At 28.9% G+C, this 57,671-nt stretch carries 54 protein-coding genes, 1 tRNA gene, 1 pseudogene and 1 riboswitch (2 of these 57 running past the window's edge); of the genes and pseudogenes, 8 read left to right on the top strand and 48 right to left on the bottom strand.

Annotation, left to right across the window (positions count from 1 at the left end; genetic code table 4):
* From AAHM92_RS01060 to AAHM92_RS01040, 5 genes are all read right to left on the bottom strand, one after another.
* A protein-coding gene (locus AAHM92_RS01060; RefSeq protein WP_500222660.1) for a PTS transporter subunit EIIC crosses the window boundary here: on the bottom strand, positions 1 to 1,368 show its 5' portion. 570 nt of this gene lie to the left of the window's left edge; 1,368 of the gene's 1,938 nt are visible here — the first part of the coding sequence; its start codon is at positions 1,366 to 1,368; its stop codon lies beyond the left edge, outside the window.
* Positions 1,369 to 1,738: 370 nt separating this feature from the next.
* On the bottom strand, positions 1,739 to 2,854 hold the full coding sequence (locus AAHM92_RS01055; protein ID WP_500222658.1) for an SIS domain-containing protein: 1,116 nt from the start codon (positions 2,852 to 2,854) through the stop codon (positions 1,739 to 1,741).
* Entirely contained in the window at positions 2,847 to 3,623 is a 777-nt protein-coding gene (locus AAHM92_RS01050; protein WP_500222657.1) for a DeoR/GlpR family DNA-binding transcription regulator, read from the bottom strand. The genes AAHM92_RS01055 and AAHM92_RS01050 overlap by 8 nt, the downstream gene beginning before the upstream one ends.
* 87 nt (positions 3,624 to 3,710) lie before the next feature.
* The gene (locus AAHM92_RS01045; RefSeq protein WP_500222656.1) at positions 3,711 to 4,649 is read right to left on the bottom strand and encodes a PfkB family carbohydrate kinase; all 939 of its coding nucleotides are present in this window, start codon (positions 4,647 to 4,649) and stop codon (positions 3,711 to 3,713) included.
* Between the two features lie 167 nt (positions 4,650 to 4,816).
* Complete coding sequence (locus AAHM92_RS01040) at positions 4,817 to 5,557, bottom strand: DeoR/GlpR family DNA-binding transcription regulator (protein WP_023788965.1); 741 nt, start codon at positions 5,555 to 5,557, stop codon at positions 4,817 to 4,819.
* Positions 5,558 to 5,667: 110 nt separating this feature from the next.
* Between AAHM92_RS01040 and AAHM92_RS01035 the strand changes: the two genes are divergently transcribed.
* On the top strand, positions 5,668 to 6,516 hold the full coding sequence (locus AAHM92_RS01035; protein WP_500222654.1) for a class II fructose-bisphosphate aldolase: 849 nt from the start codon (positions 5,668 to 5,670) through the stop codon (positions 6,514 to 6,516).
* A 52-nt stretch (positions 6,517 to 6,568) separates the two neighbouring features.
* Here the strand turns inward: AAHM92_RS01035 and AAHM92_RS01030 are convergent, their stop codons facing one another.
* From AAHM92_RS01030 to lepA, 15 genes are all read right to left on the bottom strand, one after another.
* The gene (locus tag AAHM92_RS01030) at positions 6,569 to 7,585 is read right to left on the bottom strand and encodes an alpha/beta hydrolase (RefSeq protein WP_500222652.1); all 1,017 of its coding nucleotides are present in this window, start codon (positions 7,583 to 7,585) and stop codon (positions 6,569 to 6,571) included.
* 108 nt (positions 7,586 to 7,693) lie between these two features.
* Positions 7,694 to 9,151, bottom strand: a complete 1,458-nt coding sequence (gene pyk / locus AAHM92_RS01025) for a pyruvate kinase (protein WP_023788962.1) — start codon at positions 9,149 to 9,151, stop codon at positions 7,694 to 7,696.
* Between the two features lie 21 nt (positions 9,152 to 9,172).
* Positions 9,173 to 10,144: a 6-phosphofructokinase gene (gene pfkA, locus AAHM92_RS01020; RefSeq protein WP_500222650.1), complete on the bottom strand. Its 972-nt coding sequence runs from the start codon at positions 10,142 to 10,144 to the stop codon at positions 9,173 to 9,175.
* Between the two features lie 86 nt (positions 10,145 to 10,230).
* Complete coding sequence (hpt, locus tag AAHM92_RS01015) at positions 10,231 to 10,797, bottom strand: hypoxanthine phosphoribosyltransferase (RefSeq protein ID WP_023788960.1); 567 nt, start codon at positions 10,795 to 10,797, stop codon at positions 10,231 to 10,233.
* A 29-nt stretch (positions 10,798 to 10,826) separates the two neighbouring features.
* Complete coding sequence (ruvX, locus tag AAHM92_RS01010; RefSeq protein WP_500222649.1) at positions 10,827 to 11,249, bottom strand: Holliday junction resolvase RuvX; 423 nt, start codon at positions 11,247 to 11,249, stop codon at positions 10,827 to 10,829.
* Positions 11,242 to 12,165 carry a phosphatase PAP2 family protein gene (locus AAHM92_RS01005; RefSeq protein WP_500222647.1) on the bottom strand — a complete coding sequence of 308 codons (924 nt, stop codon included), beginning with the start codon at positions 12,163 to 12,165 and terminating at the stop codon, positions 11,242 to 11,244. Before AAHM92_RS01005 ends, ruvX begins: the two co-directional genes overlap by 8 nt.
* 174 nt (positions 12,166 to 12,339) lie before the next feature.
* Positions 12,340 to 13,692, bottom strand: coding sequence for a phosphopyruvate hydratase (gene eno / locus AAHM92_RS01000; protein ID WP_023788957.1), 1,353 nt, complete (start codon positions 13,690 to 13,692; stop codon positions 12,340 to 12,342).
* A gap of 113 nt (positions 13,693 to 13,805) precedes the next feature.
* Positions 13,806 to 15,632, bottom strand: coding sequence for a translational GTPase TypA (typA, locus tag AAHM92_RS00995; protein ID WP_500223101.1), 1,827 nt, complete (start codon positions 15,630 to 15,632; stop codon positions 13,806 to 13,808).
* Between the two features lie 90 nt (positions 15,633 to 15,722).
* A complete protein-coding gene (locus AAHM92_RS00990; RefSeq protein WP_500222645.1) occupies positions 15,723 to 16,172 on the bottom strand; it encodes a hypothetical protein in 450 nt (149 codons plus the stop codon).
* A 17-nt stretch (positions 16,173 to 16,189) separates the two neighbouring features.
* The gene (locus tag AAHM92_RS00985) at positions 16,190 to 17,002 is read right to left on the bottom strand and encodes a hypothetical protein (protein ID WP_500222643.1); all 813 of its coding nucleotides are present in this window, start codon (positions 17,000 to 17,002) and stop codon (positions 16,190 to 16,192) included.
* 355 nt (positions 17,003 to 17,357) lie between these two features.
* Complete coding sequence (locus AAHM92_RS00980) at positions 17,358 to 18,326, bottom strand: DnaJ domain-containing protein (protein ID WP_500222641.1); 969 nt, start codon at positions 18,324 to 18,326, stop codon at positions 17,358 to 17,360.
* Positions 18,327 to 18,360: 34 nt separating this feature from the next.
* Entirely contained in the window at positions 18,361 to 19,032 is a 672-nt protein-coding gene (locus AAHM92_RS00975; RefSeq protein WP_023788952.1) for a M48 family metallopeptidase, read from the bottom strand.
* On the bottom strand, positions 19,001 to 19,939 hold the full coding sequence (locus tag AAHM92_RS00970) for a hypothetical protein (protein WP_500222639.1): 939 nt from the start codon (positions 19,937 to 19,939) through the stop codon (positions 19,001 to 19,003). Before AAHM92_RS00970 ends, AAHM92_RS00975 begins: the two co-directional genes overlap by 32 nt.
* 67 nt (positions 19,940 to 20,006) lie before the next feature.
* A complete protein-coding gene (locus AAHM92_RS00965) occupies positions 20,007 to 20,843 on the bottom strand; it encodes a hypothetical protein (RefSeq protein ID WP_500222637.1) in 837 nt (278 codons plus the stop codon).
* A 134-nt stretch (positions 20,844 to 20,977) separates the two neighbouring features.
* Positions 20,978 to 22,780 (bottom strand): translation elongation factor 4, encoded by a 1,803-nt coding sequence (lepA, locus tag AAHM92_RS00960; RefSeq protein ID WP_500222635.1) that lies wholly within the window; start codon positions 22,778 to 22,780, stop codon positions 20,978 to 20,980.
* A 147-nt stretch (positions 22,781 to 22,927) separates the two neighbouring features.
* Between lepA and AAHM92_RS00955 the strand changes: the two genes are divergently transcribed.
* Positions 22,928 to 23,806 carry an ROK family protein gene (locus AAHM92_RS00955; RefSeq protein WP_500222633.1) on the top strand — a complete coding sequence of 293 codons (879 nt, stop codon included), beginning with the start codon at positions 22,928 to 22,930 and terminating at the stop codon, positions 23,804 to 23,806.
* 188 nt (positions 23,807 to 23,994) lie between these two features.
* Positions 23,995 to 24,159 (top strand): hypothetical protein, encoded by a 165-nt coding sequence (locus tag AAHM92_RS00950; RefSeq protein WP_500222632.1) that lies wholly within the window; start codon positions 23,995 to 23,997, stop codon positions 24,157 to 24,159.
* 147 nt (positions 24,160 to 24,306) lie between these two features.
* Here the strand turns inward: AAHM92_RS00950 and AAHM92_RS00945 are convergent, their stop codons facing one another.
* The 23 genes and pseudogenes from AAHM92_RS00945 to tsaE form a co-directional block, all read right to left on the bottom strand.
* A complete protein-coding gene (locus tag AAHM92_RS00945; RefSeq protein ID WP_500222630.1) occupies positions 24,307 to 25,044 on the bottom strand; it encodes an ABC transporter ATP-binding protein in 738 nt (245 codons plus the stop codon).
* Between the two features lie 14 nt (positions 25,045 to 25,058).
* The gene (locus AAHM92_RS00940) at positions 25,059 to 26,525 is read right to left on the bottom strand and encodes a hypothetical protein (protein ID WP_500222629.1); all 1,467 of its coding nucleotides are present in this window, start codon (positions 26,523 to 26,525) and stop codon (positions 25,059 to 25,061) included.
* Positions 26,526 to 26,684: 159 nt separating this feature from the next.
* On the bottom strand, positions 26,685 to 28,337 hold the full coding sequence (locus AAHM92_RS00935) for a hypothetical protein (RefSeq protein ID WP_500222628.1): 1,653 nt from the start codon (positions 28,335 to 28,337) through the stop codon (positions 26,685 to 26,687).
* A gap of 52 nt (positions 28,338 to 28,389) precedes the next feature.
* Complete coding sequence (locus tag AAHM92_RS00930) at positions 28,390 to 29,085, bottom strand: hypothetical protein (RefSeq protein ID WP_500222626.1); 696 nt, start codon at positions 29,083 to 29,085, stop codon at positions 28,390 to 28,392.
* Positions 29,086 to 29,585: 500 nt separating this feature from the next.
* Positions 29,586 to 29,936 carry a hypothetical protein gene (locus tag AAHM92_RS00925; RefSeq protein ID WP_500222624.1) on the bottom strand — a complete coding sequence of 117 codons (351 nt, stop codon included), beginning with the start codon at positions 29,934 to 29,936 and terminating at the stop codon, positions 29,586 to 29,588.
* A 30-nt stretch (positions 29,937 to 29,966) separates the two neighbouring features.
* Complete coding sequence (locus AAHM92_RS00920; protein WP_500222622.1) at positions 29,967 to 30,704, bottom strand: hypothetical protein; 738 nt, start codon at positions 30,702 to 30,704, stop codon at positions 29,967 to 29,969.
* Positions 30,705 to 31,034: 330 nt separating this feature from the next.
* The gene (locus tag AAHM92_RS00915) at positions 31,035 to 31,286 is read right to left on the bottom strand and encodes a hypothetical protein (protein WP_500222621.1); all 252 of its coding nucleotides are present in this window, start codon (positions 31,284 to 31,286) and stop codon (positions 31,035 to 31,037) included.
* Between the two features lie 12 nt (positions 31,287 to 31,298).
* A pseudogene (locus tag AAHM92_RS00910) lies at positions 31,299 to 31,424 on the bottom strand (hypothetical protein); the annotation flags it as partial.
* Entirely contained in the window at positions 31,376 to 31,660 is a 285-nt protein-coding gene (locus AAHM92_RS00905) for a hypothetical protein (protein WP_500222620.1), read from the bottom strand. The pseudogene AAHM92_RS00910 and the gene AAHM92_RS00905, both read right to left, overlap by 49 nt.
* Before the next feature lie 272 nt (positions 31,661 to 31,932).
* A complete protein-coding gene (locus AAHM92_RS00900; protein ID WP_500222618.1) occupies positions 31,933 to 32,217 on the bottom strand; it encodes a helix-turn-helix domain-containing protein in 285 nt (94 codons plus the stop codon).
* A 724-nt stretch (positions 32,218 to 32,941) separates the two neighbouring features.
* Complete coding sequence (locus AAHM92_RS00895; protein WP_023788940.1) at positions 32,942 to 33,475, bottom strand: DUF402 domain-containing protein; 534 nt, start codon at positions 33,473 to 33,475, stop codon at positions 32,942 to 32,944.
* A 450-nt stretch (positions 33,476 to 33,925) separates the two neighbouring features.
* Complete coding sequence (locus AAHM92_RS00890) at positions 33,926 to 35,323, bottom strand: MFS transporter (RefSeq protein WP_500222616.1); 1,398 nt, start codon at positions 35,321 to 35,323, stop codon at positions 33,926 to 33,928.
* Positions 35,324 to 35,348: 25 nt separating this feature from the next.
* Complete coding sequence (locus AAHM92_RS00885) at positions 35,349 to 36,056, bottom strand: glycerophosphodiester phosphodiesterase (protein ID WP_500222614.1); 708 nt, start codon at positions 36,054 to 36,056, stop codon at positions 35,349 to 35,351.
* A 148-nt stretch (positions 36,057 to 36,204) separates the two neighbouring features.
* Positions 36,205 to 37,629, bottom strand: coding sequence for a proline--tRNA ligase (gene proS, locus AAHM92_RS00880; RefSeq protein WP_500222612.1), 1,425 nt, complete (start codon positions 37,627 to 37,629; stop codon positions 36,205 to 36,207).
* Between the two features lies 1 nt (position 37,630).
* Positions 37,631 to 38,269, bottom strand: a complete 639-nt coding sequence (locus AAHM92_RS00875) for a hypothetical protein (protein ID WP_023788936.1) — start codon at positions 38,267 to 38,269, stop codon at positions 37,631 to 37,633.
* Between the two features lie 140 nt (positions 38,270 to 38,409).
* Positions 38,410 to 38,500, bottom strand: a tRNA-Ser gene (locus AAHM92_RS00870).
* A 354-nt stretch (positions 38,501 to 38,854) separates the two neighbouring features.
* A complete protein-coding gene (gene trmFO, locus AAHM92_RS00865) occupies positions 38,855 to 40,168 on the bottom strand; it encodes a methylenetetrahydrofolate--tRNA-(uracil(54)-C(5))-methyltransferase (FADH(2)-oxidizing) TrmFO (protein ID WP_500222610.1) in 1,314 nt (437 codons plus the stop codon).
* Entirely contained in the window at positions 40,168 to 40,827 is a 660-nt protein-coding gene (locus tag AAHM92_RS00860) for a copper homeostasis protein CutC (RefSeq protein ID WP_500222608.1), read from the bottom strand. Before AAHM92_RS00860 ends, trmFO begins: the two co-directional genes overlap by 1 nt.
* Complete coding sequence (metK, locus tag AAHM92_RS00855) at positions 40,828 to 41,976, bottom strand: methionine adenosyltransferase (protein ID WP_500222606.1); 1,149 nt, start codon at positions 41,974 to 41,976, stop codon at positions 40,828 to 40,830.
* Between the two features lie 43 nt (positions 41,977 to 42,019).
* Positions 42,020 to 42,113, bottom strand: a riboswitch (SAM riboswitch).
* A 161-nt stretch (positions 42,114 to 42,274) separates the two neighbouring features.
* Complete coding sequence (guaB, locus tag AAHM92_RS00850; RefSeq protein WP_023788932.1) at positions 42,275 to 43,744, bottom strand: IMP dehydrogenase; 1,470 nt, start codon at positions 43,742 to 43,744, stop codon at positions 42,275 to 42,277.
* A gap of 9 nt (positions 43,745 to 43,753) precedes the next feature.
* Complete coding sequence (gene guaA / locus AAHM92_RS00845; RefSeq protein WP_500222604.1) at positions 43,754 to 45,295, bottom strand: glutamine-hydrolyzing GMP synthase; 1,542 nt, start codon at positions 45,293 to 45,295, stop codon at positions 43,754 to 43,756.
* 56 nt (positions 45,296 to 45,351) lie between these two features.
* On the bottom strand, positions 45,352 to 45,918 hold the full coding sequence (tsaB, locus tag AAHM92_RS00840; protein ID WP_023788930.1) for a tRNA (adenosine(37)-N6)-threonylcarbamoyltransferase complex dimerization subunit type 1 TsaB: 567 nt from the start codon (positions 45,916 to 45,918) through the stop codon (positions 45,352 to 45,354).
* Positions 45,919 to 45,929: 11 nt separating this feature from the next.
* On the bottom strand, positions 45,930 to 46,334 hold the full coding sequence (tsaE, locus tag AAHM92_RS00835; RefSeq protein ID WP_500222602.1) for a tRNA (adenosine(37)-N6)-threonylcarbamoyltransferase complex ATPase subunit type 1 TsaE: 405 nt from the start codon (positions 46,332 to 46,334) through the stop codon (positions 45,930 to 45,932).
* A 65-nt stretch (positions 46,335 to 46,399) separates the two neighbouring features.
* Between tsaE and AAHM92_RS00830 the strand changes: the two genes are divergently transcribed.
* On the top strand, positions 46,400 to 47,386 hold the full coding sequence (locus AAHM92_RS00830) for an NAD(P)/FAD-dependent oxidoreductase (protein ID WP_500222600.1): 987 nt from the start codon (positions 46,400 to 46,402) through the stop codon (positions 47,384 to 47,386).
* Positions 47,387 to 47,591: 205 nt separating this feature from the next.
* Here the strand turns inward: AAHM92_RS00830 and gpmI are convergent, their stop codons facing one another.
* The 5 genes from gpmI to AAHM92_RS00805 all read right to left on the bottom strand — a co-directional run bounded on the left by gpmI (position 47,592) and on the right by AAHM92_RS00805 (position 52,329).
* A complete protein-coding gene (gpmI, locus tag AAHM92_RS00825) occupies positions 47,592 to 49,178 on the bottom strand; it encodes a 2,3-bisphosphoglycerate-independent phosphoglycerate mutase (RefSeq protein WP_500222598.1) in 1,587 nt (528 codons plus the stop codon).
* 2 nt (positions 49,179 to 49,180) lie between these two features.
* Positions 49,181 to 49,999 (bottom strand): HAD-IIB family hydrolase, encoded by an 819-nt coding sequence (locus AAHM92_RS00820; protein WP_500222597.1) that lies wholly within the window; start codon positions 49,997 to 49,999, stop codon positions 49,181 to 49,183.
* 3 nt (positions 50,000 to 50,002) lie between these two features.
* Complete coding sequence (gene tpiA, locus AAHM92_RS00815; RefSeq protein WP_500222596.1) at positions 50,003 to 50,743, bottom strand: triose-phosphate isomerase; 741 nt, start codon at positions 50,741 to 50,743, stop codon at positions 50,003 to 50,005.
* Between the two features lie 121 nt (positions 50,744 to 50,864).
* A complete protein-coding gene (gene nagB, locus AAHM92_RS00810) occupies positions 50,865 to 51,593 on the bottom strand; it encodes a glucosamine-6-phosphate deaminase (protein WP_500222594.1) in 729 nt (242 codons plus the stop codon).
* Between the two features lie 10 nt (positions 51,594 to 51,603).
* A complete protein-coding gene (locus tag AAHM92_RS00805) occupies positions 51,604 to 52,329 on the bottom strand; it encodes a hypothetical protein (protein WP_500222592.1) in 726 nt (241 codons plus the stop codon).
* Positions 52,330 to 52,501: 172 nt separating this feature from the next.
* Here AAHM92_RS00805 and AAHM92_RS00800 point away from each other — a divergent pair, with 172 nt between their 5' ends.
* The 4 genes from AAHM92_RS00800 to AAHM92_RS00785 form a co-directional block, all read left to right on the top strand.
* Positions 52,502 to 53,860: an FAD-dependent oxidoreductase gene (locus AAHM92_RS00800; protein ID WP_500222591.1), complete on the top strand. Its 1,359-nt coding sequence runs from the start codon at positions 52,502 to 52,504 to the stop codon at positions 53,858 to 53,860.
* A gap of 176 nt (positions 53,861 to 54,036) precedes the next feature.
* Positions 54,037 to 55,602 (top strand): PTS sugar transporter subunit IIBC family protein, encoded by a 1,566-nt coding sequence (locus AAHM92_RS00795; RefSeq protein ID WP_500222589.1) that lies wholly within the window; start codon positions 54,037 to 54,039, stop codon positions 55,600 to 55,602.
* The gene (locus AAHM92_RS00790; protein WP_500222587.1) at positions 55,580 to 57,445 is read left to right on the top strand and encodes a PTS sugar transporter subunit IIA; all 1,866 of its coding nucleotides are present in this window, start codon (positions 55,580 to 55,582) and stop codon (positions 57,443 to 57,445) included. The genes AAHM92_RS00795 and AAHM92_RS00790 overlap by 23 nt, the downstream gene beginning before the upstream one ends.
* Positions 57,445 to 57,671, top strand: partial view of a mannitol dehydrogenase family protein gene (locus AAHM92_RS00785; protein WP_500222586.1) — the start only. It continues 898 nt past the right edge of the window; the window shows 227 of its 1,125 coding nt (coding positions 1-227); the start codon lies at positions 57,445 to 57,447; its stop codon lies off the right edge, out of view. Before AAHM92_RS00790 ends, AAHM92_RS00785 begins: the two co-directional genes overlap by 1 nt.

Genomic DNA, 57,671 nt, shown 5'->3' with positions numbered 1-57,671 from the left:
AAATAGTGCATTAACAACTCATAGAATTGGTCCTACAAATATGAACGCAAATATCAACGGTTCGTCAATACCAGTTAGAGCAGCAACAGTGGCTACACCAATTAAAAAGGTTGCAGTCTCTTTACGTTTCTCTTTCTTAGCACAATATATCATCGCTAAAGCAGCACCAGGTAATCCACCTCAGAACATAGGGAAGTAACCTGTTTGGAAGTTACCTGAAACCATGGATTTTTGGAAAGCATTAATATCTCCAAAAATTGTGTAAGATCCATTACTATTACTTAACATACCTGATGGGAGAGCTTGATCTCTTACAGATATGAATTCTTGATAATTCTCGGTTGTAATAGTTTTATTTATCAATGCTCCTAATTTAAATAAATACTCGCTATTTATTTCATGATTTTCTAAAAATATATCATTATAAACTATGAACTTACCACTAAAATCAACCAAATGACCATCTATTGGCATTTGGAATCATAGGAATGTGTTGATAATGTGATGTAGTCCAGTTGGTTGAACTAATCTATTGATAAATGCGTAGAAAAATGCTCCCGGTATAGCGAATGCATCATTTGAAATAGCTTTACCAAATGACACTAACCCATATTGGAATCAAGGTCAAATGATAGCAAATGAGAATGCTACTGGAATAGAGGCAACCATCACAATCATAGGTACAAATCTACGACCTCCAAAAAATGCTAGTGATTGGGGTAATTTGATATTTCTAAATTTATTGTATGAGTATGCAGAAAGACAACCAGCAACAATCCCCCCAAGTACACCTATATTTAATATATAAGTTCCACCTGTTCGGTAAAGGCCGTCATAACCTTCTAACCTACCTCAATTTGGTACATAAAATAATTCAGATAAACTTTTTGTTACTTGCAGATGACCCTCCTTATCAAGACTATGAACATCGAAAGTTAAAGTGTTTTTGTAAAATAGTGAAGGCAACCCTCCTTCTATCAAAAATGCAACAATAATTAGATAAAATGCTGCACCAACTAATGCCGCTTCCCCCCTTTGGTCTTTTGATAAACCAAAAGCAGTTCCAATAGCAAAAATTAATGGAAGTTGATCAAAAATTGTTACACCTGGTTTTTGTATTATGAAACCAAATCATCAACCCACATTCCCTTGACTATTTGCATTTAGTTCCATACCCAAAGACCCAAATCTATTAAGTAAGGCAGCAAATGGAAGTAATGCAATTGGATACATTAGGGATTTACCTAACCCCTGTAGTTTTGTTAATAAATTATTTCAAAATGTATTCCCGGCCTTATTAAGATTCTTACTGTCTTTCTCTTTTTTTTGCCTAGGAACCTTTTGTAGTTTTTTAGATACCGTATTCATCAGTGTCTCTCCTTTCTTGGAAATTTATTTATTTAATTCTCCTTTCTTGGAAATTTTATTAAGAGATAAAAAAAAGCAACCTTTTTCTGAAATATTATGGTAGAAATTGGTTGTTTTTGAAGTTTTATATATACGAAACTAACATAAAAATGCAAAACAGAGTAACAACAATTGATGTAAATAAGAAAAAGACGATTAGTCACTTGTAAAAGAATGAGTAAACGCTCCCTTTTTTATGATTATCTGAATCAAATGATTTAGCTTTATGTTTATTTTTTTGTTTCACTCTTAATATATAGATAATGGTGAGAAATGTTCCTAAAATACCCGCAAATAATCCAACTAATAAGCCTATTTGTGTTGTAGTCATTTAATTATACTCGTGAATACGTACACCCTTGACAACTCTATTAACCTCACCAGAAGGACAAGGGTTATCAGGATCAATATTTAAAGATAAAGATTTCATAATTGCAAATAATTGAGCAAAATAGATGTAATAAACCCCAATTCAAATTTCGTCATTCAAGTTAGTATTTATAAACAATTTAAGATTTTGATTTTTATTGATACCTTTATAATCTAACTCTAAAATTAATTTTATTCTATTTTCATTTTTTAGCTCTTCTATAAGATCTTGTTCATATTTTCTAGAGTGTGAGTTCGATGATCTCAAAACTAAAACGGCGCTTTCTTTATTTAAAATTGATTTCGGGCCATGTCTAAAACCTAAAATATCATTAAAAAATGTAGGGATTATCCCCTGTGTTAGTTCGAGGAATTTTAAACTAGACTCTTGGGCAATACCTTTCATAACACCACTTCCTAAATAAATTATTCTTTTGAATGAAAGTTCTTCTAACATATGTATATTTTCTTGGATATGATGCACAGCATCTGAATATTTGCTCAAATTATCTTCAAAGTTTTCAAAAAATAAGCTGTCAGTCATTAAAGAAAATATCAAATTGGCAGCCATCATCATCCCAGAGTAACTTGATGTCATTGCAAAACCTTTGTCATTCGACTCATCGGGCAATAGTATTAATTCGATATTTTCTAAAAAGTTCACTTGCTTTGCTAACTCTCCGTTTTTGTTACAGGTTATAATTAAATTAAAATAACTTTTCATATATTTGTTCATTACATCAAGTGAAGCAACCGATTCTGGAGAATTACCGCTTCTAGCAAACGAAACTAAAACCACTTTTTCATTTTTACGTACGTAATATTTTGGGTTTAAAATTAACTCTGTTGATGAAACAGATATTATATTCAAACCTTTACTATATCAATAAGGTTGGATTGCATTTCCTATGAATTCACTGGTTCCAGCCCCTACCAATAGGATTTTGTAATTCTTATATTTTTGGGCAAATTCTTTATAGTGATTAATATTATTTACGAAGGTTTCGTAAATTTTTTTAAATATGATGGGTTGTTGGCGTATTTCTTTTATTGTTTCTATATTTTCAAAACTAATCATTATTCTCCCTCTTCGCTAAAATAAGTTTATCTTTTAGCAATTCTTTCATTTGTTCGCTACAATTGTCTGTAATTATATATTTAATACTATTGATATTAGTTATTTTATTAGCACCAATATTTATGAACTTTGAAGAATCTATTAGTAAATAAGAACTTTGACAATTATTCATGGCTTTTAAAATCACATCGATTTCAGGGTCAAAATCATCATATACATTTCCTTTATCATCAATACTTAAGGCACTAAAAAACGTCTTTGAAAGGCACATCTCATTAAAATGATTTGCTTGATTTTTCGAGGAAAAGACTTGACTTTTTTCTCTAAAAAGTCCACCTAATAAAACTACATCTTTAATAAAGCGGTTTTTTCTAGACTCATTAAAAACAGTTAATGAGTTAGTAACTACCATCTTAATAGTTTTTTTTATCTTAGAGACAAACTTTTCCATTGTAGTACCTGCTGAACAAAAAATAATGTCTTGATCACACAATAGTTTTACAGCGGTTTTTGCTATCAAGCATTTTTTATCTATCTCGATAGTTAATTTTTTAACCCTGCTTTCTTCAAAGTCATCGTTAATTTTTACCGATATACCTCCAAAAGATAAACTAATAGCTTCTTCAATTTCTAACTCCTTAAGGTCTCTCCTCGCTGTAGTTTCATTAATTCCTAGTTCATTAGCAAACTTAATAAAATCCCTAGATGTTATAAATTTTGATTTTTTAAGTTTTTCTAGAAACAATTCTTTTCTTTTAATTTTGTGCATAATATCCTCCCATTGCCTATTTTATATCAATATGAAATAATTTGGAGAATATTGAAATAATTTATTCAAATTTTGGAATTTTTTATACTAGCGCACTACTCTTATTTTTATTTGATCGGTTTGTTTTAAAATACTACTAATTTTTTCTTTTGTAATACTATGTTTTCAAATTATAATTGCATTGCCAACTAATAATGAGCTCTTGAGTGCTGATTCGAAATCATTAGTTTTAATAAATGTATCTAAGAATCCTGCCAAAACTCCATAATTAAGATCAATAACTTCTTTATTTTGTAAATTAAGATTTTCAAAAGAGGCTTCTAAGATATTTTGGTTATTTGCTAAGATGAGATTGTTATTTTTACATACTAAAATATTTTCTATCCCTTTATTAAGTAAAACGGACATAGAAATAATTAAATCATTTTGATTGTTTATTTTTTTTCCCATTGTTAATTCAAGTTCTTCAATGTTTGTTTTGTATAAAAAAACTTTGTTTCCCAATAATTTTCTTAAGGGCTCACCAAAAACATCTGTCACAAATCTTGCTTTATTAATGTTAGCAATTTCGCAAATATCTCTTATGATAGAATTATCTACATTTGGTGGAACTGTTCCAGTAGAAACTACAATGTCGTTTTCTTGCAAAACATCATAAAAATATGATTTCATCTTTCTGAGTTCAAGTTGGGATACGGGAGCTCCAAAAGTGTTACATTCAGTTATATCATTATCCGCTAACTTAACACTTATTCTAATATCTCCCTTCGCTTGAAATCATTTTAAGTTCATATTCTCTTTTTCCATTTCGTTCTTAAAAAGTGTTCCAAAATGAGGAGGAATGAACAATATAGGTATAACATCTCAATCCATCTTCTTAAATATTCTTCCGATATGAAGAACTTTAGTAAATGGCTTCATTTTAGATTTATAAGATTGATTTTTTTTATGTTTAACTAACTCATCGAAATATAGTTTGTATTCAATTGAAGGGTTCAGGGAAGTAATGTAAATTTTTTTCTCCATTTTCAATGTGAAATTTTAACACCAAAAAAAGTTTGGTAGATTAAAATAATCATTTCCTTTCATTATTTCTGCTTAAAAATTATAGTCTTTATAAACATTAGTTTTCATAGATATATATTTTACCTTCAAAAGGTTAATTGTCAATAAAAAAGAGTGAAAAATCTATTTTACTCAGTTTTTGCAATTATTATATTATTTAAATCAAACTTGGGTGCTTTTTCACTAATTATAGTTGTGTTTTCCTGAGTAACCACTTTGACACTATTTTTTTTACCATATTTACTAGAATCACAAAGAATGAAAGCCTTTTTTGAACATTTGATTACTTTTTCTTTTATCATAGCTTCTTCTATGTTAGTGGTGTACATTCCCTCTTTGTCAACGTTATTGATACCAATAAATGCCTTATCAAAATAAAAGTTTTCTAAAAACTTCAAAGATAAAACACCCGCAGTAGCATGGGTTGATGGGATTATTGTTCCACCAACTAAACAAACTTCAATATCTTGCTCCATTAGTTCCAGTGCTATTGAGTACCCGTTAGTTACTATTTTTATATCCTTATCTGCTAAATATTTTATTAATTTTTTTGTGCTTGTTCCTGTATCTAAAAAAATATAATCTTTCTCTTCGACTAAGTCCGCAGCTGTTTTAGCTATCAAATCTTTTTCAAAACTATTTAAATTTATTTTTTCCTCATCAAAAGATTCTCTATTAGTTTTATGTTCAAATATAGACTTAGCGCCACCATAAACTTTTATAACTCTATTTTCCTTATCTAGTGAATTTATGTCGCTTATTATAGTTTGAATAGTTGAATCAGTTAATCTAGCAAGTTCATTATTTTTTACAAAGCCCCTTGTGTCTACTAATTCTAATATCTTAGCTCATCTCTCTTCTTTTAACATTCAAATTCTCCTCGTTGTTATTTATTAAAAAAGTTTAAAAAAGTTTAAAAAAGTTTAAAACAATGTAAAATACTTATGTGTATAGTTTATCACAAAAGGAGGTATCAATTATGAAAGCCAAATTAAAATTAGAACTAGCAAAAGCAAAAAGAGAAGGCTACGCAGTTCCAGCCTTTAACTTTGATAACCTCGAGATGATGAAAGGAATTATAGAAGCTTCAGAGGAAGAAAAATCACCTTTAATATTGATGGTTACTGAAAGTGCAGCTAAATATATCGGAATTGAGAATGTATTTGCTCTTTCATTAAAAGCAGCAGAAGAAGCTCGAATACCAGTTGTGTTACATTGAGATCATGGCTTCGATATTAATTTAATTAAACGAGCATGTGATGTGGGTTTTTCAAGTGTGATGCTAGACGCATCACTTAAACCGTTCGAAGAGAATGTAAAGGAAACAAAGGAAGTTGTTGAATATGCAAGAACTAGAGATGTCGATGTTGAGTCAGAAATTGGCCATGTTGGTGGAAAAGAAGACGATAGAGATACTTCAAATAAAAAATATACTTCTTTAGAAGAGGCAATTGCCTTTGAAAATAAGACTCAAATAGATGCACTCGCGATAGCGATAGGAACAAGTCACGGTTTAAACAAGAGTAAAATCGAACTACAATTTCAGCTACTAAAAGAATTAAGCGAAAAAATAAAGGCACCTCTTGTATTACATGGGGCAAGCCAAGTTTCATTGAGCGACCTACAAAAAGCAATCAGTTTGGGTATAACTAAAATAAATATTGGTACAGATCTAAAAATTGCTGCTTGTAATGGAATCAGAAATTGATTAACAGAGCACCCTAATGAATATGACGCTCGTAAGTATGGTAGATCTTCAATCGATGAGGTCAAAAATGAAGTGAGAAAGAAAATTAGAGCCTTCGGCTCTAACAATCGTTATAAATAAAAACACACTACAATTTGAAACAATGTTTTAGACAAACAAAGTAAATAATATTTTACTTTGTTTTTGTATTATTATATTTTGATGCAAAATTTAGTGTTCTAGTGGTATAGTCCTTATAATTATTAACAATAGACTGACTATGTTTGGCATTATCATATATAATCAAGTTCTCTTTATTGTTATCGAAAAGACTTTTTTTATAATGCATAACTACTGAGTTATCATACATAATGAAGTCATCTATTCTACCATGAATATATAATATTGGTAAATTTTTGATTTTTTCATATCCTCAAAATAAGTTAACTTCTTTTATGTTAGTTTTACTATGTAATCTAAATAAAAAATTAATTCATAATGTACCTAATCATCAAGGTAATTTAGTATATTTTTGTAAAAAGAATCTAATTTGCGGAATCGCTTGCATAAATGGGCAATCAGCAATAATTCAATCAACTTTATTTTTTAGATAATAATTTTTAGCAAACATAAGCGATGTTGTTGCTCCCATACTAACCCCTAAAATTCCTATTTTACTTGTTTTTTTAGTTTTTTTAATTCACTCTACTAACACATCAAGAATTTTTGAATTAGTTAAACCAAAATCTGATTTCTTTCCATATGTTTTCCCATGTGCATAGGCATCGAAAGTTAATATATTATAACCCTCTTTATAAAAATGAAATACATTCCTTACACCAATATATTTATTTCGTTTAAAACCATGAACACCGATAACTCATGTATCGCTGTTCTCGTGTTCCATCGTTAGAACACTAATTTTCTCTTCTTCATTTCCTATAAAAAACTCTTTGTAAGAGTTTTCTTTAATATTATATTTTGGCATTTTTTTGACTTGACCATCATATTCTAAGTCTCTAAGGGTATTTAACTCTTGACCCCCTTTTCCAATTCCGCTTCTTTTATATTTGAACAAATATGGAACAAAGGCTACTGAAAAGATTGTAACAAAGATAATCACAATAGGAAAAAAAAATAAGGTACAAGATAAAGCAAATCAGTTGTATTGATATTTTCTTAATTTTTTGTAACTTTTTTTATAAGACATTTTAATAACCTCTTTTATATATTAATTAATTATATTACAAATTGCTACAATTGCTACATCGAACAAGACCCGTATTATATTTTAAAAAAAATTACCGAAGTAATTTTTTTAAACAGTATGAACTTTTATGTTTTCTGATCTTACAATTAAAATTTCTTCGCCTTTTTTGGCACCTCATGATCTGGCAATCTCGCTTAAAAGGCTTGGGTTTGCCACTGCTTCATCAATGTTTTCTACTCTATTCATAAAAATTGAATGTCATGAACCAAACGCTGTTCATAATTTTTCATTTTCACAAATACCTAGAATAGTAACATTCGGTCTAAACTTAGAAATAGTTTTCAATAATTCTCCAGTTCTAGATAAGACAATTGCAAACTCATACTTACCATTTCGAGTAATATTAGCTAATTCATCTGCGATTTTTGCTCTTGGTCCTTGAGTTGTACTTCTTGCAATTTCTAAAGCTCTATCGTAATAAACTTTTCCATAATAACCAAGCTCAGCACGTTTATTAATTGTTGCCATAGTTTCAGTTGTAATAAAAGGATAGATACCAGCTGCTGATTCTCCACTCAACATTGTGGCATCTGTACCTAGTTCAGTAGCATAATAAACATCGGTAACTTCGGCTCTTGTTGGTTGTGGGTTATCAGTCATTGATTCTAACATTTGAGTAGCAACTATCACAAGCTTTCCTTTTTCACGACACTTTCTAATCATTTGTTTTTCTCAATAAGGAACTTCGTAATAAGGTATTTCTAAACCAAGGTCTCCCCTAGCTACCATTATCCCGTCACTTGCATCAATGATTTCATCAATATTAAAAATCCCAATTTTTGATTCTATTTTTGAAATAATTTGAATATGTTCGGCATTTTCTTCTTTAAGTATTTTTCTTATATCATTTACATTTTCTGGTGTGTTTACAAAACTTGCTGCAATATAGTCTATTCCTAAGTTTGCCCCAAATCTTATGTCAGAAATATCTTTATCACTTAAAAATGGTAATGAGAAATCTACACCTGGTAAATTTATACGCTTATTTGTCTTAATTACATGAGAATTGAAAGCTCGACAATTTACGATTCCAGGTTCAACATTCAAAACATTTAATGTTAACTTTCCATCATCTACTAAAATAATGTCACCAGACTTCAAATCAATACTCATATCATAAGAAACAGTCATTTCTCCAGCTTTACATTCTCTAGTTTTAAATTCATTTTCAGTAGTATAAATTCGAATATCAGTTCCAGCTTTTATTTTTTGTGATCCTTCAACCATTCTTCCTACTCTAATTTCAGGACCTTTGGTGTCTAGTAATATTGAAATTGGTTTGTCTAATTCTTCACGCAATTCTTTTGCTGCATTGATTTTTAAAATGTGTTCATCTTGACTTCCGTGTGAGAAGTTAAGTCTAACAACGTTCATACCACATTCAAATAACTTTCTCATGTCGTCTTTTGTTCCTGTGCTAGGACCTATTGTTGTTACTATTTTAGTTCTTTTAATTTTACTTTTTAGTTTGCTAGGTTCATAAAACTCTATATTTTTTGTATTCATTATTTATTTCCTCGCTATAATTTATAATGCTTTATTTATTTGTCTTATTTTTTGATATTCTTCAGTTTTATCTACTTTTGGCATATTTAAGGTTGACTCAATATTTCTAGCTACTAATTTATTTTCACTCATCCCGATATATAAACCACCTTTACCTGCAACTAACTGATCTACTGCAAAGATACCTGCATTAGTTGCTAAATATCTATCCATTGCAGATGGAACTCCACCTCTTTGGACATGTCCTAATACTGTCGCTCTTGTTACATACCCTGTTGCTTTCTCTATTTTTTCAGCCAACATGTGAACATCTTTGTAAACTTTTTCTGCTACAGCCACTATTACGCTTCTTTTTTTCTTCTTTGCTAAATCCAGTACTTGATTAATGACTTCTTCTTCAGTCAAAGTACTTTCTGTTGTTGAAAAAACTTCTGCACCCGTTGCTGTTGCGGCAAATAAAGTTAAATCACCACATCCATTTCCCATTATTTCAACAACACTACATCTATTGTGTGATTGCATTGTATCTCTAATGGCATCAATAGACCTTACAACTGTGTTCAAAGCAGTATCAAATCCAATTGTAAAGTCAGAAGAAACGATATCATTATCTATAGTACCTGGCAATCCTATGCAATTTATACCCATTTTAGTAAGTTTTTCTGCACCTTGGTAACTACCATCTCCACCAATAACGACTAAAGCTTCAATACCTTTATTTTTAAGATTTTCTACAGCTTTGGCTCTAACGTTTTCTTCTTTAAATTCAGGTAATCTGGCAGAACCAATTACGGTACCACCTTTGGCGATAATATTGTCTGCGAATTCAAGGTCTACTTTTTCGATCCAATTTTCAACCAAGCCTTTATAACCGTCTTTTATTACATAAGGATCGATCCCTTTGGCAATTGACGACTTAATTACTGCTGCAATTGCAGCATTCATTCCCGGAGCGTCACCTCCAGAAGTTAAAACTCCGATTTTTTTAATCATTATTTTGCCTCCATATTCTCTAACATTATATAACTTTTTGTTCTTTGTGGCCTAAAATTTTGTTTAAAAAAAAATGATAACTAACATTATCATTTTCAATCTTCAAGTTTTTCAATATCACATACGGCTACATAAGGCAAGTTACGTAATCTTTCTTGATAGTCCAGTCCATATCCTATTAAAAATTGATTTTCTACTTCAAAACCAAACCAATCGGGTTTTATGTCGATTTTTCTTCCTTCGGGTTTATCTAAGAGACAAACTATTTTAACTTCTTTTGCCCCTTTAAGAGACAAATATTGTTTTATATAATTTAATGTAATTCCAGAATCAACTATGTCCTCTACTATCAAGACATGCTTATCTTTTAAAGATAAGTTCAAATCTAGGTTAATTTTAGGTTCACCAGAGGTTTTGGTTCCCCCTAAATAAGATGACACTGCCATATACTCACTTTGACATTGAAAATCGAAATACTTCATAAATGTTGATAAAAAAGGAACACAACCTTTTAATAAACCAATCAAAATAACAGTGTTTTCCTTAACTTTTGAGTTTTTATAATAATTAGTAATCTCTTCTCCTAATTGCTTTGTCCTAGCTTCAATTTGTTCATTTGTAAATATTATTTTTTTTACTAATGGATGCTTCATTTGTACCTCCAAAATACTTATTTATTATACTACTTATTTTGTTGCAAGAAAGTCTCTAAGATAAGTTTTGCGGCGATTTGATCTTTATTTACCTTTTGCTTTTTCCTTGATAAATTAGCTTCAATCATCAAGGCTTTTGCCATCCTTGTTGTTAGCCTTTCATCAATCAGTACAATTTTGTCTTTTTGGATACCGCCTTCTTCTACTAAGGTATCAATGAATAGGTCTACCATTTCAACTCTGTGACCTAAACTTCCGTTCATATTTTTAGGATAACCTATTACTATTTTTTCAAAATTTTCTTGATTTACAATTTTCATAAATTGTTCAACCGCTTCTGAAAAGTCATCCTCTTTAAATCTTATAGTAGAGTGGACATTTGCAAAATACCCTTCACTATATGCTACACCAATAGTCTTACTCCCAACATCTAAACCATAAAACTTAGCCATTTTTAATAAACCTCTTTTTAAAACTTTCAATTATTAAAGGGGTAGTATAAAAATAAATCAAGACTAGCCCTATTGAGAATAAAGTATCAGTTGCGAAGTGAGCTAAAATTAAAATTCTTGAAATAGCAACAAGTATGGTAAAAAATATTATTCCAACATAAAAAATTTTATATATATTTTTTTGTTTTTTTGTTTTTTTGTTTAAAAAAAACAGTAATCCCATTAATGATAATGTTGATTGCGTATGACCTGAAGGAAAGCTATTACCTCTTGAAGCACCAAAATAGACTTCGAATACATACTTAAAAGAAATGAAAGGATCTTCTTTTTCAAATATTTGATAAGGTCTTGGTCTTCCAAAGAAATATTTAAGAAATTGAACAGTAACGAATGATAGGAATAAAAAAACAACTAAATGTGTAGTTTTTCGAGACATATTAAACAAAAAATAATTGTCTTTATGCAGTTTCTTTCTAAATACTATTATGTTTATTATTAGTATAAATGTGAATATTATTAAGTACATAATTGAAGTGGCAATTACTTCTATTAAGATTTTTTCGTCAAACTTATTGTTGAATCAACTTTTGTCAATGCTATATGATAATAATCCTAAAATCACTATCAAATGAAAAATAACAAAGATAGTTTTACCCCAACTTTTGCTAATAGGATAGTAATTCAAAAAACATAAAATAGAAACGAACAAAGTTAAGTAAATCGGTATTGCGATAATAGTTTTCCCAACAACATCAAACAAATACTTAAATCAATTTCATTGAGAATAAATATTAGTCTTTATAATCTCAGCAATTTTAAAATCATAAATTCCTAAGGTAATAAAAAATGGTATAAAGATACCCACACCCAAAACCCAGTACACAAGTTTTTTATTTATTTCTTTTTTTAACTTCAAAATTCTCACCATTTAAATTGTAACCTAATTATAGGAACTTTTATATACTGAATCTTTTAATAAAGAATTTTTTGTCATTGATAGTTAAATACCAATAGAGTTCATGCAAAAAAACTCCGCACATTTGTGTGCGGAGTTAAATTAACATACTACTTTACTAGTTGTTTAAGTATTTTATTTTGTTAAGTTATAGAAAGATTTCATTCCATCATATATTGCAGCATCACCAAGTTCTGCTTCAATTTCTAACAACCTATTATATTTAGCGATTCTATCAGATCTTGACATTGAACCTGTTTTAATTTGACCTGTATTTAATGCAACTGCTAAATCGGCAATTGTTGTATCTTCAGTTTCACCAGAACGGTGTGAAGTAACTGCTGTTCAACCTGCTTTTTGCGCCATTTGAATTGTTTCAATTGTTTCAGTTAATGAACCTATTTGATTTAGTTTAATTAAAACTGAATTAGCGGCTCTTTTTTCAATTCCTTCAGCAGTTATTTTAGGATTTGTTACAAATAAGTCGTCACCAACGATTTGAATTTTATGTCCCATAGTTTTAACTTGTTTTTGGAATCCTTCTCAATCGGACTCTGCTAAACCATCTTCTATTGAAATTATTGGGTAAGTATCCACAAGTTTATCTAGGTAAGCAATCATTTCGTCAGTAGTCATTGCTCATTCTTTACCTGTAACTTTTTCAATTTTTTTGAAGTGGTATTTACCATCAATGTATAATTCTGAGTTCGCACAATCCATTGCGATCATAATTCCTTCTTTTCCAGTTTTATATCCTGCTTTTTCTATTGCTTCTACTAAAAGATCTAAAGCAACCTCAGCAGGTGTTTTACTTTTGAAAGCTTCTAATGATTCTTCTGGATAAGCTCATGCAAAGTTTGGAGCAAATCCCCCTTCATCACCAACTGCAGTAATATCATTTTTTTCGTGTAGTAATGATTTTAATGCTTGGAAAGTTTCTGAAGCTCATCTTAATGCTTCACTAAATGTTGGTGCCCCAACAGGCATTACCATAAATTCTTGGAAGTCGATTGCACTGTCAGCGTGTTCACCACCGTTTATTACGTTTAACATTGGAACAGGTAATCTTCTTGCGTTAACTCCACCAATGTATCTGTATAGAGGCAATTCTAATTCAGAAGCAGCTGCTTTTGCAACCGCAAGAGAAACTCCAAGAATTGCATTGGCTCCCAAGTTTTTCTTAAAATCATCGCCATCTAATTTACACATTGCATTATCAATTGCTATTTGGTCTGTAACTTCCATACCTATAATTTCGTTTGCTATTTTTTTATTCACATTGTCAACGGCCTTTAAAACACCTTTTCCATTGTAGCGTTTTTTATCTCCATCTCTTAATTCTAATGCTTCTCTTGAACCAGTTGATGCACCTGATGGTACCTTAGCTGATCCAAATCCACCAAATTCTGTTGTTACATCAACTTGAACTGTTGGAAATCCACGTGAGTCTAATACTTCACGTGCAACTATATTAACTATTTTTGACATATTTTTTTCTCCTTACCTTTTTATAATAACCCTAAAAAATACTGAAATGAAAAGATTTTTGTGAGAATCATTAGAATATTTTTCATAATTCTTATAAAAAATAGAAAAATCCCCTAGTGAGGATCGTTTCTATGTTGTTTTCTTTCGTTTTCTGATAGTCATTTTTTTCTTAATCTAATGTCGTCTGGGGTAACTTCAACTAATTCGTCTCACTCAATAAATTCAAGCGCTTCTTCAAGAGTGAATTTTTTTGGTGGAGTTAACTTAACAGAATCATCACTTCCTGATGCTCTTGTATTTGTTAGTTTTTTTCCTGTTGTAGGATTAACATTAAGGTCATTATCTCTTGAGTGAAGACCAACAATCATTCCATCGTATACCTCTACTTGTGGTCCGACAAACAATATACCTCTTTCTTCCAAGTTATTCAATGCATAAGGTAATGTTACACCATTGGCCATTGAAACTAATGTACCATTAACTCTTCCCTCGATTTTTCCTTTATATGGTTCATACCCCATTAAAGATTTAACCATAACACCTTCTCCTCTAGTGTCATTTATAAATTCAGATTTAAAACCTATTAGACCTCTTGTTGGAACTATGTAAGTTACTTTATCTCTAACTCCATCACTGTCCATGTCTACCATTAAACCTTTTCTGATATTCAATTTATTTATTACTGTTCCAGCGTATTCAGTTGGTACATCAATTATTACCTTTTCCATAGGTTCAAGTTTGTTTCCATTTTCGTCTTTTCTAAAAACAACTTCTGGTCTTGAGATACCTAGTTCAAAACCTTCTCTTCTCATAGTTTCTATTAAGACTGATAAGTGAAGTTCACCTCTACCCAAAACTTTAAACCCATCAGCAGATGAATCACTTAGTGGTTCAACCCTTAAACCAACGTTGACTTCAAGTTCTTTATCTAATCTTTCTTTTATGTTTCTAGTTGTAACATATTTACCAACTCGTCCAGCAAAAGGTGAAGTATTTACTAAGAAATTCATACTCATTGTAGGTTCTTCAATGATGATTGGTGGAAGAGGAACAATGTTATTAGGGTCACAGATCGTATCACCAATGGTCAAATCACTTATACCCGAAACAACAACTATTTCTCCAGCTTGCGCTTCTTTAACAGCAACTCTTTTCATTCCTTGATATATAAATAAACCTGATAGTTTACCTTTTATAACTGATCCATCGTTTTTTGATATTGATACTTGTTGTCCTTCTTTAAGTACTCCTTTGAAAAGTCTTCCAATTCCCAATCTCCCAATAAATGAGTCATAAGCAAGAGAAGAAATTTGCAATTGCACTGGTTCTTGACTAAGTTCTAAGGGATAATTACCTACTTGTTTGATAATAGTTTCAAACAATGGAGATAAATCTTCACTAGGTTCATCCAATGAATATTGGACTTTTCCTTCTCTAGCAACTCCAAATAAAGTTGGGAATTCAATTTGCTCATCATTTGCATTTAGTTCCATAAATAACTCTAGAACTTCATCAACAACTTCCATAGCTCTTTGATCTTTTTTATCTATCTTATTAATTAATAAAATTGGTCTTAAACCAAGTTCTAATGCTTTTGATAAGACAAATCTTGTTTGTGGCATCGGACCTTCTGCTGAGTCGACTAACAAAATTACTGTATCAACAGTTTTCATAATTCTTTCAACTTCACTAGAAAAATCGGCATGACCTGGTGTATCCACAATATTAATTTTGAATTCATTATATTCAATAGCACAGTTTTTAGAATAAATAGTAATACCTCGTTCTCTTTCTTGATCATTACTGTCCATAACTTGCTCTTTAACTTCTTCGTTTGCTCTAAATACTCCTGATTGACTTAAGAAAGCATCAACCAAGGTTGATTTACCTGCATCTACATGGGCAATAACAGCAATGTTTATAATTTTTTTATTCATAATCTGGTTCTCCTAAAAATCGTATAACAAAAAAATCATATCAAATTATGTGCAACTAATATATACAAAACTTGATTATTTTACAAATAAATTCTATATATTTGCCGCTTCATAAACACTGATATCCTTAATTAATATTTTTATAAACTCAATAAGTCTTTCGGCTTCGCTTGAAATTAAACTTGTGTGTAAATAAATACTTTGACCTTCGATAAAGTTTAAAAAAGCTGATTTATCTAGCTTTGAAGGTAACTTATTGAAAAGTAACTTTATGTAATAAATAAATAATAATCCTGCTACATTTCTAAACTTTTTTTCAACTTCTTCTAAGATGTTGGCTTTTAGTTTAGATATTTTTTCTTCTTGTCTTGCAAAAAGCAATTCTAGATCACTATCACTTAATATACTGTATAATTTATAATCTTCATTGATTATTGAAAATCCATTATTAACTTCCCTTTGGCATATATAGTTTTCAAACAGTGTAGAAAAGAAAATTGAGTCTTCTTTGCAACAAAACGGAAATTTCAGATGTTTTCTCATATCAAGACTCCTAGTGTTTAGTTTTTCAACGTTTTATAAAATATTTCCAATGATTGATCCGTCAACATTTGTGTTTCGGTTAGCCTCATATCATCTTCTTCGATAAGTGGTTTATATTCTTCGATTATACAATTTGTATTTTTTTCTTCAACTAAAATTATTTTTTCTCTTAAAAGTAAACCAAAGTAGAATTTAGTTGAGTAATATATTGCAAAATTATATAAGACAACTTCGTGGTCACTTTCAAACTCTGAGTTACCGTCACTATCATCCTCAAGGTCATCAAGTAAGTCACTTATTAAGTCATTTATTTTGTAATTTTCTTTGATAACTTTTTTAAAATCTTTTATACCTTTTATACCTTCTATAGTTCTAGAAATTTCGCCTGTTTTTGTTACATAACGAGATGGAACTTTGATATCTTTTAACTCTTCTTTGAAGCCTTTAATTAATAAATCAAAATATTGTTTGAATGAGTAATCATAGAGACGCAACTCTTTTTGTTGATTTTTTTTAGTTTCTATATAATAATCTCTTGTTATGCCATAAATATATTCATAATCTGTAAACGTATCGCATATCGACATCATTCTCAAGAGACAACTAAGGCTATCACGGTCAACTTCAGCTTTATTTTCTACCTCTATTTGTTCAAATGCCGTTTCTATATAATTTCTAAACATTGCCACATCTTTATATTTGAATCAATTTTTTTGTATGGCTTGTAAAAACTTATTATCTTCTCCGAAGAGAGACAATAATATAAAAACTTCTTTATTTATAGTTTCATAAGGAATGAAACTATAATATTCCCACTCTCTATAACTCATAGCTTTAATCCTTTCAATAAGTAATTATGTAAACACAATAACTTATATACACTGTTAATATGGTTCATAAGTTGAATATCATATTATCAGCAAGGTCATTTTAAATAAACTATTATGAAAATTTACTTAGTAAACTTTTTATAGTTGCTTTGATAAACATAGTACCTATTTTATAACCAATAATAAATTACTCACTCTATTATATATTTTTTGACCAACAATTTATTAGTTTTAAATTGTATTTATAAAGTTAAAAAAAATTTTCTTGCGGAATTTATCAAAATGAAAATTTAGATATATTTTTTTATTAATTGAATTATCATCCATAATACATTTAATCGAATTTCTAATTACATTAAAAAATATCGTATTTTTCGTAGTACTGCTCAATTATAGTTTTGAACATATTAATTTTTTTCATTTCATTAGCTGCGCTTGGGTCAGGATTAACATCTGGATGGTATTTTTTTGCAAGTTTTCTATAAACTCTTTTAAACTCGTTTGGCGGGTCCATTTTCGACAAATCAAAGTAAGCAAAAGCATCATTAACTTCGTCATTGAAAACCATTGTTTTTGTTTTTTCAAAAAAGTCTTCAAAATTTTCTTCTTCTGGTTCTTCGTAAGTATAGGTAGATGAACTCGTCTTGCCGTATTCTTTTTGAAAAACAAATGTTTCTAGAGTCAAATCAATCACCTGATCCAACATTCTGCTTCAATGATATGTGAAATCTTGACCTAATTCCAAAACTTCCTCTATCAATAAGTGATGCCTATATGGAGAGACTTCAATACCTTCTAAAAGTATTAAGATTTTTTCAATTATCCCTTCATAAGCATCAAGTGTGGTTCTTTGCATTACATCAAATACCCTAAGTATGTTATTATCGTTCAAATCATTATTGGTGAATGTATAATTAAAAACCTTTCAAAATTTAAGAGTAACATAATAATTGAATTTTGAAAGAGATGTTATACCAAGAGTAGCTCCAAATACTCCAACTTTTTGTTTTAGAAAGTCGAAAACGTTTTTAAAAAGACTGGTTGCTGGATATGAAAAAAAGCTTTCTGAAATTGAGTATTTCTTGAAATCTCATTTGAAACCATTTTCCTTAACTGTTGGTATTGTTTGAGAACTAAGAACATTTTTCAGCTCTAAATTATACTTCTCAATTAAGCCAACAAGATTTTCGACATTTCAGTGATTTACCTCTTCCAATGATCTGTTTCATTCAATAAAACTAGATTCTCCTTCCGAGAATTCATAAACAAACTTTTTTTTGGGCTTTTCTTTCTTTATTTTTTTGAAATTTTTCTTCCATACCATCGAAATATATCTCCCATCTTTATTAAATTATACTTTATAAAACATTCACTTTTAATAGTTCACTAACACTTTTATAATTTGGTAGATATTTTTCAATTAAATATCAAAAGTCTTTTGAGTGATTCTTATGTACCAAGTGACTTAATTCATGTATTACAACATAATCAATCGCAATTTGTGGATAGTGAATCAATCTTATGTTTAAAACAATTTTAGATTGCGAAGGATAACAAATTCCTCACTTACCTTTCATCTCTTTCAAGGTAAAGTTTTCAAACTCTAAGCCCATTATGGTTTTTCAATGATGAAGTCTGCTCAAAAAATAATTATATTTCTGTATAGCTAACTTTTTATACATCTTTTTAATGGTTTCTTCACTCGTTTCATATAACATAAATGAGTTGTTATCGAGAAGTTTTTTATCATTCACAAAGGTTACTTCTTTTCTTTCTCCTAATATTTTGACAAAACTTGGGTGTTCTATTTGTATGTTTCTATGATTTTTGTTTAACTCAATAATCTTCATGATTTTTGAGATATTTTTGTATATTAAATGTTCAATTTCTCAATCATGAGCACCTAATGGGGCAGAAATGATTATTTGTTCATTTTCTATTTTAAGTCTAATGTATTTTTGTTGACGCAAAACCAAATAATATGCTATTTTTTCACCTTTATAACTTAGTATTTTTTTTAGCTTTGCCATTCTTTTTATTAAGCTTATAAGTTGCCTTTAAAGCATCTTCCTTTTCATATTGTTTGATTTTTCGCTCAACCTCTTCTTCTTTCATTTTGATTTTTAGTTCTTTCAAATCTTTATTCAAAGAAGCAGAATCATATTGCCCAAACTCAAGTCTACCTTCTAAAACTTGATTAACAATACTTCTATCGTTAATATCAGACTTGAATAATTCATTAAAATCTAGTTTTCTTCTTCTAATCAGATCTGCTTCTATAGCTGTATATATTCCAAAAAATAGTAATACAGCTTGTATACATTGGAAAAATATCATCCATCCATTTCATGGTGAGAAATTCTCTTTTGCGGCAGTTCAATATTTATCGCTCGGATTTATAAAACCATTACCAATACCCTCGGAAGGTTTGTGAGGTAAAAAATCGATAGAAAATCAAATTATGTATATCGATGCAGTTGATAAAATTGACCAAAAAAAGAATCTAAAAGCTAAATACGCTCTCTTACCATAGGTTTTTTTCTTGAAGAATGGTTTATAAACAAATAAATAAATTAAGATAAAACTAACAAATCATATCGACGGAGTGATAATTCATATTAACAAAGAGGCAAGTTTCTCTACATCATTTGTAATTATATATTCTCCATCTACGATAGATATTTTCGCAAATAATACCATAACTATATACTTAAATAGTGGTTTAACACCGGGATCATAATAGAAGATAAGTGCGAAAAAGATTGGAACAATAATTCAATAAGCGATCATACAAAGCCTGAATAAATAAATAAAGGTTATTGTGATACTTTTTGTAGGTTTATATCTAATTGCCTTTTTTTCTTTTTTCTTGGCAAGTTTTTTTTCTTTTTTTACTTGCTTTGAATTTTTTAAGTTCAGATTTAGTGCATTTTCCATAATCATTACTCCCATCTATTTTTTCTACAACTTCAAAAAAAGAATTTGGGTTGTTTGCCAAATTCTTTTAATGCTTGTCGCTTTCTTCACGAACTCTTCTAGAAATAAACTTGTATCCATCTGATAAAGGATCTTTTCTAGCTAAAGAAGTTGAACTAATACTTTCATAATCGTCATTTTTAAAACTGTCTCAAATGACGTCATCTTCGTAAACTTCCATTTTAGAGATTGTGTCTTTTTTGACTTCTACTTCTTGGCTTTCTGTTAGGACAAAAGGCTCTATTTTGGGAACTTCATTTTGATTATTAATCTCAACATCCCCAAGGTCCATACCATTTAATGAACCAGTTTTTTCAATTTCTTCAATAGCTTCGTCATAACTTTTTATCAAACTAGACTTCAAGTTGTTTATTTTTGTTTTTAAATCCTCGTCGTTTTGATTTTGAACTCTTAAATTACCTTGGTTAGGGTTAGGTTGAGTAGTTTCTTGTTGTAAAAACTGTTCATTGCTAATTTTTTGACTAACAACATTGTTATCAAAATTTAAATAAATAGAGCTTGTAAGAACAACGAAGTCAACAGCAATTAAAATTATTGAGATCATAGAAAAAAATGTAGGTGCAAATGTCAATTGAAAAGCCAAAGCTAGTATTAAAGCTAATAAATTAAGAAAACCAAATCATTTTAATATAATTGTGTTTTTCTTTTGTAATAAAACAATTAAAATCGACAATATAAAATTTAATGAGCCAAATGCTAATATAAAATAAGTCAACTTTGAGATACTTGAGGTATCAACTACTAATTGAAGAGAACTATTTATGCTAAAAAAGGGCAATAATATTACACAAAAAACTGTTGACAATAAGGTTATAACAATTTTTACTAAACTAAACTTCTTCATTCTTTATACCCTTTCTTGTTGATTTAATTATATATTTTAGTTAAGGAATAAGCAATAGCAATAAAATTCTACCTAATTAGAAGTTTAAATTATAAGGTTGTTGCTTTCAATTTTAAATATATCTATCCTTGATATTAGTCATCGAGTTTCAAAACTGCAATAAAAGCTTCTTGAGGAACTTCTACTGAACCAATTGCTTTCATTCTCTTCTTACCTTCTTTTTGTTTTTCTAATAATTTTTTCTTACGTGATATGTCCCCTCCATAACATTTTGCTAGGACATTTTTTCTCATTGCCTTAATGGTTTCACGAGCAATAATTTTACTTCCAATTGCCGCTTGTACTGGAACTTCAAAATTTTGACGTGGTATTATTTCTTTAAGTTTTTCAGTAAGAACTTTTCCTCTGTGATAAGCGAAATCCTTGTGGACAATAGTAGATAATGCATCCACGACTTCACTATTCAGAAGAATGTCCATTTTAACAAGTTTAGAGACTTTATAACCGATTAGTTCATAGTCAAAGGATGCATATCCTTTTGAAATTGACTTTAACTTATTGAAAAAATCAAATACAATTTCATTTAATGGCATTTCATAGAATAAAGTTCTTCGGTTGTCATCAATGTAATCTATATCTACATATATACCCCTTTTATCTTGACATAATCCCATCAAATCACCTAAATATTGGTCTGGTGTCATTATTGACACTTTTACATAAGGTTCTTCTATAGTGCTAATTTTTTGGGTATCTGGTAAGTGTGCGGGATTATCGATCTCAATAATGTTTCCGTCAGTTTGAGTAATCTTGTAAACGACTGATGGCGCAGTTGCAATTAATGTTAAATCATACTCTCTCTCGAGCCTTTCTTGAATTACATCCATATGAAGCAATCCCAAAAATCCACATCTAAATCCAAAGCCAAGTGATTGTGAACTTTCCGCTTCATAAACAAGGCTAGCGTCACTTAAAGAAATTTTCTCAAGAGCATCTTTTAAATCTTTATATTTCGCTGTATCAATTGGGTAAATACCGCAATAAACCATTGGGTTCATTTTTTTATACCCTGGCAATGGTTCTGTTGCGCCATTTTCTTTTGTGGTGATCGTATCACCAACATGAACATCTCTAACAGTCTTGATAGAAGCCGCTAATCAACCAACTTCACCAGCTTCAAGACTTGTTTTTTTAATTTCAAAAGGAGTTTTAACACCTAGCTCAGTTACTTCATATACAGCACCACTTTGCATCATTTTAATTTCTTGTCCTACTTTAACTGTTCCTTCAACTATTCTTATAGAAGCCATAACTCCACGGTACTTATCATAATAAGAATCAAATATTAGAGCTTTCAAAGGTTTTTTGTCATCTGCATCTAGTGGAAACGGAATAAAGTTTACTATAGCTTCTAAAACATCACTAACATTTAGTCCTGTTTTTGCACTTATCATTGGAGCATTAGAACAATCTATACCAATAACTGATTCAATCTCTTCTTTTACCCTATCTGGTTCTGCAGCTGGTAAATCAACTTTATTTATAATTGGTATTATTTCTAGATTATTATCTATAGCTAAATAAACATTAGCAAGTGTTTGGGCTTCAATACCTTGACTAGCATCAACAACCAATAAGGCTCCTTCACATGCAGCCAAACTTCTAGATACTTCGTATGTAAAATCAACATGTCCAGGAGTATCAATTAAATGGAATATATACTCGTTGCCATCTTTTGCCTTATACCTCAACTGAATTGAATTCAATTTTATAGTGATTCCTCTTTCACGCTCTATATCCATGGAATCAAGCAATTGCGCTTGCATATCACGTTTGTCTACAGCTCCAGTTAATTCTAGAATCCTATCTGCCAAAGTTGATTTACCATGATCGATATGAGCAATTATACTAAAGTTTCTTATTTTTGATTTATCCACTATTATTGCCCCCCAATGTTTTATAACACTAATCCATTTTACTAGAAATATCTTGTTATTTGTAGATATTTTGATAATATATTTTTTTGATTTAATACCCTAAACACCTATCAATTTTTGGTAAAATTTTTTTAAAAGGAGTCACATATGAAAATAGCAATAGATATTGGTGGTACTACCATAAGAGTTGGGTTGATTCAAAATAATGTTATCGAGTCTGTACAAACATTTGAAACAAAACCAAATGATTTTAACCAATCAATTCAAGAAATTTACGAAGTAATTACTTCTTGAAAAATTGAGGAAGATATATCATTTGTAGGAATTTGTTCTCCGGGACCATTAGATATACAAACTGGTTTGATTTTAAATTCACCAAACCTTCCCGATTGAAATGGAAAAAACATTAAAGTTACTCTTGCAAAAAAATTGAATTTAGACATTAACAAAATATCAATAAATAATGATGCAAATATTGCAGCATTAGGTCAATGAGTAGTTAGAGGTAACAAAAATAACGAAAGCCTTCTATATTTCACAATTTCTACCGGTATCGGATCTGGATTCATATACAAGGGTGCAATATTTAACGGATACAAATCAATGGCTTGTGAGATTGCAAACGCAATACCTGACCTTAATAATTCAAAAGAAGATACAGATAGAGTTGGTATTGAGTATTTTGCAAGCGGAAATAATATAGTTAAGCAACTAAGTTTAAGAGGAGTTAATGTCTCATCAGCAAAACAAGCTTTTGAGCTTTTAGATCAAAATAGCAATCCAATTGTTAATGATTTTTTTAAAGAAATAGAAAATAAATTAGTACAATTATTTGCAACTGCTATCTATTTTTTCAATCCTGAGTTGATTGTTGTGGGCGGTAGTGTTGCAGAAAATAATAAGAAATTTTTTGAAAATATATTTAAACGAACATTACGAGTAACATATGATATCAATTACCAAACTAAGTTCGAATTCTCAAAAGATTTAACAAACGCAACTCTCTTAGGATGTGTTTCACAATAAGAACCCTATATAAACATCTGAAATAAATCAACTAAAAAAAGATATTTTTTATTCGGATTTATAGTAAGGTGTTTTTTTATATAGTATGAATAACAAGATAAAGACATGATGTGTATAAAAATCTCGTCATACATAAACGCGAAAAAATTGAGATAAATAAAAAACCTTAACTAGAAGCGTGGAACCATATGTCTTATATTCAAAAAAATGGACAATACTTTATATGAGAAAATAAAACAAAAATAAATAGTAATTATGCCCCAATATTCAAAATAACGAATACAAGTTTAGAAAAAGATTTAGAAAACTTCAAATTGAATAAATATTTAACTAACGCTTGTAATGAAATATAGTAATTTCAAGTCATGCTTCAAAGATTTTAAATTGACCATAGAGATTCTATATTACATCTGTATCTTAAATTATAATTAGGTTATTTATTATAACAAATCCACTTGTTCTTTATTGAATCAGATTATTCATAAAATAAAAAGAACATTTTATTTATATAGATTATCAATATTCTTTACATCCTTAGACTCATCTTTGATATATTTTAAATATATTTTTTTAGCGTCAGCTTTATTAGAATCTAAAAACTTATCATATAATATTTTTCCCTTGTTAATTAAAATCAAGTGATCAGTTATCTCTGAGAAATCCTCGATTTGATGTGTGGTAATAAAAAACGTTACTCCTTTTTTATTTAGTTCCTCCACAATTCTAACAAAATATTCTTTTGAGCCAATATCTAAATTAGCAGTTGGTTCATCCATAAAGATGTATTTTGGTTCATTGACCAATGTACCGGCAAAGATAGCTCTTTTTTTTCATCCACCACTTAGTTGTTTCAACTTTTTATTAATGTGTTCTTCTAATCCAAAAAAATCTACTAAGAAAGACAATTTTTCTTCTAACTTACTTTTATTTATCCTATGTATATTACCAATATACTCGATATATTGTCTAACCGTTAATGATAACGGGATATTATTGCTATCTGGGAAAAACGCAAAATCTCTCAAGTCTTTGTTAGACATTATCTCATTATTGTATTTAATTTCACCCTCTTTATAATTTAACTCTTGAAAAAGCGCTTTTATAGTGGTTGTTTTACCCGCTCCGTTAGGTCCGCAAAATAAGCAAACTTCTTTCTCATTGATTTTAAAGCTGATATTCTCTAAGGCTGATTTTTTATTGAATTTGTATTTTTTACTCAAGTTTTTTATTTCAATCATAACTGTTTCTCCCTTTACTCGATTAATATTCTTTTAAGCCTAAAATAATTTAAATATAAAATCGCTGTGGCTATTAAAACAATAAATATATAAAATCCTTCATAACTAAAAATTGTGATGTTCTTGATATTGTAATTTAGTATATTATAATTTGTTTTGTTTTCATAATTTGTTTTGAGATTGAACTCATAATAATTTCTTAATATTAAGAATTCATTAGTGTTATTATTGATAATTGAAATTTGCTCATTTTCTCAATTATACATTCCACCGTATGTTATGTTATTATACAAAAGCATTGGATTTAAATATAAATGAGTTTTAATTTGGTTAACTAAACCTTTTTGATTTTGAGGTAACATCGTTTCTATAATTTCATTGTTAGAGTAATTATAAAGTAAATTAAAAGTCATTGATATAAAATAATATAACGAGATCTCATCAAGGTTCGCGTATTTGTTGATATCACTTTTTCAAATATAGGGTGTAAGTTTAGCTGTTCCACTTGAATCTACAAAAATATCTTTAGAGAATGAATTTAACACTAAAAACTCTTTTGAAAACGGTATAAAATAGTTTATGAATTTTTTGTATTTAATATTGTCAATGTTGTTTTCAAAACTATTTAGTATGTTAAAAAAATAAGAGAAATCATAATTAATAATATTATTATTTTTATTAAATATGAAGTCACTAAAATCTATATTTTTAATTAAGTACTGTTCTTTTGTCAAATAATATTCATGTGCGTAGGATAAAAACTCTTTAAACTCCGGAGCTTTTTTTTCAACTAGATTCATAAAATCATCATTTAAAAGATTGCCTTGCAAGATAGAAAAGTTTTTTAAATTTTTTACATCAAAATCTATTGAGAAAAGCTTATTAAAGTTTTCATCTTCATTCAAGTTGTTAGCTAATTTATATAGTTTTTTATATATTAATGAATTATTATTTAATGAAGTTGAGTTAGATTGTATATTTTGTAAATTAGAGTTAGAATCTAAAATTAAAGAATTAAAGAAAGATGACAAAGGTGTGAAAAAAGAAAGTACACCGACTAAAATATAAACTAAATACTCATTTACAAAGTTTAACAAAAAGAAAGTAACAGTAACTGTTATTATTGCTAATAATATGTAAAAACTATACTTTGTTAATATTGCTTTTTGAATATATCTAAGATTGTGAGGTATTCACATCAATGATATAGAGTCCACGATCAACATACTAATTATTAAAAAAAATATAAAAGAAAAAATTACAATACACCTCAATAACAAACTATTATTCAAACCAACACCAGATTTTATCTCTAAACTTAAAATTGATTTTTGCCTATCGTCAAATAAAAAATGTTGAGTTATCATAAATGAAAACAGAATCACAAAAACTGAACATAAAATTGTTTTATATAATAGCAACTTAAAAAACATGCTGACAGGGTTATAATCAAAATATTTTTCACTTGAGATATATTTCATAATGATTATCTCAAAAATCAATGAAAGTAAAATTATCATAAAGAATAAAGTCATGAATAAATATTTTTTAACTACTCTCTTAAACAAAAATTTGAGCAAGTATAAATTGATATCAATCTTGTGAGTTCTTTTTTTCATAAGTTAAATCCTTTTTTTAAATTAATTTTTAAATATTCTTTTATATCTAAAGTATGTTAAAGTTCAAACGATTGTAAGAATCAATAGATACATAAAATATAGGTATGTATAGTTTATTGGTTCGACTGTAACTTCCTCAAGTTCTCCTATTTTATAGGGACCCTCTGTATTTGATGATTTCTTCAAATACTTATATTGCAAGGGCATAATAGGACTTTCAAAGTTTTTTTGTTTTGATGAAAACGAAAATGTATCATAGTAGTATTTATAATTTTGACTATAATAATTACCAAACTGTAATTGTGATAGCTGATTGAAAGGGTTGTATTTAGCAACCTTTTTCAATAGTTCTAATGACTCTTTTGGAGGTGTCAATTCTTCTATTTTACCTTCTTCAAAATTTTTTCGAAAATTGATATTACTATTTGTTATGGTGAAAAAAATAGATGAAATAAAATAATAAAGATCCAATTGATCAGGAGTCTTATAGCTTTTCAATGTACTTTCGAAATATCTTGTTTTTATGAAATGGTCGAAGTCGCTACGAGAGTCATATGACCCATTACTACTATAAAAGTCCATAAAAGCTAAATAATCATTAGAGTAATCTTTTAGAATATTTAAAAAGTTCAGATATTTAACATCACTAGATAATTTAATTATTTTATTTAGTATTACATATAATGGATTTCTAGTTCTTATATAAAGTGGGTTATAACCCCTTCTATAATTATAAACATAGGTATCTTCAATTTTAAAACCTCTATCATCATAGTTTCTGAACTCTTTATAATGTTCAGAAAATACTTGATTAAGATAATCAATGAAATCTATATAGTTTTTTCCAAAAAGACTTTCTGCTAACTCGCGCTCATTATTTAAAATATATTCATAATTACCAAACTGATATTGCTTAATTTTTTCATCTTGTTTAGTGTGATCATAAACTTTTTCAAACCCAGTGAAAATGTCTTTAAAGTTTTCATCTTGTGTAATTTTTTTATAAAAATCATTACGTTTATAAAGAGTAAAATAATTTGTTTCATAGTTATACAGCTCGCTATTTTTTGTATAAACAGTACTTCCTATAACATGTGATACTGAAACTACACATGCTATTATTCCCATCAAACAAAGTGCAAACTTATTATCCATAATCATTAATGTCAAGAATGTGAAAGTTGAGATTAAAAATACAATCAAAAACTGATAACCTAGAAAACTTATTAGTTTTAGTTTTGACTCAATAAATAAATTACTTATTGTGAATGTCAAGATACTTTGCAAGATAAAATTAGATACAACAACAATAACAATACAAAATAAAATTATTGTACATCTTTGAATGAAAGTTTGAAAAACCCCGATTCCACCCTTCATCTCCAAGTCGGTTTTTCCTTCTTTTATATCTCTTGAAAAAAGTAATGACGTTATATAAATAAAAATTACAGATAAAAATACTACGTCAAATATCTTTTTGAAAAAGAATACAGAATTAAATAAATGGTCAACATCAGTTATATATTTATTACTAAGGTCAAAATAATTGGCAAATGATATTAGTTCCATAACCATCGATAATGAAATAAAAATGAAAAACATTGTTATAAACACTTTATTGAAAATGATGTTTTTGAAGTTAACTTTAAAAATATAAAAATTTATTTTATTCATAAAAAACCTTTCGTACCAATACTAAAATTTCATTCATAAATTTTAATTGTGTTTATTTAGACAAAACTGCCATAATAGGGTCTACATATATATTTATATATTTTTTAGAAAAACTAGCATTTCTGAATCTATAAGCACCGTTATATCTAATTTCAAAATTTAAGGACTTTCCTAAAACTACGCAGGTGTTCAGAAAAACTCATTTATCATAATTTCCTGTTGTATGCTCAAAAACATAAGTTACATAATAATCATCACCTGTATAGTAACCAGCTTCCTTGTTTTTCCAGCCAGGGACCAACATTTCTCTATTTGTTTTCTTCCCCGATTCAGAAAGTTTGTTTGTGTCTCCATTGATTGCGGAACTTAGGTCTACAATTAGCCATAAATATGAATCGTAGTAATTGTAATCTGATCCCGAATTTTCATTTATTCCGACTCTAACATCAAATTTTATTCTAATTTGTCTAAAATTTTCAATTAATTCCCTATTACTTGAGTAGTTATTAGCATATGCATACTTTGACCTTGTTGTTAAATCATGCTCTGCTATTTTTCCATTTCTAGAATAATCGCCTTCAGCAATCGGGACAGCATAACTCAAATGCAATTCTTCTTGTTCATAAGATGATAAAAATTCGTTGGAATCTTTATTAGTTAAACAAACATATCTTTCAAAACTGTTAAGATTATTATTTACAAACAAGGGAAATAAACTTATAAAATATAATAAACTTTTATTAATCATAACTTTTCCTCCAGAACAACACACATATAAAAAAAATATAGTAACATTTTGATACATAATGACATTTTAATTATATTCCTATACTTCATAAAAAGTCTTTATTAAAATAAAAGTTGTTTATATTTAACTATAAACAAAAGTAAATAATAAAATATTTTGTGTCATTAAAACTTCTAAGATTTGTTTTTGATTTATAATAAAAAACACATTTCAAAATAAAGTGAGTATAATCCTACTCTATATTTGACAGAATATTTTTATAATCTATAATTAACAAAATATTTTTATCAGTCTAATAATTTGTATTTTTAAGTAAATCGTCATATGTTTCAGATTTTTCATTGTTATCTTCACTTTTTGTATTACATGCAATAACACTCCTAGTTTAAGGTAATAATCCTACTGCTCCTAATACACTTAATAATTTTTTTCACATTTTTTCTCCTAAAAACGTTTTTAAAAGTTGTTTATTCCTTATAAATGTTAGATAACTAACACTATTAAACTTCGTGTTTGTTTTTATTTTTAATGTAAAAATAAATTGTTGCAAAAAAATTTATTATAAAAATAAAAGAAAAAATCGTGTATTTTTTTCTTTCCGATTTATCTGTACTACTTATAAAATAGGATTTATATTTTATTCTTATGTATACACTTAAGACATAAGTTGAAATAAAGGGCACAAAAGAGTCTAAAAATATGAGTCCAACATTCAATTTTTCTCCATAAATTGTATTTTCGTTGATAATTTGAAAAAGTCCAGCTATAAATATTCCAAACCCGAAAATATCTAAAAATAAAATTGAAGATAAATAAAATTTAGCTGATGGCTTTCTTTTTGAATTTTTCATAAAAATTCCTTTCCATTATTTAGTATGTAATTATAAAGCTTCTTTATTTACTACAAATATTCCTATTACAGTAAATTTAACACCTCTACCTTTATCAATAGCTAAAGCTGTAGCTACATTTCCAAATATGTAAGAAATAACTATTGAAACAATTTTTAAAATTATACCAGCATATGGTACACCACTTAAAACTCATGACACAACACCAGCAAGGCTTGTTGCAGACCCTAGTGATATTGTAACCTTTTTTAGACTTTCTGAAGTTAAAGTTAAATTATATTTAATAAACCAATATCATCTGTACTCAATACTACCTCAACTGTAATTTGATACACTTCTGGATAACAATGCATTATTTTGAGTATAAACATATTCTTGTAATTCATTATGAACAGTTCCATCGGAATTAACTGTAAAAATTCCTTGCTTGAATGAATAATTTGATTCTTTTAAAAATGAATCTGATGTGAATATATCAATAAATTCACTTGTTGCTCCTTCTTTTATTAACGAATTAATATCAAAAAATAAACGATGGCTTTCTTTATCATAAACAATATAAATGTAAGCAACATCTGAATAAAAAACGTTTAATGATCTAGAACTATAATTCTTTTGAAAAAGATAATCTAATTTTTGTGACTCGTCACTCAATTTAGATTTGATTGATATATTTGATTCTACTTTTTTTGTAAATTCAATTTTATTTTTAGTTGCAAAAATAAAAAAATTACAGATGATAATAATAGTAAGATTGTTCCAAATCACTTAAATTTGTTATTATTTTGAAAACATATTTACTCCTCTTTCGTTTTTTAAAAACTTATTAGCATTTTATCAAAAAAAAAACTAATCTCTAAATAGTTATATATATTTTTTAAATTATAAAAAATAATTTAAAAAATAAGAAAAGTTTACTTCTGATATATAATGATAAAAAACTTTAATTTTTTAAATAAAGAATTACTTCTATGACGACATTAGGATTGCTCCAATGTTTTTTACATATCGAAGTATCAAAATATCAATAGCTATTATTAAAAAATCATTGGATAAAAAAACATATTCTATCAAGTAAAGGGTCACCCCAAACTACAATTATTTTAACAAATTACTCTTGTACATTTCTATAGGAGCAATTTTTAATTTATTTACTATTCTATTGTTTGAATAGTTTCAAATACAATTTTCCATTCAAGTTAAAAATTCTTTTTTGTTTGAAAATTTATATCCTTTAAGATAATTCTGTTTGAAGCTATTAAAGAATGTTTCTACTATTGCGTTTTGTCATAAAGCATAACCATCCGTCATACTTTGTTTTATTTTATTTGCTTTACAAAAATTCATCATATTAATACATCTAAACTGGGCTCCTCTATCTGTATGGATAATTGAATTATTTATATTGTAGTTATTTTTTAATATATATAGTGATTTTATTAATTCTTTTGTAGTTTGATTACTTGAAAAATAAGTTTTAAAAGGTAATCTAGAATAAACATCAATATGTGTAAAATATATAATTTAGAGTCACTAAACTTAAATTCTAATATATCTAAACATATTTTTTCCAATAGTCTTAAAGCAAAAAATTCTACTTTACCAGTAATTGGACTTTTCAATAAATTTGGAGCAGTATTTACAGGTTCTTTTTTGCCACTAACATAAGATTTTCACTTTCTACTTTTTTCACAATTATCAGGAAAAAATCCTTGACTTTTCATTGAACTTAAAACTGTTTTTCTACCAATACTGAATTTTAAAGCTATTTTTTTATGCCCTCATTTAAGGTGTGTACCATTTTTTAAGTCAAAATCATTAAATACTAGTTTTATGAATAAATCATAAGAAGTATTTCTTTTTGTTTTTTAATCTTTCAAACCATTATTAACTCAACTTTTATAAGTTTTAAAGTTAATGTTTAATAGATTTAATAATCATGATAGTTTTATATTTTTTTGCAAGTATTTACTTATTATTTTATAAAATTCAATGTTTATTTTTTGTTTTTTAAATTCTTTACTAGAGATGCTATGAACTTTTCCATAATTTCGACCTTATAAATTAACTCTCTATTTTCCTTATTTTTATTTTGCATCTCTTTTCTTAAAAAATTTAACTCTTGTTTTATGTTTTCGAAGTTTTTTTGTTTTTCAATATTGGATTTTCTACCTCTTTTTTGATCAAATAAACCAGAGATCCCACTGGTTATATACCTATTTTGTCATTGATAAATAGTTCATGGTTGTTTAATATTATATTTTTTTGCTATTTTTTGCACTTATGTCAGATGATAAAAATTCACTTACTATTTTCATTTTTTCATCTGCAGTAAATAGTTTTGTTTTAACCATAAAAAAGAACCCTCTAATAAAAATTATATACATAATTTTTGTGTTGTTTGGGGTGACCCTTTAAAGTATACAAAATGTTTTTTTAAAACAATAAGACTATTTATTTGTAATACACTAATTAGTAATATAAGAGTTTAGAATAACTAAAAAAATCAGTTTAGAAAATTATCAAATAAAAGGTTGGTAACTAGATTATATAAAGTTTTGATAAGTCCAATGCGTTGACCTTATATTTTCGTTATAATCATACCCAAAAGAAAAATACTCTTTCAGTTGAAAGAAATTAAATAATCAACATTAACTGGGGTTTTTTGGAAACTGACTTATTAATAAACATAAAGGCTAAGTTATTCATTAATGCGATCCCGTTACAACGAAATCATCAAACTTATAAAACTTAGCTCCTAAATGATAAAAAAATTACTAAAAGTTTTAAGTCGTCTAACTAATATGAATTATAGCAAAACACCTTTAGATAAACCTATTTATTGATATCTATCAATTTTCATAGCTTGTTTTTTTGATTAAACACGCTTTAGACATCATCAAAATAATTATATTAAATGAATAAAAAAAACTTCATACGAATATCATATGAAGAGTGCATCTTTCGCTTTTGTTTTTGATACAGTTTTTAATAACAATCGGTTTTTATTTTTTTCATTTATTTTCGTACTCTGATCACAATCCTTTGACATAATCGTGATCAAATTCATCTTTTTTAGCTTTAATTTTTTTCTTAAGAACATCAACTGTTTCTCAAACCACTTCTATTATAGAACGTGAGTAGTTAAATGCTAAACGATTTCTATTGAATTCCTTTAAATCTAAAATTTTAAAACTTCCATCATTAAAAACTTTTATATCTAAGTCATAATCAATGTACTTAATTGTATTTTCTTCGATAATATACGGTGATGCTAAATTACAGTAGTAATTAATTCCGCGCTCTTTAAACATACATATTACATTGTACCAATTTTTTTTATAGAAAACTCAAATTGCTGGTTCGTTTGTTTTTCATTTCCTACCACTTAACTCAGTAATTAAAACTTCTTCGTTAATTAAAATAATACGGTCATCATTGGCTTCGAGAACTTTTACACTCTCCCAACATCTATATAAACTTCCATTATGCTTATATGCATGAACAAGAACTGATTGTCCTGGTTTTACTTTATTCATAGGTAAAACCCCCCTTTCATTCTTATTCTTTATAATTATTTATTTAAAAATACAATACTTTAAATTAGGCACAAAATTATTATATAACATTATTCTATTTTTACATAATAAACAAAAGTGCGGATTTTTACTTTAAATATTTTATACTTAGCTTTTTAGTTTTTAGAAAATTCATTAAAGACTTTCGTTTGTTTGTTTTATAAAGTCTGCAGAAATATTATAAAAAATAAGGCATCTAATAAATATTTCCTAAAATTATGAATCGAAGTGGCTAGATTGATTATATATATTATATTATGTAAGATGCTTTCAATACTCTGATATAAGATTCACAAAATTAAATTTAAAAGGTTTTGCGTTCATAAAACCTTATATTTAAAATATAAAAAAAACAGATTTTAAAAATCTGTTTTTTATTATCGAAATCAATATTATAGGATTTCTATAAATCTAATTTGACATTTGATTGTTGTCTTTGAGTATCATTAATTCTTTTTCTCTCTTTTTCAGGCATATTAGAAGTAAGACACCAGCTAATGTGGCAATCAAACCAATAATTGTGATTATTAATAGACTTGCCTGATTAGCTAGTTTATTAGTTGAGTAACCAGCCTCAGTGCCTAAATTTTTAAGCATAATTGAGTCTAGTTGTCAAAACCAAGCATCAGGTGAGAAAGCTATAAATGATATAAATCCAACAGAAAGAGCGTAATGTTTATGATCTATGTTTATCTCATAAATTGTAGCTCATCTATTTGTTACTAATGCTCAACAAGTTATCCCAAGCATTAAATAAAGACCACTTACAATTACTTGTATAGCAATTTTGACTCCTTTAGACATATTATTAAAGGACTCTGATGTAAAACCGGGAAGTAATGTTGCTGTAATACATAATATCGATGCAATTATTAATCCTATGATGATAAATAGAATGTATTTTTGACTTTTGTCAGCAATTTTACCAGCGGATGTTGAGAAAAGAAATCTAAACAAGTAGGTTCTACAAACCCCAAGAATTATTACTATTATCGCTGTTACACCTAGTGCATCTTGAATGAAGGTTACAAACACGCTTAAACCAGATTGATACATATAGACCCCCATAATAAGAAGTGTCACTAGTCAAATTTTGTAATTTTTCAAAACACTCGAAAAACTTTTTATATCAAATTGGTTACTTTGAGCAATCTTATCCTTTTTTAATTCAGGCACAAAAAAGTACAGTAATATACAATTCATAAATATTAAAACACAAAGTACAAATACTAAACCCGAGAATGCTCAACTTCCTAAGCTATTTTTTCAAACTGAGCTAAATAGTCAAAATAATAGATATGCTAAACCAATAACAAAACAACCAATTAAACCGTTTAAGCTACCATGTACACCATTAAGCTTTCCATTTTGTTCTGGTGTTCCTTGTTCAGATAACAACTTTCATAAAGCACTTCAAAATATAAAACAAGTTATAAAACTTCATAAGGAGAAAATAACATATACTTGTACTAGTTTTCCAGAACTTATAAAGGGTATAAATCCGTATCAAATACCAACAAGTCCACTCGTGAAAAGACCTATTAAGGTTAACTTTTTCAAACTTATTTTATCCGCGAAATAACCACCTACAAAATAACTAAGTAATGATACGTAACCATAAATCGATGTTGCCTGTGAAAACTCCGAAGCTTGAATCCCTAAGGACTGTGCGATCAACACAGAGGACATAACGTTTTTCAAATAGAAAGGTGCAGCCATAACCAAAACATCCGCAAGGGCTAGAATGGATATTATACCAACTGTTTTTCTACTAATTTTATTTGTATTATTAATTACTTTGTTTTTCATAAATACTCCCTCCTTTTAAGTAAAATTAAATATCAACATCTAAGTCTGATACATCGCTAATAAAACTATGAATAAGATCTAAACCATAATAACTAATCATCAGCTTAACTTCCTCATTATTTTTAAAAGTTCATATATTCAATGGCATATTAATTTGTTTTATGATTGAGATATTTTTCTTTTGTTTTAATGTTGTTATACACAAATTAAGATAATCAAAATTTTTTAAAAGGGAGTAATCAATATTTCCTAAGCCTACCGCTAAATAAGCTTTTTTAAATTCGACCGGAAGTTTATTTATAAACTCCAAACAAGAAACTCCAAAAGACGATACGATAATTTCTGCTTGTGTTTTTTTTCTCAAAATCAAAAGAGCTTCCTTTATTATGTTAAAGTCTTGAATGCTATACCTATCAGGTTTTATTTCAACATTAATCATTGAATACTTGAAAGCTAATTTATCAACAAAATCTTCTATAAATAATGGTGGTAAAAATTCTTTATTATTTTTAAAAAAGTCTATATTTTTTATTTCTTCATAGGTTAACGACTTTACCCTTTCTTTACAATCTCCTATTCTTGAAAAATTGTGATCATGAAATATTATTATTTTTTTATCTTTTGTGATGCGAATATCGAACTCAACAGCCTTGCAATACTTCAATGCGTTTTCAAAATCAACCATTCGATTCTCACCATTCATTGATCTAAAACCTCTATGTGCAACTAACATTTTTCTACCTCATTTCTTTCGCTTTTCTTTTTTTTGTTATTACTTTTAATATAAAACTCCTAACCTTTCTATTCATACCAAAAAATAAAAAAAAACTAAGGCTTTTAAAAAAACTTTTTTCAAAATTTTTAAACCTTAGTAGTTATTTTTAATATGACCTCGCAAAATAAACCATATAATTTGATTCCTTTTTACAGTTAAAGCAATTTGATTTAACTTGTTCAACATCATCAGGTATACATCTTGAGTTGGTTTGTGTTTTTTCTTTAATATCATTTTCACAAGTGATATCACCGCAAAACGGAACTAACACAAAACCTTGTTTTGTATTCAAAATATCTTGATACTCTGTAATAGAATCTGCTTTTGATGTTCTATTGATTCTATTATCTAAAGCTATTTGATAAATGTTTCTGTCAAACTCAACAATTTGTTCATCAATATAACTTTTGATGTCATCAAACTTAATACTCACTTTTGATTTAATATCTCTTCTTGAAACTGTCACTACTCCATTTGCTAAATCTCTTGGACCAACTTCAATTCTTATTGGCACACCCCTAATTTCTGCCTCAGAGATTTTGTAACCAAAACTTTTTTCTGACCTGTCAATATAAACACGATAGCTTTGTGATAACTCTTCAAATATAGCGTTTGATCTAGATTCAACTTCCTCAGAGTTATTTATATTTATTATTTGTACTTGTATAGGAGATATTTTTGACGGAATAACAAGACCATAGTCATCTGAGTGTGTCATTATTATTGCACCTATAAGTCTTGTTGAAACTCCTCAACTTGATGAATATGCAAACTCTTCTTCTTGATTTTTGTTTTGGAATTTAATGTCAAATGCTTTTGCAAAGTTATCTGCAAAAAAATGACTAGTACCAGCCTGAAGTGATTGCCCATCGTGCATAAGAGATTCAATAGTATACGTTTCTTTAGCACCCGCGAACTTTTCTTTTTCTGTTTTTCTACCACTTATAACTGGTAATAACAAAACCTCTATCGCAAACTTTTTATATATATCAAGAATCTTTAATGTGAAATCTCTTGCTTCATCACTACTTGAGTGAACAGTATGTCCTTCTTGTCATAAAAACTCACTAGTTCTTAGAAAAGGTCTTGTAGTTTTTTCTCAGCGCATAACATTTACTCATTGATTATAAATCAATGGAAGATCACGATAAGATTTTACTTCTTTAGCAAAATGTTCTGCCATTAAAACTTCACTTGTTGGTCTGATATATAAGTCTTCTGCTAATTGCTTGTCCCCTACTTTAGTTACGGTAGCAACCTCAGGAGCAAAACCATCAATGTGATCTTTTTCTTTGTTAAATAAACTAGCTGGTATCAATAATGGGAAGTAAACATTATTTACTCCTACTTTTTTAAATTCTTTATCTAATATATTTTGTATGTTTTCTCAAATTGCGTAACCATAAGGTTTGAATATCATGGTTCCTTTAACTGGTCCATAGTCTATCAAACCGGCATTTCTTACTACATCAGTATATCATTGGGAGAAGTTTTCATCTCTTGGTGTTATTTTTTCAATTTTTTGGGTCATTTTAACTTGCCTCATTCTTTTTTTCTATGTTTCCTGTTTCACCAAAGTAAACATCAATTTCGATTTCATTAGCTTGGACATATGTTTGAATACGCTTTAGATTAGCCTTATCTTTAATCATTATAAAATCGATCGCTTCCACAGGTATTTTTTCATAAACGTACACTATGTTTGCTACTTGATCATATGCTCAATCTTTTTTTGTTAATTTAGCTAGGGTTTGTGGATTTATACCTACTACAGATATTTTTTCAACATCTACGTTTGCTTCACTAGCCCATTTTCAAAAATGAGCTCTTGATGAAGAATCAAACTCCATACCTACAGAATTATTATTTTCAAGATAAGTTCAAACAACATACTCCTCATTAGATTTAAGTTGTTGGTCTTTAACAAGTCTAATTCCATTTTCTAGGATTAGAAGTATATTATTAACATCAGTATAAAAGTATAAATTTGCAATTTTTTTATTTTTTATTATTTGTAACACTTTTTTTTGTTCATTTTTCCCAGCAACAATTTTTTTAAATAAACCTTTTTTAGGTGCTCCTTCTTTTAAGTCGATAATCGGGCCTTTCTCGTCTTTAGTTTTCTTTTTTGTATTTTTCTTTTTATTCTCTTTAAGTTCTTTTTTAGCCATACTATTACCCCTTTAACTATAAATATTTTACTTTATAAAAAATATTTTAAATAAATTATATATATATATATTTCTTAATTGTTTTCATAAAAAAACTCCGTTTTGCGAATTAGCAACTACGGAGAATTGTATTTTCTAAATGGCGGATTGAGAGAGACTCGAACTCTCGCGCCGGTTGCCCGACCTAACACCTTAGCAGGGTGCCCTCTTCACCAACTTGAGTATCAATCCATACAAAAAGATTATAACAAATTTTTTTATATTGCTATAAAATTATGAAAAATGCTCGTTTTTTATTGCCACATTAATAACAATAATTTCGTTAACTTATAAGTTGTAAAACGATCAACATAACAGAATCGTTTGTGTTTTTAGATAAGTTATATTTTGAAAAAAAGTTTAATTTTTTTGTAAAATTGAGACTTAAGGTATTCGGGTGAGAAGTTTACAAAACTCTTATTGCACATTTTATAGTTTAGATAATAATCAAATATTTTATCTCTTCGACTTACAATATAGTTTATATATAAATTATATAGTGTTTGAATTTTATGTGAGTTTCAGCTAAGAACAAAAGAAATACCCTTATACTTTTAAACTTCATTCAACTTGTTTTAAATATTGTTTTAAGACTTTTATACTTCTGTTATAAATAAAGTTATTTTTTTCTTCTTTAGTAGGGAAGATACCGAAATCTTGTTTTATTATTCCTAAATTTGCTTTCATTGGTTTCAACTTTTTTATCTTTGGGTTAGTAATATAATTTATTAATGAACCTAAAATAGTTTCGCTCGGTATTTCTAAAAACTTAGTTTTTTTAATCGTACTAATAATGCCCAACGATGCTACAATTGCAGATGAAAAAGATTCTATATAACCTTCAACACCCGTTATTTGACCTGCAAAGAATATATTTTTTCTTCTCATAACTTGTAGTTTTTTATTTAAAATTTTTGGTGAATTAATATAATTATTTTTATGCATGACTCCGAATCTTTTGAAAGAAGCATTTTCTAATCCCGGTAAAGATGAGAATATTCTTTGTTGTTCTGATCATGTTATGTTAGTTTGAAATCCAACCATATTATAAAGATTATCCATTGCATCATCTTTTCTTAATTGAACTACTGCGTATGGTTTAACACCTTTATTATTTTCTAAATTATTTGGCGACATCGGACCATTCAATAAACTTTTTTTTGATACTTTTGCTAATTGTTCAATTGGTTGACAACCAGTAAAATAAATCTCTTTTTCAAAGTCTTTTAGTTTTACTACATCTGCATCAACTAACTTTGAATGGAATGCTTCAAAATCTTTCTCATCTAATGGTATACAAATATAACTTTTATCATCACCATGTCTTGATTTGTAATAAACTTTTGAAAAATCGATAGAGTTTTTTTCTATGATTGGTGAAGAAGCATCTAAGTAGAATAGTTTTTGATTACCAATTAACTCATTTATCTTATTTTGAAACTCAGGAGTTATCAAAGGACCGCAAGTTACTAGAGTAATGATTTTTTCATCAAACTCTTTAAACTCTTCTTCTATGATATCAATATTTTCATTTTCTCTGATTAGTTTTTCAACTAATAAAGAGAATGCTTCTCTATCAACTGCCAAAGCATCGTCAGAAGGTATTGCAGTTTTGTATGCACAATCTAAAATAAAGGAGTTAAATAATTCTAACTCTTTTTTTAAAATCCCAACCGCGTTTTGAGTTGACATACTTCTAAATGTATTTGAACAAACTAACTCTGCAAAAAAATCACTTTTTTGTATTTCATTTTTCTTTGTTTTTTTCTTTTCATAGAGTTTAACTTTAATTCCTTTATTAGCTAGTTGTAATGCTGCTTCACACCCCGCAAGTCCAGCTCCTACAATAATGACTTCCATTATTGAACAACACCTAATATAGAGTTAATATTTTCTATACTAATATCATTATTAAAACTATTGTTTACTCTTGCCGCAGTACCTATATGGATATATTTCGAGCTTTTTTTTAAATCTTTAACATTATTCAAAGTTACACCTCCACCAATTAAAATTTTAGTTTTTAAATTCAATTTTTTCATTTCTTTTATGATGTTTATATTTAGTGTTGGACCACCGGAAGTCAAAACGAAATCTATGCCTAGGGCATTTAGAATTTTATATTCTTTTAAAAAGTCTTTCACATGATCGAAGGCTTTATGAAAAGTTATTGTCAAATGTTCTTTTATTTCTATCACCTTCTTGAGAAATTCTACATCTACAGAAAGGTTTTCATTAAGCAACCCGATTACTATACCGTTAGCCTTAGTACTTTTAATATATTCAATATCTTTTAGTATCAATGACACTTCTTCTTTTTCAGAAAGAAAGTTATTATTTTTATGTCTCACAATTACATTAACAGGTAGTTTAGAATAATCACAAACCTCTTTAATTATTTTGTACGAAGGAGTGAACCCACCTTGTTCTAAATTTGCACAAAGTTCAATTCTACTTGCTTTAGTTTTATTGATTAAAATAACATCTTCTAAGTTTTGAGCAATAACTTCTAGAAACATTTATAAATATGCCTCAAGCTCTCTAACTTTATCCAGTTTTTCTCAAGAGAATTCTTTTTTCCCAAAATGCCCATACTTAGATGTTCTAAAATAAATAGGTTTTTTTAAATCTAAGTGGTCTATTATGTGTTTTACTTTGAAGTCAAAATTTTCCAACAAAGCTTTATACAACACTGGCATTGAAACATTATTAGTTCCGAAAGCTTCTATGTGGATTGAAATCGGGTTTGGTTTACCAATTGCATAACTAACTTGTATTTCAACTTGATTAGCTAACCCAGCAGCAACTAAGTTTTTAGCTGCGTACCTACACATGTAAGCTGCACTTCTATCTACTTTTGAAGGATCCTTTCCAGAGAAAGCCCCACCACCGTGTCTAGCAAAACCTCCGTATGTGTCGACAATAATTTTTCTACCTGTCAAACCAACATCTCCCAAAGGTCCACCAATAACAAATTTACCAGTTGGATTTATCAAAACTGTGAAATCTGTATTCAATCCATGTCGCTTAGCTATCACATTCATAATGTTTTCTTTAATGAATGTTTCAAACTCCTCTTTGTTATAATCTTCATCATGTTGAACTGACATTAAAATAGTTGAAATAGATGGATTATTTGGGTTTGTATAGTCCATAGTAACTTGTGATTTCATATCTGGCTGTGCATATTTGAATATGCCCGCTTTTCTTAACTTTGAAGCCATGTGAACTAAATCATGAGCTAGTTGAATTGAGTAAGGCATAAAAGTTTCGGTTTCCTTAATTGCATAACCAAACATAATTCCTTGATCGCCAGCACCTTGTTCATCACCATCCACTCCTTGAGCTATATCTGGTGATTGCTCCTTTAGCTTTATAATAACTTCACATTTTTCTGCATCAATTCCAGTTGTTTCACTTTTATAATTAATACGTCTTAATATCTTTCGAACCTCTTCTTCGTAATTTACAACTGCTTTCGTTGTAATCTCTCCAGTAACAATAATAAAGTTCGCAGTTGCTAGAGTTTCACATGCAACTCTAGACTCTTTGTCTTGTTCTAAACAAGCATCTAGGATTGCATCCGATATTTGATCACATAACTTATCTGGGTGACCTTCAGATACAGATTCACTTGTAAAATATTTTTTCATATAATCTCTCCTCATTAAAAAAGTCCCACTAAGAAGGGACACATTTAAAGTTATCTTCTTCTCATCGTTGGTTTCCCCTGAATTTAAGCACCTAACTTAAAAGGTTGCTACTACTTCGTCGAGTTTTTTCTCTCAGTAGTTCTTAATAAGACTTATAGAATAATAATATCAAAATTTGAGTTGATAAAAATTTTTTTCTTCAAAGATAGTACGAAAATTTCTTAAAAAATATGTAAGTATTATGAAACATAAAAAAATAAAAACTCAGAAAAATTAATCCGAGCTTAAATTAGGAGTCAAACTATTTCTATATTTAGTTATTGTAGTTTGGTGCTTCTTTTGTCAATTCAACATCGTGAGGATGAGATTCTTTCAAACTAGCATTTGATATTCTAACAAACTTTGTTTCATCTCTTAGATGTTCTATATTTGGGCTACCTGTGTATCCCATACCACTTTTTAAACCACCCATAAGTTGAAATATAACGTCTTTTGTTTTACCTTTAAAGGGAACACGTGCTTCTATTCCTTCTGGAACTAATTTTTTTGAGCCTTTTTGAAAGTAGCGGTCACTACTTCCACGTTTCATCGCTATCATTGAACCCATGCCAACATAAGTTTTATATTTTTTTCCATTAACTATTATTTCTTCACCAGGAGATTCTACAGTACCGGCAAAAACACTTCCTAACATTACAGCATTTGCACCAGCCGCTATTGCTTTAGTGATATCTCCAGAATATTTAATACCTCCATCAGCGATTATAGGTAAGTTATTTTTGTGTGCTCATTGGTAAACATCGTTAATAGCGGTGATTTGAGGTACTCCAATTCCAGCAACAACCCTAGTTGTACATATGCTACCAGGTCCTACCCCAACCTTTACACAATCTGCGCCCGCTTCAAATAAAGCCTTTGCTGCATCTGCGGTACAAATATTACCTGCAATAACATCTATCTTTGGATATATCTCTTTTATTTTTTTAACAACTTCTAAAATGCCTTTGCTGTGTCCATGAGCAGAATCAACAACCAATACATCAGTTTCAGCTTTAACCAAAGCCTTTACACGTTCCATAACATCTTCACTGACACCAACTGCAGCACCAACTCTCAATCTACCTTGTTTATCTTTACAAGCACTAGGATTATCTATTGCTTTGTCAATATCTTTGGTAGTGATTAACCCTGCTAATTTATTGTTATCATCTACTATTGGAAGTTTTTCAATTTTATGTTTTAACATAATATGCTTAGCTTGCTCTAAAGTAGTACTCCTTGTCCCAGTGATTATATTGTTTTTGGTCATTACAACATCAACACTAGAATCAAAGTCTTCAAAATATTTTAAATCTCTATTAGTTACAATCCCTATTAAATTATTTTCATCATCAACAACTGGTAGACCTGATATTTTATATGTGGCCATTATTTCATTAGCTTCTTTTACTTTGGTATCTTTTGAAACAGTAATTGGATCAGTTATAAAACCAGATTCATTTCTTTTAACTTTTTGCACTTCAAGTGCTTGTGCGTCGATTGATAAGTTTTTGTGAATAATACCTATGCCACCCGCTCTAGCCAACTCTATCGCCATTGCAGACTCAGTGACTGTATCCATAGCGGCACTTAGAAGAGGTATGTTCAACTCAATATTTTTTGTTAACTTGGTTTTTAAATTAACTTCTGAAGGTAAACTTTCAGAGTAATTAGGAACTATGAGTACATCATCGAAGGTAACTGCATCTCCTATTATTTTTCCATTTAGATCGTTATTTGCCATTTTATCTCCTTATTCCCATTCAATAGTTCCTGGGGGCTTAGAAGTTATATCGTAAACCACCCTATTGACACCATCGACTTTATTGATAATTTCATTAACAACCTTATCTAAAAACTCTCAAGGTAGGTGGGTTGATGTAGCTGTCATAAAATCTACAGTGTTAACGCTTCTTAACGCTACGACTCAATCATATGTTCTATTATCTCCCATAACCCCAACAGTTTTAACCGGAAGGATTGTTGCAAATGCTTGACTAACTTTATTATAAAGTCCAGCATCGATAAGATTTTGTATAAATATATCATCAACTTCTCTTAATATATTCGCTTTTTCCTTAGAAACCTCACCAATAATTCTAACTCCAAGACCAGGTCCTGGGAATGGGTGGCGGTTGACAATCAAAGGATCTAAACCAAGTTCTATTCCAACCTTTCTAACTTCATCTTTAAATAAAGTTCTAAGCGGTTCTAATAAGGTAAACTTGAGATCATCTGGAAGTCCTCCAACATTATGATGTGATTTAATGGTTTTAGAACTATGAGATTTTAATGAAGATTCTATAACATCAGGGTAGATTGTACCTTGCGCTAAATATTTTGCGTTTTTAAATAAACTAGCTTCCTCATTAAATACCTCAACAAATGTGTGTCCTATTATTTTTCGTTTCTCTTCAGGGTCACTTATTCCTCTTAAAGCATCATAAAACTTCTCACTTGCATCCACTAGTTTTATTTCCATGTCAAATTGACTGGTATAAGTATCCATAACTTTTTTGGCTTCGTCTTTTCTTAATAAACCAGTATCAACAAAGATACAAGTTAACTGTTTACCAATCGCTTTTGAAATTAAAGCAGCAGCTACACTTGAATCCACTCCACCACTAAGCCCTAAAATTACACGATCATCTTTTACTATTTTTTTTATTTCATCAACTTGTTGGTCTATGTATCTGCTCATCGACCAATCTTTGTTACAGTCGCAAATATCATATAAGAAGTTTTTAATTATCTGTGTACCTTGTGTTGAATGTGTTACCTCAGCATGAAACTGAATTCCGAAAATTTTATTTTTTAGGTTCCCTATTGCTGCTACACTTGAGTTTGTATGAGCTAATTGTATGAAATCCTTTGGCATTACTGTTAAGTGGTCGGCGTGACTCATCCACACTTGTGTTTGTTTATCTATGTCTTTAAATAATGGGTTTTCTGTTTGGTCAATAATTAAATCTGCTTTTCCAAACTCCTGTGAGTCAGCTAACTCGACTTTACCTTCAAAAAGTTCTGTTATTAGTTGCATACCATAACAAACTCCTAAAATCGGTAAATTGATACCAAAAATATTTTTATCTATTGTATAAGCATCCTGAGCATAAACGCTTGAAGGACCACCTGAAAGAATAATACCTTTAAGATTGCTATATTGTTTCAATTGTTCAGCGGTGATATCAAAATCAACAACTTCTGTAAAAACATTTAATTCTCGAACTCTCCTTGCTAATAACTGCGTATATTGGCTTCCGTAATCTAGAATTAATATTTGTGTTTTGCTCATTTTATCTCTCCTTGTATTTAATTATTATAGCACTCAACATTATACGAAAAAACAAGTTAAATAAAAGATTTAATATATAAAGGTTCTATTTGTTCCACATCAGTAGCTTCCTCAAACAAATGCTTTAGTTTTAAATAACTAGATACATAATCCAAATCTAGATAATCTTTTTTAATAACAAACTTTTGAAAATTCTCTATAAAATCTTCTAGAATCTCTAAAGGTATTAATTGGTCTTGGATTATGCAAATTCCATTATCATAAATTCCGATATAAACTTTTCCTCCTTTAGCATCTAAAATGCTAACCACTGAATCCAAACCAGCTTGAAAAAAAAGTGATGATATCAGATATACCTTAAAAGAGTTGTTTATTGTTTTTAAAGTTTTCGCAATTGTAACTGCAACCCTAACTCCAGTGTAACTACCAGGACCTTTAGTTAAATAAATATTGGTTATATCTTTAAGATTTAGTCCATTTTTTTGTAGAATTTTTTGTAATTCTTCTAAAGCTATATCACTTATTTTATTTTGGTTTTGTAGATATAAGGAATCGACAATCTTATTTTCTTGTTCTAAAATAAGTATCAAAGTATTGTTACTTGTATCCATAAATAAATTCATTTAAATCTCTCTTATTCTATGATGAATTCTCTTGTTGTCTCATCAATGATACTAATGTTTATTATTATAATCTTGAAGTTTTTTTTGAAGTCATAATTCATATTTTCACTTCACTCAATAACATTTAGTGAGTCATAAAAATAGTCGGTGTACATATCTATTTCCTCACCTTTGCTCATTCTATAAGCATCAACATGATTTATGTGTAAATCATTACGTCCTATAAATTGATTCATTATCACAAAAGTTGGTGAGGTTACTACATCAGTAACACCCATTTCTTTTAAAAGTAATTTCGTAAATGTTGTTTTACCTGCACCCATTGGTCCGTTCAATAAAATGCAAGTGTTTTTTGGTTCTCTTAAGTCTAATGCATCAAAAACCTTTTGCAATTCTGATAGTGAGCTAACCTTCATATATCTAATCTCAACTTCCTATCTCATATATATGATATAATTTTTTTTGTAGGAGTGGCAATATTATGGTTAAAGATATTTTAATAATTGGTTGTGGACCAACGGGCCTTTATGCTTGGAAAATGGCAGTAGACTTAGGTCTAACCGGTACTATCGTAGAAGCCAAATCTACTTATGGTGGGCAAGTAATGTCAATGTATCCTGAAAAATACATCTATAATTTCCCAGCAATTCCTAAGATAATTGGAAAAGATGCTATGCATAGTATGTTCGATGCAGTAAATAAAGACATCTCTAAAATCGATCTATTATTTAACAAGAGTGTTAAGCAAATCAGAGCAATACAACCTTTAGAAGAAGTTCAACTTTACGAAAACTGATTTGAAGTGGAATTTGACGATAAGTCTAAAGAAGTATATAAAAGAATATTAATATCTGATGGTATTGGTACATTCAAACCAATCCCGTTATGTGAAAAAGAATATGAAAATATCTTTTATAATGTTAACGACTTAAGACTATTAAAAGATAAAAAAATTATTGTTTTTGGTGGTGGAGACTCAGCTGTGGACTGAGCTAACGAACTTGTAGAAATAGCTTCTTCAGTTACAATAATACATAGAAGAGATGAATTTAGAGCGAAGCCAGGTAATTTAGAAAAGGCAATCTCATCAGGCGTTAAAATATTGAAGTCTTATGAATTTGTGAATATAACAAAAGAAGAAAATAACAAAGCATTATCAATAGAAGTTAAAAGAGTTGATGATCAAAATTCATTACATTTAGATTTTGACTATATAATAGTTCAATTCGGTCAATCTATTCAAAAAGACATACATAAAAATTTAGAAATCGAGATAAATAGAGTAAATAAATTTTTAGTAAATTATAATATGGAAACCTCAGTTAAGGGAATTTATGCTGCTGGGGATTGTTGTTGATATGAAACAAAGATTAGAAACCTTTTAAGTGGTTTTTATGAAGCAATGCATTCTGTTTTTAATATTGAAAAGACGGTACATCAAAGAAAAATTCTTAATAACGGTTGATAGGTTATTTTGAAATTTCATGATTATCTGTTAAATTGAGAGACTAAAATACTTATTACTTTTTATGAAATTGTTTACGAGAGTAAATAATGTTTTAAGAGGAAATGATACAACTAACAAAGAAATTTTAAACAGGCTTTATCTTGTGAAATAGGAGATTACTGTTTCTTTACAAAAAAGAAAAAACGCACTTTAAATGGCGTTTTTTTTATTTAACAATAAGACTTTTTTGAGTCATTTCTTTTGGAACTTCTTCTCCTAAAATTTCCAATATTGTTGGAGCAACATCAGCAATTGCAGGATCTTGTTGTCTCAATTTATAAGATTTATTAGTAATGATGATTGGTACCGGTTGGCTTGTATGTTTCTTATTAGGACCACCTTCTGCATCAATCATAACCTCAGCATTTCCGTGATCAGCTGTTATTATCATAGTGAAATTGTGTGCTTTTGCAGCCTCATAAACTCTTTTCAATTGTTCATCCAAGGTTTTAACACCCTTAATAGCTGCTTCTAAATCGCCAGTGTGTCCTACCATATCACAGTTTGCATAGTTAAGAACGATCAAATCGAACTCATCTTTGTTAATTTCTTCAATTAATTTATCAGTGATTTCTACAGCCGACATTTCTGGTTTAAGGTCATAAGTTGCTACTTTTGGAGACGGTATTAAATCTATTGATGCTCCTTGAAGCGTGATTTCGTCTTGGTTAGCTAATCCATTTTTAAAGTAGTCTTTTCCACCGTCAAAAAAGAATGTAACGTGTGCGATTTTTTCAGTCTCTGCTATTCTTAATTGGCGATAACCTTTTTTACTTAGTCATTCACCAAGGCCATTAATAACTTCGATTGATTTAAAAGCAATATTATTGCTCAATACTGATGCAGAATATTCCATCATACATACGAAATGGATTTTATCACCTAAAAATGTAAGATTAGAGAAGTTTTCATCTTTTCAAGAATCATAATTTTTATTTGTAAATGCACTTGCTAATTGAATAGCTCTATCTGGTCTAAAGTTTGTGAAAATAACAGAGTCATTTTCTTTTATAAAACCATTTGGTGCGTCAGTATTATAAGCTGGTAGAATTGCTTCATCATCTTTCCCAAGTGAATATTGTTCTTCGATATACTTTACCGGGTTTGTAAAACTATTTTTTGAAGTTCTATTTACCATCGCACTATATGCTTCGGCGGTTCTTTCCATTCTTTTATCCCTATCCATAGAATAAAATCTTCCTGATATTGAACCGACCTGTCCAACTTTATATTTATCAAATAAAGTAAATAAATTTTTAAGATAATTAATTGCTACTGTGGGTTTGGTATCTCTACCATCTGTGAATAAATGAACGTATATTTCTTTAAGTCCAGCTTTAGCAGCGGCTTCAAATGTTGCAAACATATGTAACATATGAGAGTGAACACCACCATCAGAGAATAAACCCATAATGTGTAACGCGCTATTATAATTTTTACAGTTTTCTATTGCTTTTACAATTTCCTCATTATTTTCAAACTCATTATTTTTTATAGCCTTATTGATAAGAGAAAGTGATTCATATTTAATTCTCCCTGCACCTAAGTGTATGTGTCCAACTTCAGAGTTTCCCATTTGACCTTCTGGTAGACCCACTCATTCGCCACTTGCGTGAGCTGATACTCAAGGATACTCTTTTTTTAAAGATTCTACGAATTCCATATTTGCTTCGTAAACAGCATTACCTTTATTTTGTTCGGCTAATCCTCATCCATCTAGGATTGCAAGAATAACAGGATTTTTTGTTTTCATAATTAATTGTCTCCTAAAACATAATTTTTTAATTCTTTTGCTACTGAACCTTCTAAATGCGTAAATTTAGAAACAACCTTAGCATGTTTTTTTACTTCATCGTTAGCATTGGCTGGAGCTATAGATAGACCCGCGTACTCAAGCATTGGTATGTCATTAGCACCGTCACCCATTGCTAAAATTTCGTCAATCTCAATCGCATAGTAATTTTTTAAAAACTCCACCGCATATTTTTTATTGATACCCTTAAGAGTAACTTCACCACCAAGTGATTCTGGATGTCAAGCTACTTCTAAACCAAGGTTTCTTAGTTCCTCGACAAAGCTAGGTACAACATTGAATATAAGTAATTTGTAGCAATTAGTAGCTATATCTTCGTTAAAAACCATAAGATTTCCTTCAAAAAAATTTGTTTCAAAAAATAATCCTTTTGACAGCTCTATTGGTTTAGAAACAAAACACTTAGACATATCTGTTGAATAAGCTCATATTTCTTGATCAGCAAACTTTCCGCTTGATATTAAATCAAAAGCTTTTTTTACAATATCCTTAGGTATTGGGTTTGCATCAACTACCTTGTCATTTTTTAAATCGTATATCAAAGCACCATTAAACCCAGCAACAAGCGCTTCTTGTTTATCAAAATCATAAATTTCAAATTTGTTTACTTTTGCTAATACAGGTCTACCAGTTACAAAAACTACTTTAACACCTTTTCTAATAACATTATTTATAACATCAACATTTGGTTCAATGTAATTGCCTAGGTTTGCATATGTTGTTCCATCCATATCGAGAGCTACTAACTTAAATTTACCCATAAACTATTTCAAAAGTCCTAGATAAGAGTCTTCAACAAGTGAAGCACCACCAACAAGTGCACCGTCAATATCTTCTTGGGCTAATATTTCCTTAATATTTTCTGGTTTTACACTTCCACCGTATTGAATTAGAACTTCATTCGCAACCTCTTCATTATAAATATTTTTTATAATTTGTCTTATTTCTTTACATACACTTTGAGCAATTTCTGGTGTTGCAACTTTTCCTGTACCAATTGCTCAAATTGGTTCATAAGCAATTACAACTTTTTTAGCTTGCTCAGCTGTAACGTCTTTCAAGTTTTTTTCAATTTGTGATTTAACCCACTCAATAGTTTTACCACTTTCGTAAGTTTCAAGACTTTCACCACAACATAATATTGGAGTCAAATTTGAATCTAACAAGGCTTTTACTTTTGAATTAATAAGCTCATCTGTTTCTCCAAATATGTCTCTTCTTTCTGAGTGACCGATAACAACGTAGTCCACGTTTATATCTTTCAACATTGGAATTGATATTTCTCCAGTGAATGCACCTTCTTTTTCGAAATAGCAATTTTGTGCTGCTATAACTAAGTTTTTTGAGCTTTTTTTAATATCTGCTAGCATTATTGCTGGTGCAGCAATCCCTGCTATTAAGTTTTCTTTAATTGTTAATTTTGATTCTATATTTTGTATAAATTTTACCGCTTCTGAATTGGTCTTAAACATTTTTCAGTTACCTATAATAATTTGTTTTCTCATATATTTACTCCTACTATCCAATTTAAATTTTAACATTTTGCGAATATAAAAAAAAATAAAAACTATAAAAAATAATGTCCACAGACATTATTTTAAAATTATTAATAATGTTAAAAAATTATTACTTACTTAATAAACTGGCAGAGTCCTCATCCAATAACAAGGTTACATTGGGGTGTTGTTGTAAAATTGAACAAGGTCATTCAGTGGTAACAGGTCCTTCAACTAGATGTTTTACTGCGTTTGCTTTACTTGAACCTGTAGCAATTAATAAAATTTCCTTAGCCTTCATGATAGTCTTTAGACCCATTGATATTGCTTGAGTTGGAACTTCCTCAATATTTTCAAAGAATCTTGAGTTAGCTTCTATAGTTGATCTTTGCAAATCAACTACCGAGGTTATTGAATCAAAACTTGTACCAGGTTCATTAAAACCGATATGACCATTTATTCCTAATCCTAAAATTTGTAAATCTATTCCGCCTGCTTCTTGTATTTTTTGGTCATAAGTTGCTGCTTCTGAATTAGAATTTATTAATCCAGACGGAACATGTGTTTGTTCCATTTTTATATTTACGTGTTTGAATAAGTTCTCATTCATGAAGTATCTATATGATTGTTCGTGATCTGAGCTTAGCCCTTTATATTCATCTAGGTTAAAAGTTGTAATATTCGACCAATCTATATTGTCCTTTTTAGTTCTTTCAACTAGATACTTGTATGTAGACAAAGGTGAACTTCCTGTAGCTAACCCAAGTATTGCATCTGGTTTCTTTGTAATTTTTGTAATGATAATATCTCCAGCTGTTTTGCCGATCTCCTCGGTTGTTTTTAATATTAATTGTTTCATAAGTTCTCCTTTAATTTATTCGTGCAAGAAATGAATTCCAATAATCAAAATACTCATATAGATTTTGTATTTTTTGAATATTAAGACCCAAATCTGGAATCATTCTTTGTAATAGCACGTATGTTAATAATCTATTTTTACCTCTAAATAAATAGCTTTTCTCCTTAGTTTTTATTATAGTTCCATAACTTTTAGGTATAACATCAACAATATCTTTGTATGAAATATCAAACACAAAAACTTGTTTATTAGATGTCAAATAAACTTTTTTATTTGAGAAATATACATCAAACTTGCCGATCATCTTCAGTTTTTTTTCCGAAGTTTCTTCAAAGAGGTGGTGCACATTAACACTAGTTTGAAGTAGATTGATTTTTTCTTTTTTTTCTAAATCAAACTTCACAGGCACTAATTTTAATGGTCTTCATGAGTTAAAGATTAGCTCGTCTAATTCATCTAAAAATCGTTCTTCTTTTGAACTTAATGTAAGATCTAGTTTTTTGATATTTCTCTTGACTTGATTTACGAAATGCTCAGATAATTCGAAATTCTTATTAACTCACCTCCACAAAACTCAGTACTTGAATTGAGCAAATGTAGTTTTATCATTGATTTTTTTTGAAATTCTTTTAACATAAAATTTTGATTTTCTTGAAATATTATCCTCGTCTAAATACTTTATTCATTTAACTCGCTTAAAAAAATAATCTACATCCATGTTTGCTCGCAAAAACATAATTACACTCCTCTTATAAAACTATTTTACAATAAAAAAAATCTCAAAAAATTTTTTAATGGAAATATTTTTAAAAATAGTCTCTATAATGAAAAAAGAATTCATAAATAAACTTTTTTTATTAAACTTCTATATTTGTATTATTATAACCTTGTAAATTGGAGGAATATAAATGAAAACTATCGTTATTGGAACAAATCATGCAGGTACCACTGCAGTAAGAACATTACGAAGATTAGACAAAAATATGGAAATAACAACTTATGACAGAAATGATAACATATCTTTCTTAGGATGTGGTATTGCTTTGTGAGTTAAAGGTGAGGTTAAAGATCCCGCGGGATTATTTTACGCATCACCAGAGATATTAAAAGAAGAAAATATTAACATTAAGATGGAACATGAATGAGTTTCTCTAGACTCAAATAAAAAAGTAGTTAGAGTTAAAAATCTTAAAACAGGTGAAGAATTTGATGATAATTATGACAAATTAGTAATAGCAACTGGAACTTGACCAGTTTTCCCACCAATAGAAGGGATAACTTTGGAAGGTGTACAAATTTGCAAAAACTATCATCATGCGCAAGCAATAAAAGCTGCAAATAATGATCCAAAGATTAAAAAGGTTGCAGTTATTGGTGCTGGATACATAGGTGTTGAGTTGGTGGATGCTTTTGTGGCAGCTGGTAAAGAAGTGAGTTTAGTGGATATCGAAAACAGAATTATGCCTGTATATTATGACAGCGAATTTACTGAAAATATCGAAAGTGAAATGAGAAATCAAGGTGTAAATTTAGCACTAAATCAAAAGGTTGTAAAGTTTGTCGGTACAAATGGTAAAGTGAATAAAGTGATCACTGATAAAGGTGAAATAGAAGTTGATTATGTTGTATTTTCAGTTGGTGTTAAACCACAAACAGATCTATTAAAAAACACTCTAGAGCTTGATGCAAAAGGAGCAATTATTACAAACGAGTTTATGCAAACTTCTGTAAAAGACATTTATGCTGTTGGTGATTGTGCGCAAGTATATAACATTTCTATGAATAAGAATAGTCAAATAGCATTAGCTACAACAGCTGTTAGAACTGGTATTATGGCAGCAGTAAATATAGTTAATGGTGATTCATTAACAGGTCTAGGTTTCACAGGCGCTAATGGTATCGAAGTATTTGGATGAAAAATGGCTGCTGTTGGTCTATCAATAAATGCAGCTAATAAACTTGGATTTGATGTTGAAGAAAAACTTTTCAAAGACTCAGATAGACCAGAGTTCATGTCTTCATATAAAGAAGTAATAATTAAAATAGTTTGAGATAAAAAATCAAGAAAAATCGTTGGTGCTCAAGTTGCATCGCAAAATAATCACACTGAGGTAATGTATATGTTTGCTTTAGCAATACAAAAAGGATTAACTATTGATGAATTACCACTTGTTGATATATTCTTCTTACCTCACTTCAATAAACCTTACAACTTTGTAACTCTTGCAGGGTTAGAAGTACTAGGTTTAAACTATTTTAAAAAATAAGTTCAATCAAGTCATATAAAAACTCCTTTCAAGGAGTTTTTTTTGTATCGATTTAGTTATAAATCTATATAAATAACAAAAGTATTTTTTGTCCTTTATTTTGACAAAAAAAATGAACATGACACTTTTATAGTACGACAAAAAAATAGACAATATGCTTGAAAGGAGTCGATATAATGGACGAAATTATAAAAGATTTAAATAAGAAAGAAACCAATAATAAGTTCTCGCTTTTTTTAAAGAATAACTTTAACAAAAGAATCGCAATGCGAAGAGTACAAAAGTTTGGTGGATGACTCAGCTCGATGATCATGCCAATAATTGGGTTGATGATAGCATGAGGATTATTAACTGCCTTTTTCATAGAAAAAGGATGGACACCAGTTGCAATAATAGAAGAATATATTGTTGGCAACGTAATAAACTATTTGATACCAGTCTTGATTGGATTCAATGCGGGTAGAATAGTTCACAAAGATCGTGGTGGTTTTATAGCGGCATTTGTTGTTTTCGCTGTAGTGCTTGGGAATAAATATAATCCAGGTTTTGCAGAAAACTCAACACCCTCACCACAATTCCTATCAGCAATGATTGTTGGACCTGTTTCAGCCGGTATCCTTCTGGGAATAGACAAACTGCTAGATGGAAAAGTTAAACAAGGTTTCGAAATGCTTGTAAATAACTTTGTAATGGGATTTTTAGCATTCGGGTTAGGTATAGGAGCCTTTTATGGGATGCCTTATGTATTTAATTCAATCACATGAGCGCTTGGAGAATTAGTAAGACTATTGATAAATAACAAATTAATTTTTCTAAGTGCTTTGATTGTAGAGCCAGCTAAAATATTTTTCCTAAACAATGCAATTAACCATGGGGTATTCACAGCGCTTTCACAAGACTTATATAGACAATACGGAAAATCAATATTGTACTTATTGGAGGCTAATCCAGGACCAGGTCTAGGAGCCTTATTAACAATTATTATATTTGATAAAAAACAAAGAGGAAATGCAACCGGAGCTTCAGTAATACATTTCTTTGGTGGTGTGCATGAAGTATACTTCCCATTCATCCTAATGAAAATTGAAATGTTAATAGCTTTAATAGCAGGTGGACTTGTTGGTGATGCAATATTCCAAATATTTGATGCAGGATTAATCGCGCCCGCTTCACCAGGTTCAATAATAGCTATTTCTATATTTATAGCTTCTGGTGCTATGAATTATGTTGGAGTATTTCTGGGAGTATTTGCAGCATGTGCAACTACCCTTTTAGTTGGGTCATTAATTCATATTATTATGAGACGTAAATACAAAAGTAAAGAACTTTCTTATGAAGAAGCAGTTAATAAAGTTAATGATCTTAAAGGTAAAGAAAGTAAATATCTAAAACCCAACAGTGAACATGGGGTCAGTTTACCAAATATCGAAGATGTTAAAACTATCATATTCGCCTGTGAAGCAGGTATGGGTTCAAGTGCAATGGGTGCTTCTGTTTTGAGAAAAAAACTTAAGGAAAATAAAATAGGAGTTGAAGTAATTAATCTACCTGTAAAAGAACTTCCAAGTGATGCAATGTTTGTAATTACACAAGAACAGTTAACAGACTTCGCTAAACAAAAAGCGCCAAACGCTATACATAAAAGTATCACTAACTTTTTAGATAAAAACTTTTATGATAAAATCATCCTAGATTTTAATAAAAAAATAGAGATGACAGATGAAAAAAGAAAGACAATTTAGAATTTTAAATATACTAATAAATTATAAAAACGTAGAAAAAGAAATGTTGATTAGTTATTTTGATATTAGCCAAAAAACTCTAAATAGAGATTTTGAAGAAATCAACATTTTTTTAAAGGGCTTAGGAGATTTCATTATTTTAGATAATGATAACAACATTGAGTTCAAAGGAAATACGGAAAACATTCTTCAAAAGTTGCAGCTAGATGATAATTTTTTAATGAAAGAAGAAAGATTATTATATATTTTCTTAATCTTACTGAGAGATAAAAAAACTACAAAATTACAACTAGCAGACGATCTAGATATTTCTTTAAATATCATTGAAGATGATATTGATGAGTTAAGAAATATTTGTAATAAACAAAAAATAAATTTAACAATTAGCAAACAAGGATTGAATATTGCAGATGTCACTGAAGAAAATGAGATTGAAGCTGTTGTAGAACTTACAACTAAATGTTTGTTATTTAAAAAAGTTTACTCGATTTTGAAATTAAACAAAATAGAAAAACTTTTTTCTAGTTACATTTATACAACACTAAAGAAAAAATATAAAATTGATATTTATAATAAGATATTTCATTGAATAATTGAGTACACAGCAAACCACATTAATATATCTAACTTAAATGCTATTTTGCTATCGATCAAAATTACGTACTGATTAAATCATTCAAAGAACTCTATACTATTAGAAAAACTTAAAGACTCAGCTTATTATAACGAGTTCATTGATAATATTGGTGGGTTATATTGTAGTGATGATATTAATCACTTTTTAAGTAAAAAGATCTCAATAGATAAAAATAAAAATAGTGTTATCGAATTTGTAAACAATCTGGATAAAGGATTATTCAAGCTATTCAATGAAAAATTATGTCTAGATAACAATATAAAAGAAAGAATTGTAAATCACTTGGCATCAAATATTTATATTCAGAATGTGGATGAGTTTGTTATCAAAGAATACTCAAGAAGTTTACAACCATACAAAATGAAGTTTGTTGAACTATGAGAAGAAATTGAAAAAAATTTAGCTTTATACTTTAGAGATCTAAAATCATTTGAGGTTCTTGCATATGAAATATTTATACATGTGCTTGTATGGTTTGATACATACATATATAATGAAAAACTAAAGCTCTTAACTATCTGTATTGGGGGGTTTGGTCAGAGTGTTATGATTAAAAACCACTTAAAATCAATTTACCGAAATGCAGATGTTGAGAATTTACCTTACTCATCGGTTAATAAAAAACTTCTAATGAAATACGATTTAGTTATTTCTTCAATTGACTTAAGTGAATACAAATTACCAAACATTTTAGCTATGCCAATTATTTTAATTCTAAGTAAGAAAAATGACATACATAAAATAATAAGTGAAAAAATATATAGAAATTTAATAGGTGAGAAAATGGAGACACAAATTTTAAAAGCAGAAAATATATTAATAAAGCAAAAAGCAAAAAGCAAAATTGATGCCATAAAACAATGTGGTAATTTACTTATAGAACAAGGTTATATTACAGAGGACTATGTGAACTCAATGATAGAAAGAGAAAAAAAGTTCTCCGTGTACATTGGTAACTATTTAGCCATTCCTCATGGAATAAACGATGATGGAGTAATAAAAGATGGAATAGTTATTGTCCATTACGATGAACCAGTAGATTATGATTCAAATCCTGTGCACTTTTTTATAGGAATAGCAGCTAAATCTAACAATCATGTAGATATATTATCAAATATTGCTGAAAAGATGATGGATATTGACTTTGTCGAGGATTTAATCAAAAATCCTTCAAAAGATAGAATACTAAAGGAGTTCAACTTTTAATGAAAATTTTACATTATGGTGCTGGTAATATTGGTCGTGGTTTCATTGCTCCGATATTATTAAATAGTGGTTTTGTAACGGAATTTTATTTCATCGACAACAATAAAGAACTTATAAACAAACTTAAAAACAGCAAAGAGTATAAAATAAAATATTTAGATGAAAGCAATAAAGTTGATACCGTTAAAGGTTATAAAGCATTGTTATCTAATGAACTAGAGAGCAA

The sequence above is a fragment of the Spiroplasma endosymbiont of Melanargia galathea genome (assembly GCF_964031075.1).
Classification (GTDB): domain Bacteria; phylum Bacillota_I; class Bacilli_A; order Mycoplasmatales; family Mycoplasmataceae; genus Spiroplasma_A; species Spiroplasma_A apis.
This window is presented reverse-complemented; position numbering and strand designations above follow the sequence as displayed.